This window comes from Streptomyces sp. NPDC001270 (assembly GCF_042896695.1).
Classification (GTDB): Bacteria; Actinomycetota; Actinomycetes; order Streptomycetales; family Streptomycetaceae; genus Streptomyces.
On record NZ_JBIAXM010000037.1, the window covers coordinates 1 to 57,671 of the forward strand.

Below are 57,671 nucleotides of genomic sequence, written 5' to 3' on the forward strand. Positions count from 1 at the left end.
CGTCCCGGCCACCGTGCCCACTTCTTCTACAAGTTGCACGTCTACCACGGGCGCAAGGGCGAGCCCAAGAGCTTCTCCTGGCAGGACTACCGCGACCTGATCGTGGTGACCCACCTGCAACTTGGGGCTCCGGTCGTGTGGTGCTGGGACAACCTCAACGTGCACCTGGTGCAGGAGCTCTACGACTTCGCCGAGGAGAACAAGGCGTGGTTACGGGTGTTCCAGATGCCCTCGTACGCTCCCGAGCTCAACCCCGCCGAAGGCGTCTGGTCGCTGCTCAAGCAGTCGATCGCCAACTTCGTCGCGGCCGACCTCGCAAGCCTCACCCGCATCGTCAAGCGCAAGCTCAAGAAGATCCAGTACCGTCCCCATCTGATCGACGGCTGCCTCGCCGGGACCAGGCTGACCATGGACGCGCCGAAGATCGAGTGACCGGCGACTACGAGTTCAAGCCGAGTAGCACACCTTTTTTCAGGATCTCGATCGTCTGCTGCTGTTCGCGGTTCTCCCGCCGCAGCCGCCGCAGTTCCTCGCGCTCGGCGCTGGTCAGCTCGCCGCCCTGGTCCTCGCCCCGGTCGGCCTTGGCCTTGCGGTACCAGCCGCGCAGGGACTCGGAGCTGATGCCGAGTTCCCGGGCGACGGCGGTGACCGTCTTGCCCGAGGAGTCGACGAGCGCGATGGCGTCACGTTTGAACTCCTCGGTGTACCGCTTCGTGTACTTGCTTCCCACCTGGTGCTACTTCCTCTGGAACCTCAGGTCCCAGTCTCCAGGTGTCCACGATCAAGGGGAAGCTTCATGCGGTTCCTACACCGCGCAGGACACAAAGTTCCTGATTGCAACGACCGCCCGGCCCCCTACAAGGCCGGGCGTTTGTCATTCCAGAGGGCTTGCACCCTCGGAACGATCTCTTCTCGCGCCTTCGGCGCGACACGCGCCCCCCGAACGCAGTCGTGGCGTACCAACCGCAGAAGGGAGGGGCGCCGGCCCAGGGCCGACGCCCCTCCCTCACAGAGATCACGCTTCGGGTTCAGCTACGTCGTATGTTGCATCCGACGCAATTCCGCCCAGTTTCAGCTGCAACCGCTGGTCGAGCCGCAGCCCTCGCAGATGTAGCAGGAACCGGCTCGCTGCATCTTCGTGCCGCAGGAGAAGCACAGCGGTGCGTCGGCCTGGATGCCGAGCTGCATCTCCACCAGTTCGGCGCTGGTGTGTGCCTGCTTCGGGGCGGGCTTGGCCACGGCGGTGTCGGCCTGCGGGGTGGACACGGCCTTCAGGTCGGTCTGGCGCGGCGCGGACTGGGCCAGACCCTCCACGTCGACTTCGTCCTCGGTCGGCTCGTAGGAACCGGTCTCCAGGTGGCGCTGGCGCTCCTCGGCGGAGTGGATGCCGAGCGCGGAGCGCGTCTCGAACGGCAGGAAGTCCAGGGCCAGACGGCGGAAGATGTAGTCGACGATCGACTGCGCCATCCGCACGTCCGGGTCGTCGGTCATGCCGGCCGGTTCGAAGCGCATGTTGGTGAACTTGGAGACGTACGTCTCCAGGGGCACGCCGTACTGGAGGCCGACGGAGACGGCGATGGAGAAGGCGTCCATCATGCCCGCGAGGGTCGAGCCCTGCTTGGACATCTTCAGGAAGACCTCGCCGAGACCGTCGTCCGGGTAGGAATTGGCCGTCATGTAGCCCTCGGCGCCGCCGACGGTGAACGACGTGGTGATGCCGGGACGTCCCTTCGGGAGGCGCTTGCGGACCGGACGGTACTCGACGACCTTCTCGACCTTGGCGGTCGCCTCGGCCTTGACCTCGGTCTTCTTCTCGTCGTCCTTCTTCTTGGCGGAGAGCGGCTGCCCGACCTTGCAGTTGTCGCGGTAGATCGCGAGGGCCTTCACGCCCATCTTCCACGCCTCGAAGTAGATCTCCTCGACCTCCTCGACGGTCGCCGTCTCCGGCATGTTGACCGTCTTGGACAGGGCGCCGGAGATCCACGGCTGGATCGCGGCCATCATGCGGACGTGGCCCATCGGGGAGATCGCCCGCTCGCCCATGGCGCAGTCGAACACCTCGTAGTGCTCGTGCTTGAGGCCGGGGGCGTCGAGCACGTTGCCGTGCTCGGCGATGTGGGCGACGATCGCCTCGATCTGCTCCTCCTGGTAGCCCAGGCGGCGCAGGGCCTGCGGGACGGTGCCATTGACGATCTGCATCGAGCCGCCGCCGACCAGCTTCTTGAACTTGACCAGGGCGAGGTCCGGCTCCAGGCCGGTGGTGTCGCAGGACATCGCGAGGCCGATGGTGCCGGTCGGCGCGATGACGGAAGCCTGGGCGTTGCGGAAGCCGTTCTTCTCGCCGAGGCGCACCACGTCCTGCCATGCCTCCGTGGCGGCGGCCCAGACCGGCGTGTCCAGGTCGTCCATGCGGACGGCCGTGCCGTTGGCGTCGGCGTGCTGCTTCATGACGCGCTTGTGGGCGTCGGCGTTGCGGGCGTAGCCGTCGTACGGGCCGACGACCGCGGCGAGTTCGGCGGAGCGGCGGTAGGACGTACCGGTCATCAGGGAGGTGATGGCACCGGCGAGGGCACGGCCGCCGTCGGAGTCGTAGGCGTGGCCGGTGGCCATCAGCAGGGCGCCCAGGTTGGCGTAGCCGATGCCGAGCTGGCGGAACGCACGCGTGTTCTCGCCGATCTTCTGGGTCGGGAAGTCGGCGAAGCAGATGGAGATGTCCATCGCGGTGATGACGAGTTCGACGACCTTCGCGAAGCGCTCGACCTCGAACGACTGGTGGCCCTTGCCGTCGTCCTTCAGGAACTTCATCAGGTTCAGCGAGGCGAGGTTGCAGGACGTGTTGTCCAGGTGCATGTACTCGCTGCAGGGGTTCGAGCCGTTGATCCGGCCGGACTCCGGGCAGGTGTGCCAGTGGTTGATGGTGTCGTCGTACTGGATGCCGGGGTCGGCGCAGGCCCAGGCGGCCTCGGCCATCTTGCGGAACAGGTCCTTGGCCTCGACCTCCTCGATGACCTCACCGGTCATCCGCGCGCGGAGGCCGAACTTCCCACCCTGCTCGACGGCCTTCATGAACTCGTCGTTCACGCGGACCGAGTTGTTGGCGTTCTGGTACTGGACGGACGTGATGTCCTCGCCGCCCAGGTCCATGTCGAAGCCCGCGTCGCGCAGGGCGCGGATCTTCTCCTCCTCCTTCACCTTGGTCTCGATGAAATCCTCGATGTCGGGGTGGTCGACGTCGAGGATGACCATCTTGGCGGCCCTGCGGGTGGCTCCGCCGGACTTGATCGTTCCTGCGGAGGCGTCGGCGCCGCGCATGAAGGAGACCGGACCGGAGGCATTGCCGCCGGAGGAGAGCAGTTCCTTGGAGGAGCGGATGCGGGAGAGGTTCAGGCCGGCACCGGAGCCGCCCTTGAAGATCATCCCCTCTTCCTTGTACCAGTCGAGGATCGACTCCATGGAGTCGTCGACGGACAGGATGAAGCAGGCGGAGACCTGCTGGGGCTGGGGCGTGCCCACGTTGAACCAGACGGGGCTGTTGAAGCTGAAGATCTGGTGCAGGAGGGCGTACGCCAGCTCGTGCTCGAAGATCTCGGCGTCGGCGGGCGAGGCGAAGTACTTGTAGTCCTCACCGGCCTTCCGGTACGTCTTCACGATGCGGTCGATCAGCTGCTTGAGGCTGGTCTCGCGCTGCGGGGTGCCCACGGCACCACGGAAGTACTTGCTGGTGACGATGTTGACCGCGTTCACCGACCAGAAGTCGGGGAACTCGACGCCACGCTGCTCGAAATTGACCGAGCCGTCGCGCCAGTTGGTCATGACGACGTCACGGCGCGCCCACTCGACCTCGTCGTACGGGTGTACGCCGGGAGTGGTGTGGATGCGCTCGACACGCAGCCCCTTGGTGGCCTTGGCGCCCTTGGCTCGGGAACCTCGTGCCGGACCGCTCGCCGTCTCTGTCATGCCGCCTCCCTGTACGGGCTAAAACGCCCTGAAGTGCCCCGATGTTCCCGTGGCACGGTGTTCTGTCATGTGTTGCGAGCACCCTGCGCTGCCGCCCGCAACAAGTCTTCGATCGCCGCCGTGGGGCCGGAATTCCGGACCACTGGTCCGTTCCGGCGCGCCCTCAGTCGGCGGCGTGGGCGGGCACCGGGGCCTCGGCGGCCCCTCCGCGCCCGCGCTCATCCTTCCGGCCCCCCGATCCCGCGTCTTCGTCGTCCGCGGCAGGGCCTTGCCTCACTTCCCTCAGCTCGGCGATCGCCGCCTCGAAGTCCTCAAGCGAGTCGAACGCCCGGTAGACGGACGCGAACCGCAGAAAGGCGACGAGGTCCAGTTCCTGCAGGGGGCCGAGTATGGCCAGCCCCACGTCATGCGTGGTCAGCTCGGCGCTTCCGGTGGCCCGCACCGCCTCCTCGACCCGTTGGCCGAGCTGGGCGAGCGCGTCCTCCGTGACAGGCCGCCCCTGACATGCCTTGCGCACGCCGTTGATGACCTTGGTACGACTGAAGGGCTCGGTGACCCCCGACCGCTTGACCACCATGAGCGAACACGTCTCCACGGTCGTGAAGCGACGGGAGCAGTCCGGGCATTGTCGGCGCCTGCGGATCGACGTGCCGTCGTCGGTCGTACGACTGTCCACGACACGGCTGTCGGGGTGCCTGCAGAAGGGGCAGTGCATGATCTCCAACCCTCCTCACAGCAGACTCAATGGCCTCGACAGACCACCCGCGTCCCTCGAAGCAGCCACCAGCATAGGCGATCTCCCGGATATCGAAGACCCGGGGGACCACAACTTGTGGGTAGCTGTGGCAATCCAACCACTAGATGTGGTGCTTGGCTCAATACTTCAGCGCACACGCGTGTCGCGCGGGCACCGCGCGGGGAATACGGAGATACCGTGGATGCCGCACGGAGGACACGTAGGACTCCGGCGCAGATGAGGACCGGCTCCCGGCCGACGGGCCGCCGGATGGCAGACTGACTGCACAACCCACGAGGTCGGCACCTCGGCGGTGAAGAGTACAACAATGAGTCTCTTTATCCGCTAGGTACCGCGTCAGCCATACACCCAGACATGTGATCACGCGAGATGAATCGCGTTTTTTCACTCGAACGTGTGTTTGGCGCAACCTTTCGAAAGCAACTACCGTTGTGCAGCAGGGAGACCATCGAGAGGGGCCGACGTGACCACGACCGCAGACAGTGCCGCCATCACTGCCCAGGACCGCCCCCAGGGCCGAATTGAGCCGGTACATGCCATGAACGATGCCGCGAGTCCCGAAGCGCACAAGCGCTCCATGCCTGGCCGACCTCCAGGCATCCGGGCGGACAGTTCAGGGCTCACCGATCGGCAGCGCCGAGTCATCGAGGTCATCAGGGACTCCGTGCAGCGGCGTGGTTACCCACCGTCGATGCGGGAGATCGGCCAGGCGGTGGGCCTGTCCAGCACCTCCTCTGTCGCGCACCAGCTGATGGCGCTAGAGCGCAAGGGATTCCTGCGTCGCGACCCGCACCGCCCGCGCGCGTACGAGGTCCGCGGCTCCGACCAGACCGTGACCGTGCAGCCCACGGACACCGCCGGCAAGCCCGCCGCTTCCTACGTGCCCTTGGTCGGCCGTATCGCCGCCGGTGGCCCGATCCTGGCCGAGGAGTCGGTCGAGGACGTCTTCCCCCTCCCCCGCCAGCTGGTGGGCGACGGCGAACTGTTCGTCCTGAAGGTTGTCGGCGATTCCATGATCGAGGCCGCGATCTGCGACGGCGACTGGGTCGCCGTCCGCCGCCAGCCGGTCGCCGAGAACGGGGACATCGTCGCCGCGATGCTCGACGGCGAGGCCACCGTCAAGCGCTTCAAGCGCGAGGACGGCCACGTCTGGCTCCTCCCGCACAACTCGGCGTACGAGCCGATCCCCGGCGACGACGCGACCATCCTGGGCAAGGTCGTCGCCGTCCTGCGCCGCGTCTGACGGCCGGACGGACGAGCCGTCGGTTCGTCCCCTGACCGGGCCCCGGAACCCCTGCGCCGGTTCCGGGGCCCTGCTCGTATGTGCGGACAACGGCCGCCGTCGTATCTCACGACCGCCGTCGTGTCTACGGAAGCCAGCCGTCTCTATGGAAGCCGGCCGCCGTCGGCTCAGCGTCTTCGGTCGGCCTGTCCCCGCTCAGGGACAGGCCGACCCCATGATCACTGTGCTTCCGCCTGCTGCGCGACAGCATCGATGGCGGCGAGGGACTTACGCACCTGGTTACGGTCCGTGGTGTACCAGAAGTCGGGCAGTGACGCCTTGAGGTAACCGCCGTACCGTGCCGTCGCCAGCCGCTGGTCCAGTACGGCGACCACACCCCGGTCGCCGGACGCCCGGACGAGCCGGCCTGCGCCCTGCGCCATCAGGAGTGCCGCATGAGTGGCGGCGACGGCCATGAAGCCGTTGCCGCCCGCGTCCTCCACCGCCTTCTGCCGGGCGCTCATCAGCGGATCGTCAGGGCGCGGGAAAGGAATCTTGTCCATCACGACCAGTTGGCAGCTGGTTCCCGGGACGTCGACGCCCTGCCACAGCGACAGCGTGCCGAACAGGCAGGTCTTGGGGTCGGCGGCGAAATTCTTGATCAACTCACCGAGGGTCTCCTCGCCCTGGAGCAGGATCGGGAACTCAGGGATACGCGACCGCAGTTCCTCGGCGGCGAGCTGGGCGGCCCGCATGGAGGAGAAGAGGCCGAGCGCGCGACCGCCCGCCGCCTGGATGAGTTCGGCCAGTTCGTCGAGCATATCGGCGCGGTCGCCGTCCCTGGCCGGACGGGACAGGTGCTTGGCCACGTACAGGATGCCCTGTTTGCGGTAGTCGAAGGGCGAGCCGACGTCGATGCCCTTCCACCGGGGGAGGTCCTCTCCCTCCGTGCCCTCCGGGGCGAGGCCGAGGGAGGCTCCGATCCCGTTGAAATCGCCCCCCAGCTGGAGCGTCGCCGACGCGAGGACGACGGAACGGTCCGCGAAGAGCTTCTCCCTGAGGAGCCCGGACACGGACATGGGGGCGACCCGGAGGGAAGCACCGAACCGGTCGTGGCGTTCGTACCAGACGACGTCCCACTCGGAGCCGTTCACCACACGCTCCGCGACGTCGTGCACCGTCTCCACCGATGCCAGGGCCTGTTTACGGACGGCGTCCTCGTCCTGCACCGACTTGTCCCGGGTCGCGCCGATCCCGGAGATGACCGTGCGAGCGGCGTCCCTCAGGGCCATCAGGGCGTAGGCGAGATCCTCCGGGATCTCCTCCAAGCGGCCGGGCAAGGCCAGTTCCATCAGCCGCTCGAAGCCCTCGGCCGCGGTCTGGAGCTGGTCCGCGGCCTTCTCGTTGACCAGCTTCGCGGCGCGGCGCACCGCCCGGTTGACCTGGCCCGGGGTCAGCTCACCGGTCGCGACGCCGGTGACGCGCGAAACGAGTTCGTGCGCCTCGTCCACGATCAGCACCTCGTGCTGGGGAAGCACCGGGGCACCCTCGATGGCGTCGATCGCGAGCAAGGCGTGGTTGGTGACGACCACCTCGGCGAGTTTGGCCCGCTCTCGGGCCATCTCGGCGAAGCACTCCGCGCCGTACGCACACTTCGAGGCGCCCAGACACTCCCGGGAGGAGACCGACACCTGGGCCCAGGCACGGTCGGACACCCCCGGGGTCAGATCGTCCCGGTCCCCCGTCTCGGTCTCGTCCGCCCAGTCCCGCAGCCGGAGCAGGTCCTGGCCCAGCTTGCTGGTCGGTGCCGCCGCCTCGAACTGATCGAAGAGCCCTTCCTCCTCGTCCTGCGGCACACCCTCATGAAGACGGTGCAGACACAGATAGTTCGACCGCCCCTTGAGCATCGCGAACTCCGGGCGCCGGCGCAGCAGCGGGTGCAGCGCCTCGACCGTGCGGGGGAGATCACGCTCCACCAACTGGCGCTGCAGGGCCAGCGTGGCGGTCGCGACGACCACGCGCTCCCCGTGGGCGAGCGCGGGCACCAGGTAACCCAGGGACTTACCGGTGCCGGTGCCGGCCTGGACCAGCAGATGGGATCCGTCGTCGATCGCTTCGGCGACCGATTCGGCCATGGTCACCTGACCGGGGCGCTCCGTGCCGCCGACGGCCTCGACAGCGGCATGGAGGAGTTCGGGGAGTGAGGGCTTCGTCATAGCCCGACCACCCTACGGCCCGGCACCGACAAACGCGCGATCAAGACGGGGAGGAGGGGCGGCCCGGTGAAAGGGGGCGTTCGGCCGACGCCGGAACGAGGGCCAAGCGGTGGGCCGGGCGGCCCCGGCAGGGGTCGGGGAAGGTCTGGGCGGATCATCGCGGGACTCCTCGGCGGATACGGGACGAGACGGCGGCGCCGGGTCGGAGACGGGAAGCCACGGATTCGGAAACCGCGAGAGACCGCAGCGGACCGGCAGTCCGGCTTCCCGGTCGACATTGACAGTGCGAGAACGGGAACCGGATCGACGCGAGATTCGTACTACATGTGAACGCGTCGTCACTCGGCGCTACAGCACATCGCGCAGTGACCGGTCGCGCATCATCAGAGCGGCCCGCTTGGCGGGCAGTTCGACCTCGGCGGTGAATCGGAAGCCTGCGCTCAGGAAGGCGGCGATGGACGGAGTGTTGCGAAGGTCAGGCTCGGCCACGACTCGTGCGCAGGTCGGCCGTCGGCTCATCACCAAGTCGGCCACGGCTCTGAGCAGCGTGGATCCAAGACCCCGGCCCCGGTCGGCGACACCACCGACCAGGAGATGGATTCCGGTGTCGTGCGGACGGGCCGGATAGTGGCGGGCCAGCGGGTCCAGGTCGGCCCGATAGATCTCCCAGTAGCTCATCGGAGTGTCGTCCAGCATGCCGAGGCACGGAACGCTGCGGCCGTCACCTGTGAGGTGCGCACGCAGGTGGGCCTCGGTCCGCTCCGGTGAACCGGCCAGTTCCCAGAACGCCGCGACCGCCGGGTCGTTCATCCAACGGCTGATGAGCGGAAGATCGTGGTTGAGGCGGACGGGGACCAGTTGGAACCGGCCCGCGGACGTCGTGGTCGCACCCCAGGCCGCGACATGGTCGAGCAGGTCGTCGCCCGCGATGGAGACCATGGTGGCGCCCGCCACGGAGAACGACCGAGCAGTCGCTCCAATGCCCGGGCCGTCGGCCTCGCCCGTGAAGGACGAGACCGCGAAGGACGAGACGGTGTCCGGCGGCGGGCAGTCCAGTTCGGAGTCCAACTCCCGTGGGCGCCAACCGACATCCGCCGCTGGGCCCACCGCAGCCCCCACCGAAGGCGGCCCTTGTTCACCGGTCGTAGCGAGCGGACCAGCAGCCTTCCTGCCTTCGTCGTCGTCCGGCTCCCCTGCGAAGAGAGCGACGAGTTCGTCGGGGAGACGCAGGTCCAGCGTGTCCTCGCTGTTCCCTCCGGAGTCGGAGGAGCCCGGGTGAGCGGGGATCGGGTCGGCATCGGTGCTCGCGTCGGCGGGAGGCACGGCGCGCTCCTCTCGGGGCCCGAGGTGAATCGCATTCCTCGGAGGGTGATGGAAGTGGGTGTTGTTCGGTTCAGGAGTGAAGGGGGTTGGCGATGGTGACGTAGACGGACTGGGTGTCCACCGGCCCGACGAGTTCGTCGAGGCCGTGCAGCCGGGTCAGCAGGTTGGCCTTGCAGCGCAGGACCGGAGAGTCGAGCAGGCGGGCGGGCAGTGAAGTCCGCAGCGGTGTGGGCCCCACGACGGTGCCGGCGAGGAAGCGACGGAACGCGGCCAGCAGCAGGTGCTCGTCGGCGAGTTGCTGTGAACCGAAAGCACCGATCAGGCCGAACACATTGTTGATGGCGAGGTAGTAGGCGAAACGCTCGTCGGTGACCTCGTCGGAGACGAACGTGTCGCTGTGCTCGCCGATGCCGGGCAGTCGGGCGTCGAGTTCGGCTCGTCGGGACTCGCGGAAGTAGTAGCCCTGGTTGTCGCGGTAGCGGCCACCAGCGGGCCAGCCGTCGCCGTCCAGCAGGAGCAACGTGTTCTGCTGGTGTGCCTCCAGGGCGATCCCCGTCTCGCTGTCCAGCCACAGCACGGGACGCACGATCTGTTCCAGGTAGCGCAGGAACCATTCCACGGCCACCGCTCCACGGGGACGGCCGGTCCGCTCGGCGATCCGCGTGACGACTTCGGCCAGGCGTGACCCGTGCGGTCGTGTTCCCGGGGACACGGGGTGCGGGCCCGCGTCGGGGCGCGGCATGGGCCGGGGCGCGACGAGTCCGGCAATGCAGCAGACGTCGTCGGCCGGTGCGAAGGGGTTGTGCCGGATCACCACGTCGAGGCCCTGGACGGGCCGGCCGACCGGGTCGTCGACGGCCAGCCACGCAGGGTCACGGACGATGTCGAAGCCTGGGTGCGCGGCTTTCCACTGCTGGGACAGGCCGGAACGCAACAAGCGGTGTACCTCGACACCGCGGTGGAGTTCCTTACGGAGGTTCTCCCGACGGGAATTGGTGATCCGGAGGCCCAGCGAGAGTTTGAGCATCGCGGGAGCGCCGGAGTGGTGAACGGTACGTACGGAGGAGGTGGGATTCCAGGGGGAGCCGAAGGGACCGAGTTCCCGGAGCAGCCCCGCGTCGAGAAGGGCAACGATGTCCTCGCGGTGCCGGATCTCCCGCGACTGCCAGGGGTGCAGGGGCAGAGCGGCGTACCCGTCGGGCAGGGGCAGCCCTGGGCCGGCGAGCCGTGTCACGAGGTGCTGCGCGCGAAGGGGACGTCCGCGTTCGGTCCAGGCCGAATCGGTGACGAGCAAGGGAGGTGCCACGGCCAGCCAGTGCAGAGGGAAGGAGCCGCGCAATTCCGGTGAGTACGGGCGGGCTTCGGCTTCGGACAGACCTTCGCGACTCTTCGGGGTGGGGTGCAGCGGGTGCCCGAGCAGGAGCGCCTGTTCGGCGCTGAGGAACCGGTCGTGGCCGTCGGCGGGGTGGGCACGGCGGTCGCCGATGAAGGCGGCGGTACGACGGGCTGAATCGGCCACCCGTGCTACCAGGTCTCCGGAGTCGCTGATCACCGCGGTGTCCGGGGCGACGGGGTTGGTGTCGGTGCCACCGGCCGTCTCCCGGGCGATCAAGGCGGCGAGCGTCGCGGCGTCGACCGGTGGGGCGCTCTCAGGAGCATCGGTCAAGTGTGGGAGGCCGAAGCGGTGCCAGCCGGTCGGGGACCAGTAGCGAACGGGTGTTGTCAGGGCAGTGCCGCTCTTCGGCAGCGGGATACGGACCGTGTGGGTGCCGCCGTCGGGTGCAGTGAGGTTCGTCTCGCGGACCCAGCAGCGGAGCAGGTTCTCCACGGCGGCGCTCTGGGCGGCCGTATGGGGGTCGGGATGCTCCAGTAGGTCGTCGGATGCGCTGCGTGGGCGGTTCGCTTCCGGAGTCCGTGGTCGCTGCTCGGGTACCCGCTCGGCTGTCGGTGACGGCGAGGGCTGAGTCTTCCGGAAGGCGGTGTCACGGGCGTGGGAACGGCCGCAGGGGGTGGAGTTGGCGTTCAAGACTGTTCCTTGGGAGCGCGCGGAGCAGGTGATCGATGGCCTCCGAGGTCCCTCGGCCTCGTACGGCGAAGAGTCGGGGGCGGTGACGCGATGGTGAGGGGAGGTGGTTCATGAGGGAGCGAACGTGATGGTTCCTTGAAGGGGCGAAGGGACGGTGGCATAGGGAGTACGTGACTCAAGAGACTCACGGGTAAGAGGCTCACGGGAGGGTGCCGGGGCGGGGTGACGTCATGAGTTGTTGTGGCCATCCCGCGTGTGCCGACCAGCCTGTCTCTCCCGTCCGGCCCGTAGCTCCCGTCCGGGGGATGTGGTCAGTGCGGAGGGTGCGGTGCCGGAGAGTCTGGTGCGGCCTGTGCCGGAAAGGCCGGTACGGCCTGCGTCGAAAAAGCCGCTGGGACGGGTGGTGTCGATACGGCCTGCGCCGTGACGGGTGGTGTTGCCTGCATCGGAGCCAACGGTGCGGCCTGTGCCGAAGCTGATGGTGCGGCCTGCGGGGTGCCGGGGGGCTGGTGTTGGGCTCGGTGCCGTCGTCCGGCACAGCCATCACCGTGTTGGTCAGTCGGTCAGCCATGGTGACCGGCTGTCTGTCGGCGATGGTCGGCGGAGGCGATCGCCGTTCGCTGCCGGCAGGACGACCGCCGAGTTCGGCGGGCCGGTCACGGCACCGGCGTGGCGTCACGGAATGTGGCCGCCGTCCTCCCGGCGGCCGGCCGCTCACCGCGCCGGACACCCCGCCCGGCTGTCCCGTCCGACCCCGCCCCCGGCCCGGACCCACGCCCCTCGAACCCACTCCCCTCGGTCCCTGTCCCCTCGAACCCGTTTCCCTCACCCGATCCGCTGTCGTGCTCGCCCGGTCAGGTGCGGCGCGCCGACGCCCCTGGCCCGCATCCGCGTCCCTCGGCCGTGCCGCCGCCGGGCTTACGCCCACGTCCGCTGCCTGTCCCGAGCGGCTTTTGCCCTTCACGCAGTTCGTGTGGCTGCCCTCGGCGCGGCCGGTGGGCAGTCCGGGCACCGGCATCGGAACGTCGGGGTGGTGGTAGCCGCGGGTACGGGTCACCGAATCGCGGATCGGTCGGGGTTTCGGGGTGCCGTCGTGCGCGGCGTGCGCTCCTCCGGACGTCTCTCCGGACACCGAATCGCTTGCCGAATCGGTCGCAGCCACAGCTCCGAGTCCTCCCGCTGTCCAGAGGCGAGTTGATCCACGGGACCGGGCATGGGCAGCAGGCCCCTCGCCGCTACAACCTCGGACCGCCCACCTGGTTACGGTTTGCTTCAAGATCCTTGTCGTGACGTAGCTGTTGCTGTTCCGTCGGGAGCCGCCCACAGCGGGCGCATAGTGTGTGGTGCCGTGCGCAGAGCGCCGTGAGGGCGGCCTGAACTGCCGTGGAGTTCCAACCGGCTTCGCGGTCGCGGCACCGAGTTTCTCTACCACCAGGGGGAGTCAAGACCATGCGATCGATACGGCCGTCCTTCACCGTTCGCCGTGGGAGGGGCACGCGCCGCACAACCTCCCCGGTACTGGCGGCCGTCGCCCTCGCCTCGGCGTTGGTTCTCACCGCCACCGCGTGCAGCACCGGTGGCAGCGACGACGCGGGCGGCGGGCCGAGTGCCTCCGCGGTCGGTGGAGACGGCAAGATCACGATCCCCGACGACATCAAGGACAAACTCAAAGAGCACGGGATCGACCTCGACCAGTGGAAGAACGGCGCCTGGAAGAACTGGGACAAGGACGACTGGCTGCGCGAGGCCAACGAGTTCATCAATCCGATCATCAAGGGCCTGTGGGACCCTGCCCGAATGCGGGCAGCCGACGACCCGGACCGGGGTGTCGACGACAATGACCTCTCCGGTGACCAGGGTGTGACCGACCCGACGCCGGCACCGGTCAAGGCGCAGGCGGTACAGCCGCCGTATCGCACCAATGCCGCCACAGCGGGCAAGGTGTTCTTCGACTCCCCCGAGGGCACGATGGTCTGCTCGGCGACAGTGGTGGAGGACCCGGCACATCCCGGCAAGTCCAACCTGGTGTGGACCGCGGGGCACTGCGTGCATGCCGGCAAGAAGGGCGGCTGGTACCGCAACATCGCGTTCGTGCCGTCGTACAACGACCAGGGCATGACGAACGAGGAGGTGCAGAGCGCCACCAAGGAGCAGATCGCTCCGTACGGGGTCTGGTGGGGTGACTGGGCGCAGACCTCGCAGCAGTGGATCGAGCAGGGCGGTCAGACGGGCGGGGAGGGCGCCTCGTACGACTTCGCCGTGATCCATGTGACGCCCGAGCAGGGGGGCAGTGGCAAGTCGCTGGAGGAGACGGTCGGTTCTGCGCTTCCGGTGGACTTCGCCGCCCCGGCGGCGCCGAGGGTACAGAGCGTCACGGCGACCGGTTATCCGGCGGCGGCGCCGTTCGACGGCCAGTCGCTGTATCGGTGCCAGGACCGGCCGGGTCGGCTGTCGATCAGCAAAACGGACCCGACGATGTACCGCATCGGCTGCACGATGACCGGCGGATCGTCCGGTGGTGGCTGGGTGGAGACCGGTTCCGACGGCAAGCCGGTGCTGGTGTCCAACACGTCCATCGGACCGGAGAGTTCGGGGTGGCTGGCGGGGCCCCGGCTGGGGGATGTGGCCAAGGACGTGTACAGCGCGGTCAGCGGGGAATTCGCCGACCGGTAGCGGCCGGCCGGCGCGGCCCGGGATGTGGGGCGGTCGGGGGTCCGCGGGGGAACCTTCACTGCCCGACCGCCCGGCGCCTCGCCACGTGGGTGCGTCGCCTCCTCATCGCCCAGCCGCGTTTCAGCGCGGCAAGGGATGGCTGCGGCAGGTTGAACAGGGAGTGGCTGCGGAGACCGAAGGCGAAGGCCCGCGCTCACAGAAGGAAGCTTCCATGAGAGCGGGCCTTCGCCCTTCCGGCTGTGTCGCCGCGGTGGCTCAGGCGAGCGGCGCGGGGACGTACGGCGCGAGGTCGGCCGCCAGTTCCTCGTGCACCCGTGCCTTGAGCAGGGTGCCCTCCGCGGTGTGCTCCTCGGAGATCACCTCGCCCTCGGCGTGGGTACGGGCGACCAGCTTGCCGTGCGTGTAGGGCACCAGGGCCTCGATCTCGACCGAGGGCCTGGGCAGTTCGTCGTCGATGAGCGCAAGCAGTGCGTCGATGCCCCGGCCGGTGCGGGCCGAGACCGCGATGGACCGCTTCTCGACGCGCAGCAGCCGCTGGAGCACCAGTGGGTCGGCCGCGTCCGCCTTGTTGATCACGACGATCTCGGGCACATCGGTGGCGCCGACATCCCTGATCACCTCGCGCACGGCCGCCAGCTGCTCCTCCGGGGTCGGATGCGAGCCGTCCACCACGTGCACGATCAGATCGGAGTCACCGACCTCCTCCATGGTGGAGCGGAACGCCTCGACCAGGTGGTGCGGCAGGTGCCGGACGAAGCCGACGGTGTCGGCGAGCGTGTACACCCGGCCGCTCGGGGTCTCGGCCCGGCGGACCGTCGGGTCCAGGGTCGCGAACAGGGCGTTCTCGACCAGGACGCCCGCGCCGGTGAGGCGGTTGAGCAGGGACGACTTGCCGGCGTTGGTGTAGCCCGCGATGGCGACGGACGGCACCTTGTGGCGCCTGCGCTCCTGGCGCTTGATCTCGCGGCCGGTCTTCATCTCCGCGATCTCCCGGCGCATCTTCGCCATCTTCTCGCGGATCCGTCGCCGGTCCGTCTCGATCTTGGTCTCACCAGGACCACGGGTGGCGAGGCCGCCGCCCTTGCCGCCGCCCATCTGGCGGGACAGCGACTGGCCCCAGCCGCGGAGCCTGGGCAGCATGTACTGCATCTGCGCGAGCGCGACCTGCGCCTTGCCCTCCCGGGACTTGGCGTGCTGGGCGAAGATGTCCAGGATCAGGGCCGTACGGTCGATGACCTTGACCTTGACGACGTCTTCCAGGTGGATCAGCTGGCCCGGGCTCAGTTCACCGTCGCAGATGACGGTGTCCGCGCCCGTTTCGAGGACGATGTCGCGCAGCTCCTCGGCCTTGCCGGAGCCGATGTAGGTGGCCGGGTCGGCCTTGTCGCGGCGCTGGACGACGCCGTCGAGCACCAGAGCCCCGGCGGTCTCCGCGAGGGCAGCCAGCTCCGCGAGGGAGTTGTCGGCGTCCTGCACGGTGCCGGAGGTCCACACCCCGACGAGCACGACCCGCTCCAGACGGAGCTGCCGGTACTCGACCTCGGTGACGTCCTCCAGCTCGGTGGAGAGACCCACCACCCGGCGCAGGGCCGCGCGCTCGGAGCGGTCGAACTGGTCGCCGTCCCGCTCTCCGTCGAGTTCGTGGCTCCAGGCGACGTCCTCTTCCATCAGGGCATCGGCCCGAAGACCTTCGGGGTGGTCGTGCGCGAGGCGCTTGCGCCTGGTGTCCTGGGAAGCGGAAGAAGAGGAGGTCATTGGGTCCTTACGTCGCAGTGGATTCCGTTACGGCGGTCACTGTGTGCAACGCACGAGAGCCGCGGGAGATTCCCGGGTCCCGTGCCGCGCCGACCTCACGATGGTCGCACGGCACGGCCCGTCTCGTCATCGGCTTATCGCCCGGTCTCAGCCCGCGGCCGTCAGCGCCGGGGTCTTCCTGGGGGGTTCCGGAGCGATTTTCGTGACCGGCTCCAGGGCCAGCCGTGTGGCCGGCCCATGGGCGTTCTTCACAGTCGGCCCGTGGGCGGCGCCCCCCGTAGCCGGCCCGTGGGCGTTCCCCGCAGCGGGCCCGTGGGCGTTCCCCGCAGCGGGCCCGTGGGCGTTCTTCGTGGTCGGCCCCGAGGCGTTCTTCGCGGGCGGTGTGGACTTCCAGTCCGGGTGTCCGGGCATCGGCGGGGTCTTCGCGCCGTACAGCCAGTCCTTGAAGAACCCGGTCAGGTCACGGCCGGCGATGGCCGACGCGAGGCGTTCGTAGTCGGCCGTGGTCGCGGTGTTGTCCCGGTGGGTCCGCACCCAGACCCGTTCCAGCCGTTCGAAGGCGGGGCGCCCGATCTCCTGGCGCAGTGCGTAGAGAACCAGCGCGGCGCCGTCGTAGACGTTCGGCCGGAAGATCCCGATCTTCTGGCCCGGCTTGGGCGGCTTGGGCGCGGCGGGCGGCCCGCCGGAGTCCCGCCAGCGGTCGGAGGCGCCGTAGGCGGCCTTCATCCGGTCCGCCATGGGCCGGTCGGCCTTCTCCTCCGCGTAGAGGGCTTCGTACCAGGTGGCGTGCCCCTCGTTGAGCCACAGGTCGGACCACGAGCGCGGGCTGACGCTGTCGCCGAACCACTGGTGGGACAACTCGTGCACCATGATCGACTCGACGTACCACTTGGGGTAGGCGGGTTCGGTGAACAGTCCCTTCTCGAACAGGGAGAGCGTCTGTGTCTCCAGTTCGAAGCCGGTAGCCGCCTGGGCCATGAGCAGGCCGTAGGTCTCGAAAGGGTACGTTCCGACCTTGCTCTCCATCCAGGCGATCTGGTCGGGGGTCTTGGCCAGCCACGGTTCGAGGGCCTTGCGGTCGGCGGTCGGCACGACGTCGCGGACCAGCAGTCCGTGCGGGCCCTTGCGGTGCAGCACGCTGGAGCGGCCGATGGACACCTGGGCGAGTTCGGTGGCCATGGGGTGCTGGCTGCGATACGTCCAGGTGGTCTTGGAGCCGACCCGGTCCACGCCGGTCGGCAGGCCGTTGGCGACGGCCGTGTAGTCGTTGGGGGCGGTGATCCGGAAGGTGAACAGCGCCTTGTCGGAGGGGTGGTCGTTGCACGGGAAGACGAGGTGCGCGGCGTCGGCCTGGTTGGCCATGGCGAGGCCGTCCGTGGTGCGCACCCAGCCGCCGTCCCGGTCCTTGACGGGCCTCGGGTCACTGGTGTGCCGAATGGTGATCCGCAGCCAGTCGCCCTGGGGAAGCGGCCTGTCCGGGGTGATGACCAGGTCGTCCCCGGCCCGGGCGAAACCAGCCGCCTTGCCGTCGATCTCCACGGACTCGACCGTGCCGTGCGCGAAGTCGAGGTTGAGCCGGTCCAGGACGGTGGTCGTCCAGGCGTCGATGGTGGTGACGGCCTTGAGGGGTTTGTCGTTGCTGCCGGGATAAGTGAGGTCGAGGTCGTACGACGCCACGTTGTATCCGGGGTTGCCGAGGTACGGGAAGAGTCGGTCGCCGACGCCCAGCGGTGCGGCGGGGGCGCTCGCGGACAGCAGGCACAGGGACACGGCGGCGGCCAGGAGGGCGGCCTTCCGGCCCCGGGCGGCCCGGGACGACCGGGTGCGAGGGGTGAGCAGCATGCACCACCGCTACCAGCGCGCGCGTGCGCGACCGTGGCGACTCGCGCCCGGCCCACCCGAACGGGTTGGTCCGGTGGGCGCCGCCGGGGCGCTCAGGGGTGCCAGGGGGCGCCCAGGTCATCCAAAGCAGCCGCCGGACGTCAACAGATCATCAGGAGTCAGGACCCGTCGCCGTCGGTCCGCACCCACCTGCCGCCGGACGCAACCAGGCCACCCGAAGTCGCCACCTGACACCACCGGGCTCCCCTGACCTTCCTGGCTTCGTGCCCCCTCCTAGACCACCCTGGCCTCCCCGGCTTCGCGCGCCCTCCTAGGCATCCCTGGCGACCCTGGCCTGCCACCGGACGCCCCCGGGCAGGCCAGGACTCGGCACGACCTGGGCGCCGGGCCGAGGTCCGGCGCCCTGCCGCGCCCCGGATGCCGAAATCCCACCCGGGCCGGAAAGCAGCTCAGGCGGGCGGGTCCTGGTGCTGGGCGCGGCCCACGTCGTACACGCCGGGTACGTTGCGCATGGCCCGCATCAGGGCCGGGAGACGGGCCGCGTCGGGCAGTTGCAGGGTGTAGGTGTGACGGACGCGCTGCTGGCTGGGCGGCTCCACGGTCGCCGAGACGATTTCGGCGCCCTCCACGGCCATCGCCTCGGTGAGGTCGGCGAGCAGATGGGGGCGGCCGAACGATTCGGCGACCAGCGTGACCCGGCACGCGGCGCTGTCGCCCCAGCGCACGCCGATCTCCGCGCGCCCCCCGCTTTTCATGCGGCTGACCGCGGCGCAGTGCACGCGGTGCACGGTCACCACGCCGCCGCGCACGCAGAAGCCGGTGATCTCGTCGGGCGGCACGGGCGTACAGCACCCGGCGAGTCGTACGACGGCACCGGGGCGGTCGACGAGGAGGTCGGCGCCCCCGAGGCGGGGGCCACCGCTCCTGGCACGCGTGCCGGGGCCCTTGGAGCGCGCGCCGGGGCCTCCGGCGCGTACGCCGTTGCCCGCGGAGTGCGCGCCCGGCGCACCGCCGACAGGAGTGCCGGCTCCCTCGTGCCCGGCTCCGGCAGCCGGACGGCGGGGGTCGGCCTCGGGCGCGGTCGGGTCGGTGGCGGGCGTCCCGGACCGCGGACCGGCCGTGGCGCCGGGAGTGCCGGCGGTGTCGGCACGGCGCTGCCCGAACCGCACGGGCTCCCCCACCGGATCCTGATCCGGCGCCTCGGGATGTGCCGCGATCCACCGCTGGATGGCGATCCGCGCGGCCGGGGTGTGGGCGTGCTCCAGCCAGTCCCGGGAGGGTTCGGAGGCCGGGTCCTGGCCCATGAGGAGCTGGACGGAGTCGCCGTCCCTGAGGACGGTGCTGAGAGTGGCGAGGCGGCCGTTGACGCGGGCGCCGATGCAGGCGTGCGCGTCCTCGCCGTACTGGGCGTAGGCGGCGTCCACGCAGGTCGCGCCCTCGGGCAGGCCCAGCGTGCCGCCGTCGGGCCGGAAGACGGTGATCTCGCGGTCCTGGGCCAGGTCTTCACGGAGCGTGGACCAGAAGGTGTCCGGGTCGGGGGCGCCCCGCTGCCATTCGAGGAGCCGGGAGAGCCAGCCGGGGCGAGTCGGGTCGGCGCGTTCGCCGTCGGCCGCCGAGGCGTGTTCGTCGGCGGGCGGGGCGTAGGGGTTGCCGAGGGCGACCACGCCCGCCTCGGCGACGCGGTGCATCTGGTGGGTGCGGATGAGGACTTCGGCGACCTGGCCGTCGGCGCGGGCGACAGCGGTGTGCAACGACTGGTAGAGGTTGAACTTGGGTACGGCGATGAAGTCCTTGAACTCCGAGACGACGGGTGTCATGCAGGTGTGCAGTTCGCCCAGCACGCCGTAGCAGTCCGCGTCCTCGTTGACCAGGACGAGCAGGCGTCCGAAGTCGGCGCCGCGCAGCCGTCCCCGTTTGCGGGAGACGCGGTGCACGGAGACGAAGTGCCGCGGCCGGATGAGGACTTCGGCCTGGATTCCGGCATCGCGCAGGACCGTACGGGTCTCGTCGGCGATCACGGCCAGGGGGTCGTCGGGGCGGGTCGCGTTGTCGACGATCAGTTGCCGGGTGCGCGCGTACTCCTCGGGGTGGAGGATCGCGAAGACGAGGTCTTCCAGTTCGGTCTTGAGCGCCTGGACGCCCAGCCGTTCGGCGAGCGGGATCAGGACGTCGCGGGTCACCTTGGCGATCCGGGCCTGTTTCTCGGGGCGCATCACCCCGAGGGTGCGCATGTTGTGCAGCCGGTCGGCGAGTTTGATCGACATCACGCGGACGTCGTTGCCGGTGGCGACGAGCATCTTGCGGAAGGTCTCGGGTTCGGCGGCCGCCCCGTAGTCGACCTTCTCCAACTTGGTGACCCCGTCGACCAGGTAGCGGACCTCCTCGCCGAACTGGTCGCGCACCTGGTCCAGCGTCACATCCGTGTCCTCGACCGTGTCGTGGAGCAGGGAGGCCGTCAAGGTGGTGGTCTCGGCACCGAGTTCGGCGAGGATCAGGGTCACGGCGAGGGGGTGCGTGATGTAGGGCTCGCCGCTCTTGCGCAGCTGGCCGCGGTGCGAGGACTCGGCCAGGACGTAGGCACGGCGCAGCGGTTCGAGGTCGGCGTCGGGGTGGTGGGCCCGGTGGGCGTCGACGACATGGCCGATGGCGTCGGGCAGCCGGTCGCGGGCCGCGGGGCCGATCAGCGCGGCCCGCCCGAGCCGGCGCAGATCGATCCGGGGGCGGGCCTTCCTGCGGGCCACTGCAGGGACTGCAGGACCGGGCGTCGCAGGGTTAGTGGCCTCCGCACTCATGGGCACCTCCGGCTCGTGGACCGGCGGACGGAGCCCCAGGGCATACGAGGCTCAGGGATGGCGACGTCCCCCCGTCCGTGCCGGTGCTTGATGCTATCGAGCCCATCACGCCCGACTGACCGCCTCTCGCCGAGCGTGAAACGGATCACCTGTTTGAGCGACGATCCGGAGGTTTACGATCGCGCCGAGCACTCTGGGGTCGGTCGTGGTTTCGAACCGGTTCACTCGGCCGCGGACAGCGGTGACCGTGGTTTCGAACTGGTTCACCCGGCCGCGGACGCCGTCGGCCGAGAGCGCGCGTGGCGGGTGGTCGCGCCGCGTTTCGCGGGGTCGGTTCCCAGGCAACCGCCGCGCCGCGCGCGGGTCAGCGGACCGCGTTCTCCAGCCATTCGGCGTAGATCTCGCCCTCGGCCACGATCACCGCAGGACCGGTCATCTCGATCTCGCCGTCCGGCCGCAGGGTGATCACCAGGCGTCCGCCGGGCAGGTCCACGGTGTAGGTCGCCGGCGCTCCGGTGACGGCCGGGTCGGCCCCGTCCCGGTGGGCGGCGGCCACGGCGACGGCGCACGCGCCCGTGCCGCAGGAGCGGGTCTCGCCGGAGCCGCGCTCGTGCACGCGCATGGCGACGTGCCGGGGCCCGCGGTCGACGACGAACTCGATGTTGGCCCCGTCGGGATAGGCGGCGGCCGGGCTGTACGGCGGCGGGGCGAGGAGGTCGCCGGCGTGCGCGAGGTCGTCGACGAAGGCGACGGCGTGCGGGTTGCCCATGTTCACGTTCCGCGCGGGCCAGCTGCGCTCGCCGACGCCGACCGTCACGTCTCCCCCGGGCAGCCGCGCGCTCCCCATGCCGACCGTGATGTCGCCGTTCTTGGCGATGTGCACGGTCTTCACACCCGCGCGCGTGGCGATGGCGAGATCGCCTTCGTCCGTGTGCCCGGCGTGCTGGAGGTAGCGGGCGAACACCCGCACTCCGTTGCCGCACATCTCCGCGATCGATCCGTCGCTGTTGCGGTAGTCCATGAACCACGCGGCGTCGGACGCCATCCCCGCGGCTTCCGGATGGGCCGCGGAGCGCACCACGTGCAGCACGCCGTCGCCGCCGAGGCCGGCGCGGCGGTCGCACAGGGCCGCGACGACGGCCGGCGTCAGGTCGAGGGCGTTGTCCGGGTCGGGGACGATCACGAAGTCGTTCTCCGTGCCGTGACCCTTGAGGAAGGCGATCCGCGTGCTCATTCCTCGATCGTACGGGGTCGCCCTGACATCGCCGGGTCGTGCGGCGGTGCCGGGACCGACGACGGCGCAAGGCCCACGGCAGTTCCAGGACCTGCGACGACTCCAAGACCGACAGGGGTTCCAAGAACCACAGCTGTTCAAGTCCGCGGCGGCTCACCGATCGCGCGGAGGTACGGGGGCCTTGGGGCGGGCCGCGTCCGGCGGCCTGCCGTGCCCCCGGCCCGGCACGTCCGGATCAGTGGCGCAGTCGGGCCACCCGCCACACGGCGAGGACCGCCACCACAGCCACGACCAGGACGTAGGCCAGGAGGACCCGCCAGTCGGGGCGGCGTCCCGAGCCCCGCGGGGGCAGTCCCGGCAGGGTGTGTCCGACCCGGCGGGCGGCCATCATGCCCCAGCCGGCGGAGCAGGCGCAGATCAGCAGGCCGAGCATCGCGATCACCGCGCCGCTGTCGCCGAAGTCGAAGGCGAGCGGGAAGGCGAACATCAGGGAGCCGACCGCGGCCAGGGCCACGATGGGGGCGAGCTGCCAGATGCGCAGCCGACGCTGCGGCCGCAGTTCGACCTCGACCTCGGGCCCGCTGGTGAACATCTCCTCGGGCGCCGGCCCGTCGTCGGTCACACCACCCGGCGTCTCGTCGGGTCCGTCGGGGCTCAGGCCGTCCTCGACCTGCTCCGCTTCGCCCCTTCCGGGGGTGGCGTGCTCGGTGTCTTGTGCGGTGTCGCGAGGGCCGGCCTCCATCGCCACGCGCCCTCCCAACTCAGACTCCACTTGGTCGATCGAAGCTCGATGATGGCATGGCGCCACAGGCCCCGATGACCGGCGGCGCATCCCGATGCCATCACGTGATCAGGCTGTGACCGGTCGTTCGACCAACGTCAGTGCGAGGTGCGGAAGTTCCGAACGGTCCGCCACGGCCCCACTCAACCAGTGCACACGGGGGTCCCGTCTGAACCACGAATCCTGGCGGCGCGCGAAGCGTTTGGTGGCGCGTACGGTCTCCGCCCGGGCCTCCTGTTCGGTGCAGTCCCCGGACAGTGCCGCGAGCACCTGCTGGTAGCCGAGCGCGCGCGACGCCGTACGCCCCTCGCGCAGGCCGCGCGCCTCCAGTGCGCGCACCTCGGCGACCAGGCCCGCCTCCCACATGCGGTCGACGCGACGGGCGATGCGGTCGTCGAGTTCGGGGCGGGCCACGTCGACGCCGATCTGGACGGTGTCGTAGACCGAGTCATGGCCCGGAAGGTTGGCGGTGAAGGGCCGGCCCGTGATCTCGATCACTTCCAGGGCCCGGACGATACGGCGGCCGTTGCTGGGCAGGATCACCCGGGCGGCCTGGGGGTCGGCGGCGGCGAGGCGGGCGTGCAGCGCCCCCGAGCCGCGCAGTGCGAGTTCGTCCTCCAGCCGGGTCCTGACCTCGGGATCGGTGCCGGGGAACTCCAGGTTGTCGACCGCTCCGCGGACGTAGAGGCCCGAGCCGCCGACCAGGATCGGCCAGCGTCCCTGGGCGAGCAGGGCGTCGATCCGGGCGCGCGCCAGCCTCTGGTACTCCGCGACGGACGCGGTGACCGTGATGTCCCAGATGTCCAATAGATGGTGCGGGACGCCACCGCGCTCCTCGGGAGTCAGCTTGGCGGTGCCGATGTCCATGCCACGGTAGAGCTGCATGGAGTCGGCGTTGATCACCTCGCCGCCGAGCCGCTGGGCGAGGAAGACGCCCAGATCGGACTTGCCCGCCGCGGTGGGTCCGACGACGGCGATGACTCGGGGGGCGGGGGGTGCACTGCTCACCGCCCCAGTTTCGCAAACCCCCGGGCCGTATTGCGATCGGGTTGTACGACGGCCGTGCACGGGCCCGCACCACAGGGGTCCACACCCCTCCCGACAGGGCTCCTCGGCCCACCGGGCAAGGTCCGGCAAGGTTCCACGACCGGCCCGGCGTGATGCGACAGGGGGTCTCACAGCCCGCCCGGCAGGGCCGCGGGCCGACCCGGCAGGGCCGCGCGCCCCGCCCGGCGCCGTTCCACGCGCCCTGGGCCGGTTCGAGGGCCGTCAGGAAAGGTTCGGGGTCACGCGTAATTCCGCCCGCGCGGGTACCGTATGGAGCGTATGTGGGCACTTCACGTACGGGCACTCGACGGAAGCGGATGCGGGCGCGCCGCCCCGCGTTCCGGTTCTTGGCCGGAACCGAGGCGCGGGCGCCGCGGGGACGACGGGGACGGTGCGGGTGCCCGCACGCAACCGTCCGGCAAGGAGAGTGGACCATGGGTCTTTTCGACAATGTGAAGGCCAAGCTGGGCCCGGCCAAGGACAAGGTGTCGGACCTCGCGCAGCAGCACGGGGGCAAGATCCAGGACGGTCTCGACAAGGCCGCCAAGGTGGTCGACGAGAAGACCAAGGGCAAGTACAGCGACAAGATCCACGCGGGTACCCACAAGGCCAAGGACGCCATGGACCGGATCGCGCACAAGGGCGAGTCCGAGGCGGGCGCCGGCGCTGCCGACGCGAGTGGGACCACGCCGACCAAGGAGTCGACCGGTACGGCGGGCGGCACGTCGGAGACACCCCCGCCGTCCTCCTGATCATGTGGTCCGCGTCCGGGACGCGGACCACATGCCTCATGACCAGGCCGCCACCAGGTACCCCACGCCGTAGGGCGCGTCCTCGTAGAGGAGGGTGCCGGTCAGGTCCGCGCCCTCGGCGGCACCCGCCAGGACCTGCCACGGGGCACGGCCCGAGACCTTCAGTTCGTACGCCAACTCGGTGTCCAGTGCCACGAGTGCCGCCCAGTCCGCCGCCCCCAGCGCACGCGCGACCTCCGCGTCGAACGGCAGCGCCCGCTCGTCCAGGTAGCCCGGTGCCTTGAGCGTGCGGCACGCGCTGGCGTCGCCCATCACCAGCAGTGCCGTCCGCGCGGCCCGCGCGCCGATTTCCCTTCCCACTTCAATACACCGCTCGGGCGCCAGCGGTTCCCCCACGCCGAGTCCCTCGATCGGGGCATCGGCCCAGTCGGTCCGTTGCAGCAGCCACGCGGCCACGGCGAGCGACGGCGGCAGCTCGCGCCCGTCGGCCGACGGGTCCCCGGCGGGACCCAGCCGCACGTCGAGATCCACACCGAACCCGCGGAACGATCCCCGGGCGCCCTGCGGGTGGGCACCGCGCCCTTCCTGCTCGGCGGGCCCGACGACCACCAGCCGGTCGGGGCGGGCCGCCGCCAGTACACCGAGCGCGTCCGCGCACGCGGCACGCGCGGCGTCCAGTTCCGCCGCGGCGCCCGCGGCGACCTCGGGTACGAGGAGGGGCGGACAGGGGCAGACGGCGGCGGCGACGAGCATGACCGGCAGCGTACGTCAGTCGCAGCCGCAGGCGCCCGCGGCGACCGGCAGGGGCTCCGGAGCGCCGATCTTCGGCAGGCCCAGCATGACGCCGGCCGGCTTGACCGACTCCTCGGCGGTGCGCTTCTCCCACGCGTCACCCGCGCGCGTACGGCGCACGTCGAGGACGGGTCCCTCGGCGAGCAGGTGGTGCGGGGCGGCGTAGGTCACCTCCACGGTGACCATGTCGCCGGGGCGCACCGGCTGCTCGGGCCTGGTGAAGTGGACCAGGCGGTTGTCGGGGGCACGGCCCGAGAGGCGGTGGGTGGCGCCGTCCTTGCGGCCCTCGCCCTCCGCGACCATCAGCTCCAGGGTGCGGCCGACCTGCTTCTTGTTCTCCTCCCAGGAGATCTCCTCCTGAAGGGCGACGAGCCGCTCGTAGCGTGCCTGGACGACCTCCTTGGGGATCTGGCCGTCCATGGTGGCGGCCGGGGTGCCGGGCCGCTTGGAGTACTGGAAGGTGAACGCCTGCGTGAAGCGTGCCTCGCGGACGACGTGCAGGGTCTGCTCGAAGTCCTCCTCCGTCTCCCCGGGGAAGCCCACGATGATGTCGGTGGTGATCGCCGCGTACGGGATCGCGGCGCGCACCTTCTCGATGATCCCGAGGTAGCGCTCCTGCCGGTAGGAGCGGCGCATCGCCTTCAGTACGGTGTCGGAACCGGACTGGAGCGGCATGTGCAGCTGCGGCATGACGTTCGGCGTCTCGGCCATGGCGGCGATCACGTCGTCGGTGAAGTCGCGGGGGTGCGGCGAGGTGAAGCGCACCCGCTGCAGGCCCTCGACGGCGCCGCAGGCGCGCAGCAGCTTGCTGAACGCCTCGCGGTCGCCGATGTCGGAGCCGTACGCGTTGACGTTCTGGCCGAGCAGCGTGATTTCGGAGACGCCCTCGGCGACCAGGGCCTCGACCTCGGCGAGGATGTCGCCGGGGCGGCGGTCCTTCTCCTTGCCGCGCAGCGCCGGGACGATGCAGAAGGTGCAGGTGTTGTTGCAGCCGACGGAGATCGACACCCAGGCCGCGTACGCGCTCTCCCGCCGGGTCGGCAGCGTCGAGGGGAACGCCTCCAGCGACTCGGCGATCTCGACCTGGGCCTCCTGCTGCACGCGGGCGCGCTCCAGCAGGACCGGGAGCCTGCCGATGTTGTGCGTGCCGAAGACGACGTCCACCCAGGGCGCCTTGTTCACGATCGTGTCCCGGTCCTTCTGGGCCAGGCAGCCGCCGACCGCGATCTGCATCCCGGGGCGCTGGGTCTTCTTCGGCGCGAGCCGGCCCAGGTTGCCGTACAGGCGGTTGTCGGCGTTCTCGCGCACGGCGCACGTGTTGAAGACGACGACGTCCGCGTCGCCGTCCGAACCCTCGGGTGCGCGCACATAACCGGCTTCTTCGAGCAGCCCGGACAATCGCTCGGAATCGTGGACGTTCATCTGGCACCCGTAGGTGCGGATTTCGTAGCTCTTAGGTCCTCGAACGTCCACTGCGGGGCTCCGGTCGCTGCTGCTGGTCATTCCTCAAGGGTAGGCGCTTCCTGGCGGGCCCCCGCCGGTGCGGCCCGTGGGGCCACCACCGGGCCCCGCCGCGGCACCCGGGCCGGGCGCCTCTCCCGCCCGGGACCCGAGGTCAGGCGCCTTCGGGGACCCTGCCGCCGGAGGCCCAGCCCTGGCGGCGCAGGACCGCGGAGACGTCCGGCGCCGCGTAGTGATCGCCCTTGAGCACCTTGCCGTCGGCCCGGCGGGAGATCTGTCCGTCGGGCCCGCGCTTGCTCATGTTGGAGCGGTGCACCTCGGCCAGCACCGCGTCGAGGTCGATCCCGTGGACCAGCGCCGTGCCGTACGCGACGTAGACCACGTCGGCCAGTTCGTGCGCGAGCCGGTCCAGGGGGCCCGTGACCGAGACCTCGGCGACCTCCGCGGCCTCCTCGGCGAGCAGTTCCCCGCGGTGCGCGGCCAGTTCGGGCGACACCTCGGCCGGTCTGCTGCGGGCGTCGAGGCCGAAGGCCAGGTGGAACTCACGGACGAGGTCGGCGGGCGAAGAGGTCATACGGCGACTGTAGCGGCCGGCTGTGACATCACTGTGGCTGCTCGGCCTGGTCAGGAACGCGCACGGGCTGGCAGGATCGCGCGCATGTCCAAGGTGTTCCCCCGGCTCGGCAGGCGCCGGACGTTCCAGGGCGCGGCGGTCGGCGCCGTCGCCCTCGCGCTGCTGGCGTGGTGGCTGCTGCCCCTGGGCGAGACCCCGCCGACCGGGACGATCGTCTTCAGCACCGGGACAAAGCGCGGGGTGTACCAGGAATACGGTCAGCGGCTGCGCAGCGAACTCGACAAGGACATGCCGGGGCTGACGGTGAAGCTGCTGAGCAGCGCGGGTTCGCAGGAGAACGTGCAGCGGGTGGCGACCGGCAAGGCCGACTTCACCATCGCGGCGGCCGACGCGGTGGAGACGTACCTGCTCGGGAACGAGCCCGGCGCGCGGGACCTGCGCGGCGTGGCCCGGTTGTACGACGACTACATGCAGCTCATCGTGGCGCGCGACTCCGATGTGCACTCGGTCGCGGACCTGAGGCACAAGCGGGTGGCCATCGGACCGGTCGACTCCGGGGTGCGGCTCATCGCCGACCGGATCCTCAGAGCGGCCGGCATCGACCCCGGCAAGGACATCACGCCCGTGGCCGACGGGATCGACACCGGGCCCGACCGGCTGAGGGAGGGCGACATCGACGCGTTCTTCTGGTCGGGCGGCCTGCCGACCAAGGGGCTGTCCGAGGTGGCCCGGAACTTCGCCATCCGGTTCATCCCGATAGGGGCCGATCTCGTGGCCAAGCTGCGCGGCCAGGGCGACGTCACCCGCTACTACCGCACCACCAGCATGCCCGAGTCGGCCTATCCGGCCGCCCAGCAGAGCGTGCCCGTGCCGACGATCGCCGTCTCCAACCTGCTGATCACCCGCAAGGACGTGGACCCGAAGCTGACCGAGTGGCTGACCCGTACGGTGATCAAGAGCCGTGACGACATCGGCAGCCATGTCCACTCCGCCCAACTGGTCGATCTGCGTACCGCGATCTACACCGATCCGCTGGCCCTGCACGAGGGCGCACGGCGGTACTACCGGTCGGTCAAACCGTAGGCACACCACCGGGAGCGGCCCGGCGCCCGCCGCCCCGGACCCGGGCGGACGGGCGGACGGGCGGGGGCGGACGGTGGGTCCATGCCGACGCGCGCGTGCCCGCGGAGCCGGTCCGGCCTGCGTGCCCGCACCGTCGTGCCCCTCCCGGATCCACCGGGCGGTCGAGCCCCTGGCGTCGTCAGGACCGGCGTGACCCGCGGGGTCGGTCCGGCAAGGTCACCCCATGGCCGTGCCGCGGGCCGACGGGCCGTGCCTGGGCACCGTCACCGTCACCGTCAGGCCCCGCGGCACGTGATGCCCGTACCCGATCGAGCCGCCGCCCGCCGCGAGCAGAGCCCGGGTGATGGACAGTCCGAGGCCGGACCCCTTGATGTTCTGATGGCGTCCGCTGCGCCAGAAACGGTCGCCGACGCGGGCCAGTTCCTCATCGGTCAGGCCGGGTCCGGTGTCCGTGACGACGACCGTCGCGCTCTCACCGTTGGCAGCGACGGCGACCTCGACCACGCCGTCCTCGGGCGTGAACTTCACCGCGTTGTCGATCACCGCGTCCAGGGCGCTGGAGAGCGTGATCGGGTCCGCCCAGCCGGTGGTCGGCGGGCAGTCGCCGGCCAGCCGGACACCCCTGGCCCCGGCAGCCGGCGCCCAGGCGGCCACCCGCTCGGCGGCGAGCTGCCCGATGTCCGTGAGCCGCAGGTCCGCCTCGGCGTGCTCGGCCAGGGCGAGGTCGAGCAGGTCGTCCAGGACCTGGGCGAGCCGTCTGCCCTCGGTCTGCACAGAGGCGATCTCCTCGTTGCCCGCGGGCAGTTCGAGGGCGAGCAGTTCGATGCGCAGCAGCAGCGCCGAGAGCGGATTGCGCAACTGGTGCGAGGCGTCGGCGACGAAGGCGCGCTGCTGCTCCAGCACGCTCTCGACGTTGTCCACCATCTCGTTGAACGAACGGGCCAGTCTGCGCAGTTCCGGCGGGCCGCCGGCCACCGCCACCCGTGATTTCAGGCGCCCGGTGGCGATGTCGTGGGTGGTGGCGTCCAGGACGCGCACGGGCCGCAGCACCCAGCCGGTCAGCCGCAGGGCGGCGCCGACGGCCAGCAGCATCGCGGCGAACTCACCCGTGGCGATGAGCAGCCAGCCGCGCAGTGTCCTGGACCGCATGGCGCCGGTCGGCGAGTCGGTGACCACCACGGCCATGACGTCACCGTCGCGGATCACCGGTGAGGCGACGACGAGCCGACTGCGCTGCCAGGGCCACACCTGCTGCGGGTCGTGGCTGCGCCGGCTGAGGAGCGCCTCCTCGAAGGCGTCGCGCACCTCGCCCTCCGCGGGCAGCAGCCAGTCGCCGGGTGCGTTCGCCATCGGTGAGGCGTTGCGGTAGAAGACGCCCGCCCGGATGCCGTAGACCTCGTAGTAGCTGGTGAGTTCGCGGCGCAGGGTCTCCTTGCGCTCGTCCTCGGTCGAACGGCGCGACCCGGTGGGCGCGTCGGTGACGAACTGGGCCAGTGCGGCGAACCGGGCGGTGTCGTCGATCCGGTCGACGACCACCGTCTGCTGCTGGGCGGCGGCGCCGCTCATGGCGAGCGGGAGGCCGAGCGCGAGCAGCACCGCGGCCATCAGGACGATGAGCAGCGGGAGGAGCCGTGTGCGCACCCGTCCCCGCTACGCGGCCGGGGCGACGAGCCGGTAGCCCACGCCGCGTACGGTCTCGATCAGCGCGGGCATGCGCAGTTTGGCGCGCAGCGAGGCGACGTGCACCTCCAGGGTGCGCCCGGTGCCCTCCCAACTGGTGCGCCAGACCTCGCTGATGATCTGCTCGCGCCGGAACACCACGCCCGGCCGCTGCGCGAGCAGCGCGAGCAGGTCGAACTCCTTGCGGGTCAGCTGGACGACGGTGCCGTCCACCTTGACCTGGCGGTTGGGCAGCTCTATCTGCACCGGGCCGAGGCGCAGCGCGCTCTCGCCGCTGGTCGCGGAGTCCTCGTGGACGGTGCGCCGGCTGACGGCGTGGATCCGGGCGAGCAGTTCCCCGGTGTCGTACGGCTTCACCACGTAGTCGTCCGCGCCGAGGTTGAGGCCGTGGATGCGGGAGCGGACGTCGGAACGTGCGGTGACCATGATCACCGGGGTGTTGGTGCGTTTGCGGATCTTGCCGCACACCTCGTAGCCGTCCTGGTCGGGCAGGCCCAGGTCGAGCAGGACCACGCCGAAGCCGGGGCCTTCGGGAACGAGCGCCTGGAGCGCTTCCTCGCCGCTGCGGGCGTGCGTGACGTCGAACCCGTGCCGGGCCAGGATCGCGGACAGTGCGGCTGCGACGTGGTTGTCGTCCTCGACGAGCAACAGTCTCATTCCGGCCCCCTCCGGTTCAGCGGTCGTACGGACCCGGTTCACAACCGGCCCGCAAGAATAAGTTTCCAGGAACAAGATGTCGTCCACGCGCGCGTGGACGACATCGCGCGTGCCAAGTGCAGTCACGCCGATGGAGGATGACGGCGTCAAGGGTGTTCTGGTTACCCAGAGCATCCGTTACTCGGCCGATACGTGACCAGGGCGCAACTGCTACGACACGTGTCCGATTGCTATCGGATTGTGATGCTCAGATTCCCCTCAGATGTGCTGACGGCCGTGGCACTGGGTCATTACTGTCCTCCAAAACCGAGGAGGACGGAGCCTGAGAGCGATGACCGAAGTATCGGTGGCCAAGGAAGACGTGGCCGCGACCGGCGATCTGGTCGTCCTGAATAGCGTCAACAAGCACTTCGGCGCGTTGCACGTGCTCCAGGACATCGATCTGACGATCACTCGCGGTGAGGTGGTGGTGGTCATCGGACCCTCCGGGTCCGGTAAGTCGACCCTGTGCCGCACCATCAACCGCCTGGAGAGCATCGATTCGGGCACCATCACGATCGACGGCAAGCCGCTGCCCCAGGAGGGCAAGGAACTGGCCCGGCTGCGGGCGGACGTCGGGATGGTGTTCCAGTCGTTCAATCTCTTCGCGCACAAGACCGTGCTCGAAAACGTGATGCTGGGTCAGGTCAAGGTACGCAGGACGGAGAAGAAGCAGGCCGAGGAGACGGCCCGGACCCTGCTCGACCGGGTCGGCGTGGGCACCCAGGCGGACAAGTACCCGGCGCAGCTCTCCGGTGGTCAGCAGCAGCGCGTCGCCATCGCTCGGGCTCTGGCGATGGATCCGAAGGTGATGCTGTTCGACGAGCCGACCTCCGCCCTGGACCCCGAGATGATCAACGAGGTCCTGGAGGTCATGCAGCAGCTCGCCCGGGACGGTATGACCATGATCGTCGTCACCCATGAGATGGGCTTCGCGCGCTCGGCCGCGAACCGCGTGGTCTTCATGGCGGACGGCCGCATCGTGGAACAGTCCGCGCCGGACCAGTTCTTCAGCAACCCGCGCAGCGACCGGGCCAAGGACTTCCTGTCGAAGATCCTGCACCACTGACGGCGCCCGCTTGACGGCGCCCGCTCGCCTTCCCGACGACGATCCGGCGCCGCCGGCGCGCGGTCCGGACGGCGGGCGGCACCGTCAGGCGGACCGGACGCCGCTCCGACGACGCCGGCCCGCAGCCCCGAGGACCTGAAGGATCCGAGGGACCTGAGGGACCTGAGGCCACCGGCACGCAGTTCGGGGACACGCGAGTCCCCCCGGATCCCGCACGTCCCGACGAGTCCGCCGAACCCGCACGACCGATTAGTCCCCCACGTACTCCGCACGGCCCGACGACGCCCGCACGCATCCCGCACGGCCGGGGTTCGCCCGCACCGGCGGCCCGCTTCCTCACCACACGAAGGATGTTCAGCATGAAGCTCCGCAAGATCACCGCAGCCTCGGCCGCCGTGCTCGCCCTCTCCGTGGCCGCCACCGCGTGCAGTTCCGGCAAGAAGGACGACGGTGGTTCCTCGGGCAACGGGGACAAGATCACCATCGGCATCAAGTTCGACCAGCCCGGCGTCGGCCAGAAGACGCCCCAGGGCTACTCGGGCTTCGACGTCGACGTGGCCACCTACGTCGCCAAGAAGCTCGGCTACGACGCGAACCAGATCGAGTGGAAGGAGTCCAAGAGCGCCGACCGCGAGACGATGCTCAAGCGCGGTGACGTGGACTTCATCGTCGCTTCCTACTCGATCACCCCGGAGCGCCAGCAGCTGGTGGACTTCGCCGGCCCGTACCTCCTGGCCCACCAGGACGTGCTGCTCCGCGCGGACGACAAGAGCATCAAGTCGCCCGCGGACCTCAACAACAAGAACCTGTGCTCGGTGGCCGGTTCGACCTCGGCGCAGAACGTGCACGACAAGCTGGCCCCCAAGGCCAACCTGCAGCAGTACCCGACGTACTCGGCGTGCCTGAACGGTCTGCAGAACGGCGCCATCGACGCGCTCACCACGGACGACGACATCCTCGCCGGCTACGCCGCGCAGTCGCAGTTCAAGGGCAAGTTCAAGCTCGGCGGCTTCAAGATGACCAACGAGAACTACGGCATCGGCGTCAAGAAGGGCAGCGACCTCAAGGACAAGATCAACAAGGCCCTTGAGGAGATGTCCTCCGACGGTTCCTGGCAGAAGGCCGTGGACGCCAACTTCGGTCCGGCCAACTACAAGAACGAGCCCGCGCCGAAGATCGGCGACATCAAGAGTTGAGGCAGCGCCCGGCCGGTGCGCCGCTCTCGGGGCGGCGCACCCGGGCATCCCTACACGCGGAAGCGCGGGAGATCGTGTTCGACTTTCTTGAAGGTTACGACCTGCTGGGGGCCTTCTGGACGACGGTGCAGCTGACGCTGCTGGCCGCCGTCGGCTCCCTGATCTGGGGCACCTTGCTGGCCGCCATGCGGGTGGGCCCGGTGCCGCTGATGCGCGGTTTCGGCACCGCGTACGTGAACATCGTGCGGAACATCCCGCTCACGGTGATCATCCTGTTCAGCTCGCTCGGCCTCAACCAGACGCTGGGCATCAACCTCGGCTCGGACGACTTCAAGGTCATCAACTTCCGCCTCGCCGTGCTCGGGTTGATCGTCTACACGTCCGCCTTCGTGTGCGAGGCGCTGAGGTCCGGCATCAACACGGTGCCGGTCGGGCAGGCCGAGGCGGCTCGGGCGATCGGCCTCAACTTCACCCAGGTACTGGGCCTTGTGGTGCTGCCGCAGGCGTTCAGGGCAGCCGTCGGCCCGCTGGCCAACGTCCTGATCGCGCTGACCAAGAACACCACCGTGGCCGCCGCGATCGGTGTGGTGGAGGCCGCGTACCTGATGAAAGAAATGGTCGAGAACGAGGCACAGTTGGTGCTGATCTCAGCCATCATCGCCGTCGGCTTCTGCTGTCTCACGCTGCCGACCGGGCTGATCCTCGGCTGGGTGGGCAAGAAGGTGGCGGTGAAGCGATGAGCTCGGTCCTGTACGACTCCCAGGGCCCGCGCGCCAAACGGCGCAACGTCCTCTACACGGCGGTCTTCGTCGTCGCCCTGGCCGCCGTCCTGTGGTGGGTGTTCAGCACCCTCGCGGACAAGGACCAGTTGGCCTGGGAGAAGTGGAAGCCGTTCCTGAGCGGCACCGAGGCGTACTCGACGTACGTCTGGCCCGGCCTGGAGAACACGCTGAAGGCCGCGGCGCTGTCGATGGTCATCGCGCTGCCGCTGGGCGCGTTCTTCGGCATAGCCCGGCTCTCGGACCACGTCTGGGTGCGGGTACCGGCCTCGATCGTGGTCGAGTTCTTCCGGGCGATCCCGGTGCTGGTGCTGATGGTCTTCGGGCTCGCCCTGTACTCCGAGTACACCGACGTCAGCTCGGACAACCGGCCGTTGTACGCCGTAGTCACCGGTCTCGTGCTGTACAACGCCTCGGTCCTGGCCGAGATCGTGCGGGCCGGCATCCTGTCGCTGCCCCGGGGCCAGTCCGAGGCCGCGATGGCGATCGGTCTGCGCAAGGGCCAGACGATGCGGGTGGTCCTGCTGCCGCAGGCGGTCACCGCGATGCTCCCGGCGATCGTCAGCCAACTCGTGGTGATCGTGAAGGACACGGCGATCGGCGGCGCGGTCCTGACCTTCCCCGAGCTGCTGTCCTCGGCCAACACGATGAGCAGCTACTACGGGGCCAACACGATCGCGTCCTTCACGGTCGTGGCCCTGATCTTCATTGTGATCAACTTCTCGCTCACCTCCTTCGCGGGCTGGCTGGAGCGGCGGCTGCGGCGGGGCAGGAAGTCCACGGGCGTCGTGGTCGGCGCCGGCGCGGTCGACGAACTGGCCGCCCCGGGCGAGCACGGCGACGTGACGAGGACCGGGTGAGCCGGACGAGGACCGGGTGAGTCTGGCAAGGAGCTGAGCGTCGGTCAGTCCCGTGAGCAGCCTGCCGGGTCCTTGGGCCGACTGGCGCCGTGGACTGGCGGCAGCTTGGACCGGATGGCCCGTCGTGATGGCTGGGCCCGCGGGCGGGTCGCAGTCCCATGAGCCGATGAACTGACGAAGCGACAACAGTGCGGGGCAGTGGCATGATCGCCACTGCCCCTGGTCACTTGACGCAAACACCGGCAATGGGTTGCATACGTTCTGTGATCGTGCACCCTGCTCCACCTTCCTGTTCACCCACGTCCGTCCAGGCACAGCTGTGGGCAGGGGGCGCCGCGCCGTGGACCCGGTGATCATCGTCGGAGCGGGGCCCGTCGGGCTCACGCTCGCCCTGGCGCTGGCCCGTCAGGACGTGCCGTCCGTCGTTCTGGACGAGGGTTCCGGCACGGACGAACCACGCACCGCGCGCACCGTCGTGCTGCGCGAGGACACCGCCGCGCTGGTGACACGGCTCACCGGCGTGCCGCTCGCCGAGCACGGGCTGCGCTGGGCCGGATGGCGGTCGCTGCGGCGCAAGCAGGTGATGGGCGAGATCGAGTTCGGCGACACCGAGCCCGGCCCGCTGCATCTCGCACAGCACCTGCTGACCGGCGCCCTGCGCGCCGCGCTCACGGACGAACCACTGGCCAGGCTGGTGCTGAACAGCCGCCTCGACACCATCGAGCAGGAACCGTCGGGCGTCACCGCGCACACCCGGGACCCGGGCGGCACCTGGTGGCGCGGCAGCTATCTCGTCGGATGCGACGGCCCCCGCTCCACCGTGCGCAAACTCCAGGACATCCGCTTCCCCGGCCGTACGGCGGTGGAGCGGCACGCCGTCGCCGCGTTGCGTGCCGAACTGCCCCGGCCGGACTGGGCGTTGCTGCACCGGCTGCCGCCGTGGCGGGCGTCCGGGCCGTCCGCCGGGGAGGTGACCGCCCGTCCCCTGCCGGACGGCGTGTGGCGCCTGGACTGGCTGCTGCCGCCGGGCAAGGACCTCGTCACGCCCGAACTCCTGGTGGGGCGCGTCCGCGAGACCCTGGCCGGCTGGACGGGCGGCACCACACCGCCGTACGACCTCCTCGACACCGGTGTCCACACGGTCCACCACCGGCTCGCCCGGCGGTGGCGCGTGGGCCGGGTCTTCCTCGCCGGGGACGCCGCCCACCTGCTCGGCGCGCTCGGCACCCAGGGCCTCGACGAAGGGCTCCGGGACGTCGACAACCTCGCCTGGAAGCTGGCCTCGGCCTGGCACCACCGGCCGCACGCGGCACTGCTCGACAGCTATCAGGCGGAGCGGCGCGCCGTGGTCGCCGCGCGGCTGCGCGCCGCCGACCAGGTGCTGCCGATACTGCGCGGCGGTGGCGGGCTGCGCTCGTACGTCCCCGGCGTCGCCCGCGGCCACGACGCGCTGCTCACCGACGGCCATCTGGGCCGGGGGCCGCTCGGCGCTCCGGGGCTGTACACCGACTCGCCGCTCGCGCCCGGGCACCTCGACGCGGAGATCCCGGTCGACACGCCGCCCGGCGCGCAGATCACCGATGTGCGCGTCACGGCGGAGGACGGCACCTTCGTCCGGCTGCGGGACCGCCTCGGCCGTGGGGCGCTGCTGGTCGTGCTGATCGCTCCGGGCACGGGCGTGTGGGACCGCAAGCACTGGGTGACCGCCGGGGTCATGCCCCGGTTGGCGGCCGCGGTGACCGCGCTGCCGCACCCCGCCGAACTGCTGGTCGCCGAGACCTACCCCGGCGCCCCCGCGCACACCGTGCTGCTCGTGCGCCCGGACGGGCACCTGGTCACCGCGCTGGGCGGGGTCCGTCCGGCCGACCTGTACTCGGCCGCGGAGGCGACACTGGGCGGCGCGGCCAAGGACGAGACCGAGGCCACCGCGGGGGCGGGCACCGGCACGCACTGACCACTCTCGCGCGCCCCCATGCACTCCCCACGCACTCCCGCGCGCTCGTCCACATACCGACGACGAGTTGACCACCGAGCCCACGCAGTGGTGTACTCCGCTTCGTGATCGACACTCGCGTGCACCTGTGGCGGAGGGTCCATATGGACCTGGTCCGCTATGCGGGCTGTGTGTGTCGCCGCACCTGCTGAAGTCGCATTTCTCTCCCTCATGAGCGCGCCGAGCCCCCGCTGCCGCGCGCTTTTCGCGAACTCTCAACAGGACGGTGTACGTGTCTGTCTCTCCTTCCGCTTCTGTTCCGTCCGCCACGCCGGCCGCCGCTCCTGCCGCGGCCACGCCCACCCAGGCGGACCTGCTCGACTTCGTACGGCGGACCGCCGCCGACGCCGAACTGATCGCCTCGCTTCCGCTCGACCCGGAGGGGCGCACCTGGGTGCGCCTGGAAGGTCCCGGCGGCAGCGAGGCGTGGCTGATCGGCTGGCCGCCCGGCACCGGCACCGGCTGGCACGATCACGCCGAGTCGATCGGTGCCTTCCTCACCGCGGTCGGCGAGCTGAAGGAGAACTCCCTCGCCGCCCGGCTTCCCACCGACGGCTGGAAGACGCTGGAACTGTCCGACGACGTGGACCGCGAGCGGCGGCTGCCGGCCGGACGGGGCCGTTCCTTCGGTCGGCACCATGTTCACGAGGTGCTCAACGAGTCCACCGACCGGCATGCCATCTCCGTCCACGCCTACTACCCGCCTCTGCCACAGATCCGCCGGTACAGCCGCAGCGGCCCGGTACTCCGTCTGGAGCAGGTCGAACGCCCCGAGGACTGGCAGTGAGCGAGTCGGCCGGCCACGAGCCGGCGGGCGACAGGTCAGCAGACCAGGGGTCAGCAGGCCCGAACCAAGACGAACGGCCGCTCGGCATCGACGAGTTGCTGGCTCGGGTCCGTGCGGGATACCGGCGGATCGAGCCCCGTGCAGCGTACGAAGCCGCACGGGGCGGGCAGGCCCTGTTGGTCGACATCCGGTACGCAGCACTGCGCGAGCACGACGGGCTGATCCCCGGCGCGCTCGTCGTGGAACGCAACGAGTTGGAGTGGCGTCTCGACCCCCAGGGCAGCCACCGTGTACCCGAAGCCACCGGCCACGACCTGCGCGTCGTGGTGATCTGCAACGAGGGTTACGCGTCCAGTCTGGCGGCCGCCTCCTTGCACCGGCTCGGCCTGCACCGGGCCACTGACCTGATCGGCGGCTTCCAGGCGTGGCGGGCAGCGGGACTGCCGGTGACGCCCTGACCCCCGAGGGACAGTTCCACCGGGCCCGCGTCAGCGCTCCGACCGCTGACGTCCTGGGGCCCTGGCCCTCGGGGCAGCCGGACGGAGCAGCGTCGGCACTCCTTCCGGTGACGTCCTGACCTGGCGACGCCTCCCGCTCCCCACCGGCACAGCCACCACATACCACCCGCCGGGCACCGTCTACCAAACACCACCCGCCGGGCACCGTCTACCAAACACCACCCGCCGGGCACCGCCCACCGCACACCACCCGCCGGGGACCAGCCGACTATCGGGGCACAGCCCCGCCAGGCCGCATCCCCCTCAGCGACGCCCGAGCCCGACAGCGGCAAACACACGAGTGCCCGCCGGCACGCCTCGGAGCCGACCCGGCCCATCGCTATACGGCTCCAGGCCACGTCAACACCCCGTCCGGTGACACCGAACCCGACAGCAACAGCGACACGATCCACCGCCGAGACACCCGCCAGACACCCCGGCCCACCACGACACTGCCAGCCCGGTGACGGCCCGCGCCCGGCGCTGATGCCCGGTGGTGAGACGACCGGCGGCATGGCCGTTTCGTCTCCTGCCGACCGGTCCGGTGGGTCAGTACCCCTCTCCGCCGAGGAACTCCGTGTCCTCGCCCTCTTCTTCCAGCGCCTGTCTGACCACCCGGAGGGCCATGCCCTCGGGGTAACCCTTGCGGGCCAGCATCCCGGCCAGGCGCCGTATCCGCTTGTCCCGGTCGAGGCCGCGGGTGGCGCGCAGCTTCCGGGCAACGAGGTCGCGAGCGGTCGTCTCCTCCCGTTCGGCGTCGACTTGGGCCACGGCCTCGTCGATCAGTGCCGAGTCGACCCCCTTGGTCCGCAGTTCCCGGGCGAGCGCACGGCGGGCCAGCCCTCTGCCGTGGTGCCGGGACTCCACCCAGGCGTCGGCGAATGCGCTGTCGTCGATCAGACCGACCTCCTCGAACCGCGACAGCACCTCCTCCGCGACGTCCTCCGGGATCTCCCGCTTGCGCAGGGCGTCCGCGAGTTGCCTGCGGGTGCGCGGAGTCCCGGTGAGCAGGCGCAGACAGATCGCCCGCGCCTGCTCAGCCGGGTCCCGCGGAGATTCCCCCTGCTCGGCCCTCGACGAGGCGAAGGAATCTCGGTCTTCGCCGGACGGCTCCCCGAAGCCGCGCCGACGACGCCCGCGTGCACCACCGCCACGGCGCCCCCCGCCGCGTGGCCCGTAGCCATGGCCCCCGTCATCGTGGTCACCGCCCCCGTGGGGGCCGCCTTCGTGGAACTCGCCGCTGTACAGGGCCGATGGCTCGTCGGGACCGTAGGCGTCGGCTCCGCCGCGGGATCCGCGCCCGAACAGTTGGCCGTCGTCGAACGCGCCCTCGCCGTCCGTACCGTCTCCCGCCCGGGCGGCGGGCCCGACGCCACCTCTCCCCGTCCGCTCCCGGGGAACGTCGAGGTCCGCGTACTCGGCCCAGTCGGTTCGTCGTGTCACGGGTCAGCTCTTGGCTGCCGCGGCCTTGGGCTTGGTGGCCTTGGCGGCTGCCGGGGCGGGCACCGTCTTCGTCTCGTCGCCCGGAGCGGTGGCAGTTGCCGCGTCCGCGCCCGGCTCGGCGGCGGGCTCCTCCGGCCGTACGCCGACGCCCAGCTTCTCCTTGATCTTCTTCTCGATCTCGTTGGCCAGGTCGGGGTTGTCCTTGAGGAAGTTGCGCGCGTTCTCCTTGCCCTGGCCGAGCTGGTCGCCCTCGTACGTGTACCAGGCGCCGGCCTTGCGGACGAAGCCGTGCTCCACGCCCATGTCGATCAGGCCGCCCTCACGGCTGATGCCCTGGCCGTAGAGGATGTCGAACTCGGCCTGCTTGAAGGGCGGGGCGACCTTGTTCTTGACGACCTTGCAACGCGTGCGGTTGCCGACCGCCTCCGTGCCGTCCTTCAGCGTCTCGATACGGCGGATGTCGATACGCACCGAGGCGTAGAACTTTAGCGCCCGGCCACCGGTCGTGGTCTCCGGTGACCCGAACATCACGCCGATCTTCTCGCGGAGCTGGTTGATGAAGATGGCGGTGGTCTTGGACTGGTTGAGCGCGCTGGTGATCTTCCGCAGCGCCTGGCTCATCAGCCGGGCCTGCAGACCCACGTGACTGTCGCCCATCTCGCCCTCGATCTCCGCGCGCGGGACGAGCGCGGCCACGGAGTCGATGACGATCAGGTCGAGCGCACCGGAGCGGACCAGCATGTCCACGATCTCCAGCGCCTGCTCGCCGTTGTCCGGCTGGGAGAGGATCAGGTTGTCGATGTCGACGCCCAGTTTGCGCGCGTACTCCGGGTCGAGGGCGTGTTCCGCGTCCACGAACGCGACCTGGCCGCCGGCCTTCTGCGCGTTCGCCACGGCGTGCAGGGTCAGGGTCGTCTTACCGGAGGACTCCGGTCCGTAGATCTCGACGACACGGCCGCGCGGCAGGCCACCGACGCCGAGCGCCACGTCGAGCGCGGTCGATCCGGTCGGGATGACCTCGATGGGCTCCCTCGACCGCTCGCCCATGCGCATGACCGCGCCCTTGCCGAATTGCCGTTCAATCTGCGCGAGCGCGGCATCGAGTGCCTTCTCGCGGTCGGTTGCTGCCATGGGCTCCACCCGGTTTGCTTGAGTCGATCGCTTCACGTCAAAGACGCTAACGCCTGCCACTGACAATGCGTCCCGACGCCGATCCGGCCTGTGGATAACTCCCGCACTTCTCCACCCGAACCGGGCCGAACCCCCCGTCGAGAACCTCGCCCGGACCTCCATAAGAATGGATGTTCGATTTTTGTGTCAAGCGCACCACCCGGCACTTCCGTCGCGCGGTGCCGCACGGTGACACCGCCCGGACGCACCTGCTTCCCACGGCTGTTGCGCCAGTCGCCGCGCTGCTTCCCACGGCGTACGGCGGGTGTCTTCGACCGGACGACGACCTCGGGCCACGTGCCCGGGAGCCTTGGCGCATGGATCATCCGCGCCCCGTCGAGCGTCTCTGCCACGCGATCGGCCTGCTCCTCGTCGTCTCCGGCCTCGCGCACCTGGCGGTGTTCGCCGTCGACGGCGGCCCCTGGTACGGCCCCGTCTCCTGGCGCAAGCCCGTCACCTTCGGGCTCTCCTTCGGCATGACGCTGATGGCGGTCACCTGGGTCACCTCGTATCTGCGTATCGGGGAGCGGGCGCGCACCGTGTTGCTCGCCGTGTTCGCCGCCGACTGCGTGGTGGAGGTCGGCGGTATCACCCTGCAGGCATGGCGCCGGGTACCCTCGCACCTCGACATGGAGACGCCCTTCGACACGGCGGTGTCCATGACGCTCGCGGTCGGCGGCGGTGTCCTCGTGGTGCTGCTCACCGTGTTCGCGGCCGTGTCCTTCCGGTACCGGCCGACGGGTCCCGTGGGCATGCCGGCGGCGGTGCGTGCCGGATTCGCCGTCCTGCTCGTGGCGCTGGCCTCGGGCGCCGCGATGATCGCGCGCGGGGTGGTGCTGACCCGGACCGGCCACCAGGAGGCCGCCTACCGTTCGACGGCCCCGCTGAAGCCACTGCACGCGGTGAGCCTGCACGCCGTGCTGGTCCTGCCGGCGCTGGCCTGGCTGCTGTCCCGCACGTCCTGGAGCGACCGGGCGCGGCGGCGGATCGTGGCCGCGGCGATCGGCTGTTACGCGGCCGCGGTCGCCGCGGCCGGGGTATGGGCGGCCCTCACTCGTTGAACGCGGCGGGTTCCGGGCGGCGGACGCGGCGGACGCCGGGCCGCGCGGTGTGCAGCCCGGCGCGCGGCACCGCGCCCGGGTCCTCGGACGCGGCCCTCAGGCGGAGCCCTCCTCCTGCGCCTCCGGCTCCCCCCGCTCCAGACGCCGCGTCCACTGCGTCCGCACGCGCGAGACAAGGCCCGGACCGCTCGGTCCGCGCACCGGGTGACCCTGTACCCGGGGGTCGTCGGTGACGTCGTACCGCTTCACGTATGCGCCCAGGAACGCCTGCAGCGTGGCGACCGCGGGGATGGCGATCAGCGCGCCGACGGCGCCCAGCAGCGCGGTGCCCGCGATGACCGATCCGAAGGCGACCGCGGGGTGGATGTCGACGGTCTTCGCGGTGAGCTTGGGCTGCAGTCCGTAGTTCTCGAACTGCTGGTAGATCACGACGAAGATCAGCACCCACAGCGCGTACCAGGGGTCGACCGTGAACGCGATCAGCATGGGCAGCGCACCCGCGAGATAGGTGCCGATGGTGGGGATGAACTGGGAGACCAGGCCCACCCATACGCCCAGGACGGGCGCGTAGGGCACGCCCAGGGACTGCAGCAGGATGTAGTGCGCGACCCCGGACACGAGCGCCATGAGGCCGCGGGAGTACAGGTAGCCGCCCGTCTTGTCCACGGCGATCTCCCAGGCGCGCAGCACCTCCGTCTGGCGGGCGGGGGGCAGCACGGAGCACAGGGCGCGGCGCAGCCGTGGCCCGTCCGCGGCGAAGTAGAACGAGAACAGTGCGACGGTCAGCAGCTGGAACAGGCCGCCGAGCACCTGGGCGGACACGTCGAGCACCCCGGCGGCGCTGGTCTGCGCGTACTTGCGCAGCCAGTCGGAGTGGAGCAGCCCCTCCTGGACGTCGACGCGTCTGACGTCGGTGTGGAAGGTGTTGTTGACCCAGTTGATGACCGAGTCGAGGTAGTCGGGGAAGTCCTCGACTATCTTGACGATCTGGCCCGCGAGCATCGAGCCGAGCAGGGTGACGAAACCCGCCGTGAAGATCGCCAGGCCGAGGAAGACAAGGAAGGTGGCGAGCCCGCGGCGCATGCCGCGCGAGGCCATCCAGCTCACCGCGGGCTCGATGGCGAGCGCCAGGAAGAACGCGATGAGGATGTTGATCAGCAGGCCGGTCAGCTGGTGAAAGGCCCAGCTGCCCAGTTGGAACGAGGCGATCAGGGCGAGCGCGAGCACCATGGCGCGTGGCAGCCAGCGCGGCATGCGGGCGCCCCGCGCGGTGCTGCCCGCCGGGGGGCGGGCGGGCGGCGTCGTGCCGGGCGGGGATGCGTTCCGGGTGATCTGGGCCGTGTCGTCAGTGGATGCCACGGGGCAAGTCTCGCCCACGCCACCGACAGCCCGCTGCCCCACTCCGGTCTTCGTGACCGGTCAGCGCTTTTCCCCGGGTACGTCCATGACGGTGCAGACCACGCGCCACACGTCCTTGGCGTCCCAGCCGGCGTCCAGCGCCTGGTGCACCGTACGTCCGCCCAGCTCCGCCATCACGTGATCGCGCGCGAACGTGTCGGAGTACCCCGGACCGAAATGGTCCGCCATCCGCTGCCAGAAGACCGTCAACCGCATGAATCCAGTATCCCGCCCCTAGGAGTGGGCCCAGCCGGGTACGGCATGCCGGTGACACTTTCCGCCCTACGGTCTGACGCATGGCCGAATCCGGAGCTTCCGCGCTCTCCCCCGCGCCCTCGGTGCGTTCCCCGCTCGTCCATGCCGAGCGCTTCGTCTGGCTCCACGCGCGCGTGCTGGAGCAGCGCCTGTTCGCCCACCGTTTCCAGAACGGCGGCGCCGACCCGGTGGAGCGGGCGTTGGACGCCTACCGCAACGAGGACGGCGGGTACGGCCACGCGCTGGAGCCCGATCTGCGCGGCCCGGTCAGCCAGCCGCTGCACACCGGTCACGCGCTGGGCGTGCTGGACGTCATCGGGCGGTGCGGCGGACAGCGGGTGGAGCGTGTGTGCCGCTATCTGACGTCGGTGTCCACCGCGGACGGCGCCCTGCCGGCGGTCGGTCCCGGCCGGCATGGCTACCCGACCGCCCCGTACGTCCGGGTCGCGGACCACCCGCCGAGTGATCTTCTCGCCACCGGTCCGGTGGTCGGCCTGCTGCACCGCAACGAGGTGTGGCACGCCTGGTTGTTCCGGGCGACGGACTTCTGCTGGCGGGCCGTGGAGTCGCTGGAGCAGGCCCGTCCCGGTGAGATCGAGGCGGCGGTGGCCTTCCTGGACGCGGTGCCCGACCGCCCGCGCGCGGAGGCGGCCGCCGACCGGCTGGGCCGCCTGGTGCGCACGCAGCGGCTCGCCACGCCGACCGCCGACCGCTCGCCGGACCGTCCCGTCGGGGCGGGCCACGCCTCCGGTGAGCGGAGCTTTGGGCGTTTCCCGCACGACTTCGCCAGAACCCCGCGCTCCCTCGCGCGCGCGTGGTTCACCGACGACGAGATGGCACGCTCGCTGGACCTCCTGGCCGCACAGCAGCAGGAGGACGGCGGCTGGCCGAACCGCCGCCCCGAGTGGGCCCCGGGCGCCGCCCTGGAGACCCGCGGCATGGCCACGATCGAGGCCCTGCGGACCCTTCAGGCACACGGCCGCCACGTGGGCTGAGCGGCCCGGGGGCAGCCGGGCGCGCAGTCCCGGAGCGCGTCCGCGTGCCTGTGCCGTCAGCCGCCCAGGGCGCGCACGCCCGCCGTCACCAGCACGGCCGCCGCGACGACGAGCAGGAACGGAGCGCGCAGCAGCAGCGTCACGGCCGCCGCCGCAAGCCCCGCGGCCCGGGCGTCCAGCACGAGCACGTGCCCGTCGGCGAACGTCTGCTGGGCCGTGAGGGCGGCGAGCAGGGCGACGGGCAGCAGGGCGGAGAGCCGCTTGACGACCGGCCGCTCCAGGGCGCCCGCGGGCACCAGCAGCCCGGCGAGCTTGACGGCGTAGCAGCCGAGGGCGGTCGCGCCGATGGCTATCCAGATGTTCAACGTGCTCATGCTCCTTCTGTCATCTGATCCGGCAGGCCATGACGGACTGCGCGTCGTCACCTTCGAAGGCGTCGTCAGCGCCCGGAGGCGTCGTCGCGGGCAGCCCGTCCCCCGCGGCGGCCCTCCACGAGCAGGACGAGCGGCGCCGCGAGCGCGGCCAGCAGGACCGGTACGCCGGCGGGCAGGACGGGCAGCAGGCCGAGCCCCAGGACCACCGCGAGGCCCGCCACGACACGCTCGGTCACCGACGTCAGCATCGGCGCGAGCAGTGCCAGGAAGACGGCGGGCCCGGCCGCGTCGAGGCCCCACGCGTCGGTGTCCCCGATGGCCTCCGCGCCCAGCGCGCCCAGCAGCGTGGTGAGGTTCCACAGCACGTACAGACTGAGCCCGGTGACGAGAAACCCGAGACGAGCGGTGCGCCGGGTCGGCTGTGCCAGGGACACCGCGGTCGTCTCGTCGATCACCCACTGGGCTGCGAACGGCCGCACCACGCGCGCGAGGGCCAGCAGTTGTGACAGCCGCAGCCCGTAGAACGCGTTGCGTACGCCCAGGAAGAAGGCGCCCGCGGCGGCCGTGAGCGGTCCGCCGCCCGCCGCCAGCGCTCCCACGAGCGCGAACTGGGAGGCGCCGGTGAACACCAGGAGACTGAGCGCACAGGTCTGCGGCACGCTCAGCCCGGCGCCGGCCGAGGTCACCCCGAAGGCGAACCCGGACAGCCCTACGGCGATTCCGACGCCGAGGGCGTCCCGGACGACGGCGGAATCGGTCTTGTCCCCGTCTCCGGGGCGTATGTCTGCGAGAGCTGTCTGTTCTGTCACGCCTCGGACGGTACGGTCAGTCGCCGCCGCGGGTCTTGTACGTTCTTGCGCTCCCGCTGGTACGCCCCGGGCGGCACACCGATGATCCGGGCGAAATGACGGTTGAGGTGCGGCTGGTCGGTGAATCCGACGGTGACGGCGGCCTGGGCCGGTGTCGTGCCCGCGTCCAGCAGGCGCCGCGCCCGGCGCACCCGGGCGTCGGTCAGCCAGGTGTGCGGAGGCATGCCGTAGGTGTCGCGGAACGCCCGCAGCAGGGCGAAGGGGCTGGTCCCGAGGTCGGCGGCGAGCTGTTCCAGCGTGGGCGGCTCGGCCATCCGGTCGTCCAGCACGGCACGCGCGCGTGCGGCGATCCGGGCGCCGGCCGAACGCACCTCACGCCGTGGCATCGGCCCGCCGTTCAGCCGCAGCAGCCGGGTCACGGCCACCCGGAGCAGGGTGTCCGCGGCCAGCGCGTTGCCCTCGTCGGCGGCGCGGAGCACCTGGTGGACGAGGCCGGCCGCATAGGGATCGTCGAGGACGGCGCTGACGAAGCCGGGGGTGCCGCGGATCCCGGTGGTCTCGGCCGCTATCCCGGCCACCAGGTCGGGCAACGGGTAGACCGCGCCGTACCGCCAGCCCTCGGGGACGCCCGCCCGGCCGGTGTGCGAGGTGTCCGGGTTGACCAGCGCCAGTGATCCGGCGCCGACGTACACGTCGGACCCGCGGTGGTGGAACACCTCGACACCGTCCGCGACGGCCGCGATCACGTAGTGCTCGTGGGTGTGCCGGACGAAGGTCTTGTGGATGTAGCGGGCGCGCAGCAGGTCGACACCGGGCAGTTCCTCGTACTGCCAGTGCCGTGCCAGTTCCGCCGGTCCCGCCATGGGAGCATTCTCCGTCACACCGGCCCCAGCACCCGCCGCCGACCGCCGGACATTCCAGCCGAGGACAACGTCTACGCAGGTCAGAGCGATTGTCAGTGCTCGGGTGCAGGATGGACGCATGGTCAGCTCCGCACATCGAGCCCTCGACGGCTTCTCCCCCGCGACCCGCGGCTGGTTCACGGGGGCCTTCTCCGCGCCCACCGCGGCCCAGGCGGGCGCGTGGCAGGCCATCCGGGAGGGTTCGGACGTGCTGGTGGTGGCCCCGACCGGTTCCGGCAAGACACTGGCCGCGTTCCTCGCCGCTCTGGACCAGCTGGCCTCCTCCCCTCCACCGGCCGACCCCAAGAAGCGCTGCCGGGTGCTGTACGTCTCGCCGCTCAAGGCCCTCGCTGTCGACGTCGAGCGCAACCTGCGCAGCCCGCTGACCGGTATCCGGCACGAGTCCGTGCGCCTGGGCCTGCCCGAGCCGGAGGTGAAGGTCGGCATCCGCTCCGGTGACACCCCGGCGGCCGAGCGGCGTGCCCTGTCCACCCGCCCGCCGGACATCCTGATCACCACTCCCGAGTCCCTGTTCCTGATGCTGACCTCGGCCACCCGGGACGCGCTGACCGGCGTCGAGACGGTGATCCTGGACGAGGTGCACGCGGTCGCGGGTACGAAGCGCGGCGCGCATCTCGCGCTCTCCCTGGAGCGGCTGGACGAACTGCTGCCCAGGCCGGCCCGCCGCATCGGGCTGTCGGCGACCGTCCGGCCGGTGGACGAGGTGGCCCGGTATCTCTCGCCGCGCCGCAAGGTGGAGATCGTGCAGCCGGAGTCCGGCAAGGAGTTCGATCTCTCCGTCGTCGTCCCGGTGGAGGACCTGGGCGAGCTGGCCGGCTCCCCGGTCGCCGACGGCTCCGAGGGCGCGGAGCGGCCGTCGATCTGGCCGCATGTGGAGGAGCGGATCACCGACCTGGTGCAGGCCCACCGGTCGACGATCGTGTTCGCGAACTCCCGGCGCCTCGCCGAGCGACTGTGCAACCGGCTCAACGAGATCGCCTACGAACGGGCGACCGGCGAGCCCTTGGAGGAGCATCACTCCCCCGCCCAGCTGATGGGCGGCTCGGGTGCGGCCCAGGGCGCGCCTCCGGTCATCGCACGCGCCCACCACGGGTCGGTCTCCAAGGAACAGCGTGCCCTGGTCGAGGAGGACCTGAAGGCCGGCCGGCTGCCCGCCGTGGTGGCCACCTCCAGCCTGGAACTGGGCATCGACATGGGCGCGGTCGACCTCGTCGTCCAGGTGGAGTCGCCGCCCTCCGTAGCCTCCGGTCTCCAGCGCGTCGGCCGCGCGGGCCACCAGGTGGGGGCCGTCTCCACCGGTGTGGTCTTCCCCAAGTACCGCGGCGACCTGGTGCAGGCCGCCGTGGTCACCGAGCGGATGCGCACCGGCGCCATCGAATCGCTGAAGGTCCCGGCGAACCCGCTGGACGTCCTCGCCCAGCAGCTGGTCGCCATGACGGCGCTGGACACCTGGCAGTTCGACGATCTGCTGGCCGCCGTGCGCCGCGCCGCGCCCTTCGCGTCGCTCCCGGAGTCGGCATTCACGGCCGTCCTGGACATGCTCGCGGGCCGCTATCCGTCCGACGCCTTCGCCGAGCTGCGCCCGCGCGTGGTCTGGGACCGGGTCGCGGGAACGGTCACCGGGCGCCCCGGCGCGCAACGGCTCGCCGTCACCTCCGGCGGCACCATTCCCGACCGGGGTCTCTTCGGAGTCTTCCTCGCCGGCGCGGACCCCAAGAAGGGCGGCGGCCGGGTCGGCGAACTCGACGAGGAGATGGTCTACGAATCGCGCGTCGGAGACGTCTTCACACTGGGCACGAGTTCCTGGCGCATCGAGGACATCACGCGCGACCGGGTCCTGGTCTCCCCGGCGCCTGGTGTGCCGGGCAGGCTGCCCTTCTGGAAGGGCGACCAGCTCGGCCGCCCGCTCGAACTGGGCCGGGCCGTGGGCGCGTTCCTGCGCGAGGTCGGCTCGCTCCCCGAGGACGACGCCCGGCTGCGGCTGCTCGCCGCCGGACTCGATGCCTGGGCCGCGGACAACGTCCTGTCCTACCTGGCCGAGCAGCGCGAGGCATGCGGTCATGTCCCCGACGACCGCACGATCGTCGTGGAGCGCTTCCGCGACGAACTGGGCGACTGGCGTGTCGTCGTCCATTCCCCCTTCGGCGCCCAGGTGCACGCCCCGTGGGCGCTCGCGCTCGGCGCCCGCCTGTCCGAGCGCTACGGCATGGACGCGCAGGTCATGCACGCCGACGACGGCATCGTGCTGCGGCTGCCCGACGCCGATCTGATGGGCCTGGACCTGCTCGACCAGGAACCCGCGAAGGGGTCCACGGCGTACGACGCCGACCAGGCGCCCGTCGGCGCGGCGGACGTCGCTTTCGACAAGGGCGAGGTCGACCGGACCGTCACCGACCAGGTGGGCGGCTCGGCGCTGTTCGCCTCCCGATTCCGCGAGTGCGCCGCCCGCGCGCTGCTGCTGCCGCGCCGCAACCCCGGCCGTCGTACCCCGCTGTGGCAGCAGCGCCAGCGTGCCGCCCAACTGCTCCAGGTGGCGAGCGAGTTCGGCTCGTTCCCGATCGTCCTGGAGGCGGTCCGCGAGTGCCTCCAGGACGTCTTCGACGTCCCCGGGCTGGTCGAGCTGATGGGCGACATCGAGTCCCGCCGGGTCCGCCTGGTCGAGGTCACCACCCCCGAACCGTCACCGTTCGCGCGTTCCCTCCTGTTCGGCTACGTCGCCCAGTTCCTGTACGAGGGCGACTCCCCGCTGGCCGAACGCCGGGCCGCCGCCCTGTCCCTGGACTCACGGCTGCTGGCCGAGCTGCTGGGCCAGGCGGAGTTGCGCGAACTGCTCGACGCGGAGGTGCTGACCGAGCTGGAGCGGGAGCTGCTGTGGCTCACCGAGGACCGCCGGGTCAAGGACGCCGAGGGCGTGGCCGACCTGCTGCGGCTGCTCGGACCGCTCACCGAGGCCGAACTGGCCGAGCGCGGCGCCGACCCGCGGTGGGCAGGGGAACTGGCCGCCGCCCGCCGGGCCATCCGGGTCCGGATCGCCGGAGCCGACCACTGGGCGGCGGTGGAGGACGCGGGCCGCCTGCGCGACGCCCTCGGCACGGCGCTGCCGGTGGGGGTGCCCGAGGCATTCACCGAACCGGTCAAGGACCCGCTCGGCGACCTCCTGGCCCGGTACGCCCGCACCCACGGCCCGTTCACGTCGGCAGCCGCGGCGGCCCGCTTCGGGCTGGGCGTTGCGGTCACGGAAGGGGCCCTCCAGCGGCTCGCCGCGGGCGGCCGGGTCGTCCAGGGCGAGTTCCACCCCGCGGGGATCGGCCAGGAGTGGTGCGACGCGGCCGTGCTGCGCAGGCTGCGCCGGCGTTCCCTGGCCGCGCTGCGGCACGAGCTGGAGCCGGTGCCACCGCCGGCGCTCGCACAGTTCCTGCCGCAGTGGCAGCACATCGGGAGGGGGCACGGTCTGCGCGGCGCCGACGGACTGGTGCGCGCCGTCGAGCAGTTGCAGGGCGCACCCGTCCCGGCGTCCGCCCTGGAGAAGCTGGTCCTGCCGTCGCGGGTGGCGAACTACACCGCGTCGATGCTCGACGAACTCACCTCGACCGGCGAGGTCGTCTGGGCGGGAGCGGGGGCGCTGCCCGGCAAGGACGGCTGGGTGTCGCTGTATCTGGCGGACGCGGCCCCCCTGCTCCTGCCGCCGCCCCACCCCCTGGAGCCGACCGCGCTGCACCAGTCGGTACTGGACGCCCTCTCCGGCGGGTACGGCCTGTTCTTCCGGCAGATCGCCGACCAGGTCCGCGCCACCACGCACCCCGACGTCACCGATCCCCAACTGGCCGACGCCCTGTGGGACCTGGCCTGGTCCGGGCGGCTGACGAACGACACGCTGACCCCGATGCGGTCCCTGCTGGGCTCGGGCCGCACGGCGGGCTCCACGGCCCACCGCGCCAAGCGCACCGTCCCGCGTGGCCGCTACGGCTCCCTGACGGCCGCCGCCCGACCCGTCTCCCGAGCCGGCCCGCCGACCGTCGCGGGCCGTTGGTCCCTGCTGCCGCAGCGCGAGCCCGACACCACCGTGCGCGCCCACGCCCTGGCCCGCACGCTGCTCGACCGGCACGGCGTGGTGACCCGTGGAGCGGTTGCCGCCGAGGGCGTGGAGGGCGGCTTCTCGGCCGTCTACCGGATCCTGTCCGCGTTCGAGGAGAGCGGCCAGGCCCGCCGCGGCTATGTCGTCGAGGGGCTGGGCGCCGCGCAGTTCGCGATGGACGGCGCCGTGGACCGGCTGCGAGCGGTGGCCAACGCCCGGGAGCGTGGCGACGGCCTGCCCGCCGCACCCGGCTCCGGGAACGGCGGCCGGGGACTCGAATGGGGCGACGCCCCTGACTTCGGCCCCGACGACTTCCCAGGCGCCGACGCAACGTGGAACGACAGTTTCCCGGGCCCCGGCACACCCGCGAACGACCCCTCCACGGACACCTCCCAAGCCCCCCGCCCGACCGGGAACAGCGGCCTCCCGAACTCCGGCGGACCCGAGACCGACCCCTCGCCCACCACCTTCGACCAGGCCCCCGCCGCCTCCGGTCCGGCTCCCGCCGATCTCGATCCGACCACCACCGGATGGGACGCCGAGAGCGGAACCGGCAGGGCGGGCGAGCCCGACCCGGACGACGGATTCCCCTGGCCGACGGGCCACCGCACCGCTCCGGGGGACTACGTCTCCCCCGAAGACCTCAGAGATCACCGAGACCCCGGAGAGCCTGCCTCGCCGGGGTACGGCGGTCCGCGAGGCGGCCAAGCCCTGCCGTACGGCGCCGGGTACGGCGACCGCCGTCCCCGTACCCCCACCTTCACCTCCGACCGGCGCCGCCTTACGTCCACCGCCGACGGCCGGGCGGTCGTCCTCGCCGCCGCCGACCCGGCGAACGCCTACGGGTCGGCCCTCCCCTGGCCCGAGCCACCGACCGGGGCCGGGCACAAACCGGGCCGCAAGGCGGGTTCGCTGGTGGTCCTGGTGGACGGCGAGCTGACGCTCTACATGGAGCGCGGCGGCAAGACCCTGCTGGCCTGGCCCGCCGCTCCGGACACCGACCCCGCCGACGACACGCGGCTGCACGCCGCCGCGGACGCCCTGGCGGCCGCGGCCCGTGCGGGTGCCCTCGGCACGGTCACGGTGGAGCGGGTCAACGGCGCCTCGGCCCTGACCTCCCCCATCGGCACTCTGCTGGAAGGAGCCGGTTTCGTGGCGACCCCGCGCGGCCTGCGCCTCAGGGCGTGATCCGCAGGGCACCGAGCGGACGGACGACGAATCGACCGCCACCCACCACCGCCGTGCGCCCCGCCACCCCCTGTCGTCCGCCACACCACCGCCGCCATGCGTCCCGCCAGCCCCTGTCGTCCGCCACCCCGCCCCCGACCATCACCCCCGCCGCTCTCGCCGTGCACCACACCACCACTGACCGTCCCAACCCCTGACCATCCACCGCACCACCACTGCCATCCACCCCCGCCGCCCCGGCCATGCGGTCCGCCCCCGCCACCCTGGCCATCCACCCCACCCCGGCGATGCACTCCGCCCCGCCACCGCTAACCGTCCCGCCAAGCCGCCCCGCCATCCATGCCATGCCATGCCATGTCACACCATCCGCCCCCTCCACCTCCGCCACCCCCGCCGCCCCCGCCGCCCCCGTGCCACCCTTGACCCATGCCCGAAGGTGACACGGTCTGGCAGGCCGCGAGGCAGTTGCACGGCGCGCTCGCGGGGCGGGTGCTGACCCGCAGCGACCTGCGGGTGCCCAGGTACGCCACGGTCGATCTCACCGGACGCACCGTCCTGGACGTCATCCCACGCGGCAAGCACCTGCTCACCCGTATCGAGGGCGGCCTCACGCTGCACACGCATCTGCGGATGGACGGCGCCTGGCAGGTGTACGGCGAGGGCCGGCGCTGGAATGGCGGCCCGGCCCACCAGATCCGTGTGATCCTGGGCACCGGGGAGGACACCGCGGTGGGCTACCGCCTCCCGGTCCTGGAGCTGTTGCGCACCCCCGACGAATCACGCGTCGTCGGCCATCTGGGCCCCGACCTGCTCGGCCCCGACTGGGACCCGGGAACGGCCCTCGCCAACCTCCTCGCCGACCCGGCCCGGCCCCTCGGCGAGGCACTGCTCGACCAGCGCAACCTGGCCGGCATCGGCAATGTCTACAAGAGCGAACTCTGCTTCCTGCTCGGTGCCACCCCGTGGCTCGCGGTGGGCGCCCTGCCCGAGGACCGTGCCGCGCAGTTGCCCGCCCTCGCGAAGCGGCTCCTTGAGGCCAACCGCGACCGGCCGGTCCGCGCCACCACGGGCCGGCGCGGCCAGGACCTGTTCGTCTACGGCCGCGCGCCCCGCCCGTGCCTGCGCTGCCACACCCCGGTCCGGGTGGCCGACCAGGGGGACGGCTCCCGGGAGCGCCCCACGTACTGGTGCCCGAACTGCCAACGGGGCCCGGCCCCCGCGCCGGGTTCTGCCCAGGCCCGCGGTATCCGTCCCCGTACCAACAATTGACGAACCGTCAGAAACGCCCGTACGGTCGCTGCATGCCCGTCAAGGCGTACGACCTCACCGGACGCACCGCATTCGTCACCGGCGCCGCGAGCGGCATCGGCCGGGCCTCCGCCGTACTGCTCGCCGGGGCGGGCGCCACCGTGCACTGCGCCGACCGGGACCCGGCCGGCCTGGACGAGACGGCCGACCTGGTCAAGGCCCGAGGTGGCGCCGCCCGCATCCATCGGCTGGACGTCACGGACCGGGCGCGGCTGCGGGAGGCCGTGCGGTCCTGCGAGCGGTTGGACGTTCTGGCGGCGATCGCCGGGATCATGCACAGCAGCCCGGTGCTGGAGACCCGTGACGAGGATCTCGACCGGGTGCTGGCCGTCAACTTCAAGGGCGTCCTCCACGCCTGCCAGGAGGCGGCACGCCTGATGCTCGACCTCGGCTCGCCGGGCAGCATCGTCACCATGGCCTCCGGCGCCGTCGACACCGGCGGCCCCGGGCTGCTCTGCTACGGCGCGGCGAAAGCGGCCGTGGTGCAGCTCACAAAAACACTGGCGACCGAGGTCGGACGGCACGGCATCCGGGTCAACGCGGTCGCACCGGGCTGGATCCGCACGCCCATGACCGAGCGCCACGACCACGCGACACAGACCCACACCGAGGCGCTGATGTCCCGCATGGCGCCGCTGGGCCGGGTCGGCACGGCGGAGGAGATCGCGCACGCCGTGCTGTACCTGGCGTCCGACGCGTCGTCGTTCACGACCGGCCAGATCCTGCGTCCGAACGGTGGCGTCGCGATGCCCTGGTGACATCACCGGCCCGCCAGGCGGCCACCCACCGCTCCGGCCCGACGGCGCCCGTGGCGGACGCCTTCGGCATGCAGTGCACCGGCAGCAGGCTCAGCCCCCACCCGCCGGCCGCGACGGCACCTTCCAGGGCGCCCACGTCCGCTCCGAGCACGATGCGCACGACGGCCCACGCCCACACCGCGCCGAGCCCCGCAACCATCCCCCAGCACACTGTCCGCCGCACCATGGGCCCACCTCCAGCCGGACGCTAGAACGCCGCCTCACCCGCCGTGCAGGCGCATGGACGGCTCACCGATGCAGCACCGGACCACACGCGGTCGGCCACCGGGCCGACGGCCGTCGCCGCGGGGTCCGCCATCCGTCCTCCGCCGACGGCGGGCCGGCCGTCAGCAGGCCGACGAGGACGCTGTGCGGCTCCTCGGCCACGATCCCGGGGGTCGCGTCCTGAAGCGGGCTCCTGTCCGACAGCAGGCCCTCGACGACGTACATGCACAGTCTCCGTAGCCTCCGTCGGCTCACCCGACCCGAACCCGATCCCGATCCGCCCCTCCACCATGACCGCCCCACCCGATACCGGCAAATGGACGCAAAAGGAATTCCGACGGCCTAGGACGCACGGCGGGTGCACAGAGCGGAGGCCCTGGCCATGCCCTCCGGGTCTTCCCGGAAAGGCCCGGCCAGGGCCTCCCACGTATCGCGTTACAGGGCCATGCGTGTGAACGTCACGCGGCGACCACGTCCACCGCCTCGGCGGGCGCCTTGATGGTCACCCGTTCCGGTGGCACGCCGGTCACCGAAACGGAACCCAGCATCGGGCGAACCGGCGCGGGCACGGACTCGGTGGCCGCGGCAGACCTGGCAAGCTCGGCGAGGGCGAGTTCGTCGCTCACTTCTCGCATGAGCTCGGACATCCGTACGTCCAGCGCGTCGCAGATGGCGGAGAGCAGTTCGGAGGAAGCCTCCTTCTGCCCCCGCTCCACCTCGGAGAGATAGCCGAGTGAGACTCGGGCGGACGAGGAGACTTCGCGCAGAGTACGGCCCTGGCGTTGGCGCTGCCGACGCAGCACGTCACCAAGCAGGCGACGGAGCAGAATCATCGGTGGCTCCCTCCTCGGACCGCGTAGCCGCATCCTTCTCGCCCCACCGTACCGCCTCGCGCCGCGGCCGTGCGGGGAGCGATGTCGTGTTCACTCAGGGCTGCAAACATCAAAACCCCCCGTTCTGTTCCGTATCCTGTGCCCGCTCATTCCCGGTCTGTTCGCCCGCAAGCTCCTTCAGAAGCAGTGCGAGTACGCTCCGTACACTCTCCATACGAATTTCCGCACGTCGGCCGTTCAACCGCAGGGCCTCCACTTTTCCGCCACCGGCAGAACCGGACCCCGGTCCGAAGGGCCCGTCGACGGCCACGAACACCGTTCCCACGGGCTGCCCGTCCTGCGGTTCGGGCCCGGCCACGCCGGTCGTGGCGATCCCCCAGTCGGCACCCAGCGCCCTGCGCACTCCGGCCGCCATCTGGGCCGCGACCTGCGGATCCACTGCCCCGCTGCGGGCCAGCAGACCGTCATCGACGGCCAGCAGCCGGTGCTTCAAATCAGTGGCGTAGGCGGTGACCGATCCCCGGAACGCCTTCGAGGCCCCGGCGACCGCGGTGATCTCGGCCGCCACCAGCCCGCCGGTGAGCGACTCCGCGACGGCGAGCGTCTCGCCCCTCACCGTGAGTAGTCGCACCACGTCGGCTGCCTCGGAGTTCACGCTTCCGAATCCTCCAGCACCGCCGTGCGCTCGGCCACTCCGCGCCTGCGCAGCACAATGGCCTGTCTCACATAGTCGAGTCCGGTCGCGACGGTCAGCACCACCGCCGCCGCCATCACCCAGAACCTCAGGCTGGCCAGCCAGCCCGTCAGCGCCAGCACGTACATCCCCACGGCCACGCCCTGCGTGAGCGTCTTGAGCTTGCCACCGCGGCTTGCCGGGATCACGCCGTAGCGGATGACCAGGAAACGCAGCAGCGTGATGCCCAGTTCCCGGCCGAGGATGACGATCGTCACCCACCAGGGCAGGTCACCGAGCGAGGAGAGACAGATCAGCGCGGCCCCCATTATCGCCTTGTCGGCGATGGGGTCGGCGATCTTCCCGAAGTCGGTCACCAGGTCGTAGGTGCGCGCCAGGTGGCCGTCGAACAGGTCCGTGATCATGGCGATGGCGAACGCGGCCCAGGCCAGCGAGCGCCACGCCGGGTCGTAACCGCCGTCGGCCAGCATCAGCGCCACGAAGGCGGGGACGAGGAGCAGCCGGAGCATGGTCAGCAGGTTGGCGACGTTCCAGACGCTGGCCTGGTCGACGGCCGCGGCCGCCAGCTTTCCGGCGCGCGCGGGCAGTGTGCCGCCCTGTGCTCCGGAGGCCGCCGTGCCCGGGAGTCCCTCGTCCGCGGAGGCCGGGGCCCCCTGCGGGCCGGAGGGCCCGCCTGCGGCGGATGCCGGGGCTCCCGTCATCTGCCCGCCTCCTCACTACACGCGAGCGAGCCCTCCAGCGGCTCGGCCACCAGGTCGACACCTTCCGTACCGACCACTTTCGCCTCGACCATACGACCGACGCTCAGGCCCGCGCCGCTCGTGAGCAGCACTTGGCCGTCCGTCTCCGGCGCCTGGTGCGCGCCGCGGCCGTACGGCCCGTCCTCGGCGTCCTCGGCGACGGACTCGACCAGCACCCGCACCGTCTCGCCCACGCGTTCCTCGGCCCGCTGCGAGACCAGTTCCTCGGCCAGCCGGGAGATGTGCGCGAGCCGTTCGGCGACGACGTCCTGGTCGAGCTTGTCGTCGTACGTCGCCGCCTCCGTGCCCTCCTCGTCGGAGTAGCCGAACACGCCGATGGCGTCCAGCCTGGCGTGGTTCAGGAAGCGCTCCAGCTCGGCGAGGTCGGCCTCGCTCTCGCCGGGGAAGCCGACGATGAAGTTGGAGCGCACGCCGGCCTGCGGGGCCTTGGAGCGGATGGTGCCGAGCAGTTCCAGGAAGCGGTCGGTGTCACCGAATCGGCGCATGGCACGCAGCACACCGGGTGCGGAGTGCTGGAAGGACAGGTCGAAGTAGGGGGCGACCTTCGGGGTGGAGGTCAGCACGTCGATCAGCCCGGGGCGCATCTCGGCCGGCTGGAGGTAGCTGACCCGCACCCGCTCGATGCCGTCGACCTCGGCCAGCTCGGGCAGCAGCGACTCCAGCAGGCGGATATCGCCCAGGTCCTTGCCGTACGAGGTGTTGTTCTCGGAGACCAGCATGATCTCCCTGACGCCCTGCTCGGCCAGCCATCGCGTCTCGTTCAGCACATCGCTCGGACGGCGTGAGACGAAGGAGCCGCGGAAGGACGGGATCGCGCAGAAGGAGCAGCGCCGGTCGCAGCCGGAGGCCAGCTTGACCGAGGCGACCGGCGAACCGTCCAGGCGGCGGCGCAGGGGCGCCCGCGGGCCCGAGGCCGGGGCGACGCCCTCCGGCAGGTCGGCGGGTCCGTGCCCGGGCAGGGCGACCGAGGCGGCCGACTCCTGGCGCTCGGCGGGGCTGATCGGCAGCAGCTTGCGCCGGTCGCGCGGGGTGTGCGCGGCGTGGATGCCGCCGCTCAGGATGGTCTGCAGCCGGTCGGAGATGTCCGCGTAGTCGTCGAAACCGAGCACGCCGTCCGCCTCGGGAAGGGCCTCGGCCAGGTCCTTGCCGTACCGCTCGGCCATGCAGCCCACCGCCACGACGGCCTGCGTTCTGCCGTGCCCCTTGAGGTCGTTGGCCTCAAGGAGGGCATCGACGGAGTCCTTCTTGGCGGCCTCGACGAAGCCACAGGTGTTGACCACGGCCACATCGGCATCCGTGGCGTCCTCGACGAGCTGCCAGCCGTCCGCTTCCAAACGGCCTGCGAGCTCCTCGGAGTCCACCTCGTTACGGGCGCAGCCGAGTGTGACGAGTGCGACGGTACGGCGTTCAGGCATGCGCTCAAGACTACTTTGTCTCACTGACAGCCCACGCCGACGGGGTTGGCCGATCATGGCCAACCCCGTCTCCGCACGCCCCTCCGGAATCCGGCTAGCCGAC

General features: G+C 71.0%; 48 protein-coding genes (1 of these 48 running past the window's edge). 18 read left to right on the forward strand and 30 right to left on the reverse strand.

The features are described 5' to 3' along the window. On the forward strand, positions 1–432 hold a 432-nt coding region (locus ACFY2B_RS38505), incomplete at its 5' end, for a transposase (protein WP_390767707.1). Positions 433–439: 7 nt separating this feature from the next. Here ACFY2B_RS38505 and ACFY2B_RS38510 read toward each other — a convergent pair. The 3 genes from ACFY2B_RS38510 to nrdR form a co-directional block, all read right to left on the reverse strand. Then, positions 440–730: a transposase gene (locus ACFY2B_RS38510; protein WP_390767708.1), complete on the reverse strand. Its 291-nt coding sequence runs from the start codon at positions 728–730 to the stop codon at positions 440–442. Positions 731–1,071: 341 nt separating this feature from the next. Continuing rightward, positions 1,072–3,957 (reverse strand): vitamin B12-dependent ribonucleotide reductase, encoded by a 2,886-nt coding sequence (locus ACFY2B_RS38515; protein WP_390767709.1) that lies wholly within the window; start codon positions 3,955–3,957, stop codon positions 1,072–1,074. A 163-nt stretch (positions 3,958–4,120) separates the two neighbouring features. Further along, a complete protein-coding gene (nrdR, locus tag ACFY2B_RS38520; RefSeq protein WP_390767710.1) occupies positions 4,121–4,672 on the reverse strand; it encodes a transcriptional regulator NrdR in 552 nt (183 codons plus the stop codon). A gap of 505 nt (positions 4,673–5,177) precedes the next feature. Here nrdR and lexA point away from each other — a divergent pair. Continuing rightward, complete coding sequence (gene lexA, locus ACFY2B_RS38525; RefSeq protein ID WP_376533620.1) at positions 5,178–5,957, forward strand: transcriptional repressor LexA; 780 nt, start codon at positions 5,178–5,180, stop codon at positions 5,955–5,957. Positions 5,958–6,175: 218 nt separating this feature from the next. Here the strand turns inward: lexA and ACFY2B_RS38530 are convergent, their stop codons facing one another. The 3 genes from ACFY2B_RS38530 to ACFY2B_RS38540 all read right to left on the reverse strand — a co-directional run bounded on the left by ACFY2B_RS38530 (position 6,176) and on the right by ACFY2B_RS38540 (position 11,501). After that, a complete protein-coding gene (locus tag ACFY2B_RS38530; protein WP_390767711.1) occupies positions 6,176–8,152 on the reverse strand; it encodes an ATP-dependent DNA helicase in 1,977 nt (658 codons plus the stop codon). 348 nt (positions 8,153–8,500) lie between these two features. Continuing rightward, complete coding sequence (locus ACFY2B_RS38535) at positions 8,501–9,475, reverse strand: GNAT family N-acetyltransferase (protein ID WP_390767712.1); 975 nt, start codon at positions 9,473–9,475, stop codon at positions 8,501–8,503. A gap of 70 nt (positions 9,476–9,545) precedes the next feature. Then, positions 9,546–11,501, reverse strand: coding sequence for an IucA/IucC family protein (locus tag ACFY2B_RS38540; RefSeq protein WP_390767713.1), 1,956 nt, complete (start codon positions 11,499–11,501; stop codon positions 9,546–9,548). A 1,449-nt stretch (positions 11,502–12,950) separates the two neighbouring features. Here ACFY2B_RS38540 and ACFY2B_RS38545 point away from each other — a divergent pair. Continuing rightward, complete coding sequence (locus tag ACFY2B_RS38545; protein ID WP_390767714.1) at positions 12,951–14,174, forward strand: trypsin-like serine peptidase; 1,224 nt, start codon at positions 12,951–12,953, stop codon at positions 14,172–14,174. Positions 14,175–14,429: 255 nt separating this feature from the next. Here the strand turns inward: ACFY2B_RS38545 and hflX are convergent, their stop codons facing one another. From hflX to miaA, 6 genes are all read right to left on the reverse strand, one after another. After that, positions 14,430–15,929 (reverse strand): GTPase HflX, encoded by a 1,500-nt coding sequence (hflX, locus tag ACFY2B_RS38550; protein ID WP_390767715.1) that lies wholly within the window; start codon positions 15,927–15,929, stop codon positions 14,430–14,432. Between the two features lie 147 nt (positions 15,930–16,076). Then, entirely contained in the window at positions 16,077–17,771 is a 1,695-nt protein-coding gene (locus ACFY2B_RS38555) for a M1 family metallopeptidase (protein ID WP_390767716.1), read from the reverse strand. A 449-nt stretch (positions 17,772–18,220) separates the two neighbouring features. Continuing rightward, positions 18,221–20,563, reverse strand: a complete 2,343-nt coding sequence (locus ACFY2B_RS38560; protein WP_390767717.1) for a RelA/SpoT family protein — start codon at positions 20,561–20,563, stop codon at positions 18,221–18,223. A 364-nt stretch (positions 20,564–20,927) separates the two neighbouring features. After that, complete coding sequence (gene dapF / locus ACFY2B_RS38565; RefSeq protein ID WP_390767718.1) at positions 20,928–21,797, reverse strand: diaminopimelate epimerase; 870 nt, start codon at positions 21,795–21,797, stop codon at positions 20,928–20,930. A 235-nt stretch (positions 21,798–22,032) separates the two neighbouring features. After that, positions 22,033–22,539, reverse strand: coding sequence for a hypothetical protein (locus ACFY2B_RS38570; protein ID WP_390767750.1), 507 nt, complete (start codon positions 22,537–22,539; stop codon positions 22,033–22,035). 108 nt (positions 22,540–22,647) lie between these two features. Then, positions 22,648–23,586 (reverse strand): tRNA (adenosine(37)-N6)-dimethylallyltransferase MiaA, encoded by a 939-nt coding sequence (gene miaA / locus ACFY2B_RS38575; RefSeq protein ID WP_390767719.1) that lies wholly within the window; start codon positions 23,584–23,586, stop codon positions 22,648–22,650. 473 nt (positions 23,587–24,059) lie between these two features. Between miaA and ACFY2B_RS38580 the strand changes: the two genes are divergently transcribed. Continuing rightward, the gene (locus ACFY2B_RS38580) at positions 24,060–24,377 is read left to right on the forward strand and encodes an antitoxin (RefSeq protein WP_390767720.1); all 318 of its coding nucleotides are present in this window, start codon (positions 24,060–24,062) and stop codon (positions 24,375–24,377) included. Positions 24,378–24,413: 36 nt separating this feature from the next. Here ACFY2B_RS38580 and ACFY2B_RS38585 read toward each other — a convergent pair whose 3' ends face one another. The 3 genes from ACFY2B_RS38585 to ACFY2B_RS38595 form a co-directional block, all read right to left on the reverse strand. After that, complete coding sequence (locus ACFY2B_RS38585; protein WP_390767721.1) at positions 24,414–25,130, reverse strand: class III extradiol dioxygenase subunit B-like domain-containing protein; 717 nt, start codon at positions 25,128–25,130, stop codon at positions 24,414–24,416. A gap of 15 nt (positions 25,131–25,145) precedes the next feature. Continuing rightward, the gene (gene miaB, locus ACFY2B_RS38590) at positions 25,146–26,672 is read right to left on the reverse strand and encodes a tRNA (N6-isopentenyl adenosine(37)-C2)-methylthiotransferase MiaB (RefSeq protein ID WP_390767722.1); all 1,527 of its coding nucleotides are present in this window, start codon (positions 26,670–26,672) and stop codon (positions 25,146–25,148) included. 112 nt (positions 26,673–26,784) lie between these two features. Next, positions 26,785–27,204: a MazG nucleotide pyrophosphohydrolase domain-containing protein gene (locus ACFY2B_RS38595; protein ID WP_390767723.1), complete on the reverse strand. Its 420-nt coding sequence runs from the start codon at positions 27,202–27,204 to the stop codon at positions 26,785–26,787. A gap of 84 nt (positions 27,205–27,288) precedes the next feature. Here ACFY2B_RS38595 and ACFY2B_RS38600 point away from each other — a divergent pair, with 84 nt between their 5' ends. Continuing rightward, entirely contained in the window at positions 27,289–28,287 is a 999-nt protein-coding gene (locus tag ACFY2B_RS38600; protein WP_390767724.1) for a TAXI family TRAP transporter solute-binding subunit, read from the forward strand. A 216-nt stretch (positions 28,288–28,503) separates the two neighbouring features. Here the strand turns inward: ACFY2B_RS38600 and ACFY2B_RS38605 are convergent, their stop codons facing one another. Both ACFY2B_RS38605 and ACFY2B_RS38610 read right to left on the reverse strand, forming a co-directional pair. Then, on the reverse strand, positions 28,504–29,928 hold the full coding sequence (locus tag ACFY2B_RS38605) for an ATP-binding protein (protein ID WP_390767725.1): 1,425 nt from the start codon (positions 29,926–29,928) through the stop codon (positions 28,504–28,506). A gap of 9 nt (positions 29,929–29,937) precedes the next feature. Next, on the reverse strand, positions 29,938–30,624 hold the full coding sequence (locus ACFY2B_RS38610; protein ID WP_390767726.1) for a response regulator transcription factor: 687 nt from the start codon (positions 30,622–30,624) through the stop codon (positions 29,938–29,940). Positions 30,625–30,955: 331 nt separating this feature from the next. On the opposite strand from ACFY2B_RS38610, the gene ACFY2B_RS38615 reads away from it, so the two are divergent. The 8 genes from ACFY2B_RS38615 to ACFY2B_RS38650 all read left to right on the forward strand — a co-directional run bounded on the left by ACFY2B_RS38615 (position 30,956) and on the right by ACFY2B_RS38650 (position 37,805). Beyond that, complete coding sequence (locus ACFY2B_RS38615) at positions 30,956–31,732, forward strand: amino acid ABC transporter ATP-binding protein (protein WP_376533603.1); 777 nt, start codon at positions 30,956–30,958, stop codon at positions 31,730–31,732. A gap of 359 nt (positions 31,733–32,091) precedes the next feature. Beyond that, on the forward strand, positions 32,092–32,928 hold the full coding sequence (locus tag ACFY2B_RS38620; RefSeq protein ID WP_390767727.1) for a glutamate ABC transporter substrate-binding protein: 837 nt from the start codon (positions 32,092–32,094) through the stop codon (positions 32,926–32,928). Positions 32,929–33,002: 74 nt separating this feature from the next. Then, entirely contained in the window at positions 33,003–33,668 is a 666-nt protein-coding gene (locus tag ACFY2B_RS38625; protein WP_390767728.1) for an amino acid ABC transporter permease, read from the forward strand. After that, on the forward strand, positions 33,665–34,567 hold the full coding sequence (locus ACFY2B_RS38630) for an amino acid ABC transporter permease (RefSeq protein WP_390767729.1): 903 nt from the start codon (positions 33,665–33,667) through the stop codon (positions 34,565–34,567). Before ACFY2B_RS38625 ends, ACFY2B_RS38630 begins: the two co-directional genes overlap by 4 nt. A 340-nt stretch (positions 34,568–34,907) precedes the next feature. Next, positions 34,908–36,521 carry an FAD-dependent monooxygenase gene (locus tag ACFY2B_RS38635; protein WP_390767730.1) on the forward strand — a complete coding sequence of 538 codons (1,614 nt, stop codon included), beginning with the start codon at positions 34,908–34,910 and terminating at the stop codon, positions 36,519–36,521. A gap of 143 nt (positions 36,522–36,664) precedes the next feature. Beyond that, entirely contained in the window at positions 36,665–36,712 is a 48-nt protein-coding gene (locus tag ACFY2B_RS38640) for a hypothetical protein (RefSeq protein ID WP_351741692.1), read from the forward strand. A gap of 80 nt (positions 36,713–36,792) precedes the next feature. Next, positions 36,793–37,347, forward strand: a complete 555-nt coding sequence (locus ACFY2B_RS38645) for a cysteine dioxygenase (protein WP_390767731.1) — start codon at positions 36,793–36,795, stop codon at positions 37,345–37,347. Positions 37,348–37,433: 86 nt separating this feature from the next. Continuing rightward, on the forward strand, positions 37,434–37,805 hold the full coding sequence (locus ACFY2B_RS38650) for a rhodanese-like domain-containing protein (protein WP_390767751.1): 372 nt from the start codon (positions 37,434–37,436) through the stop codon (positions 37,803–37,805). A 588-nt stretch (positions 37,806–38,393) separates the two neighbouring features. Here the strand turns inward: ACFY2B_RS38650 and recX are convergent. Next, positions 38,394–39,287 (reverse strand): recombination regulator RecX, encoded by an 894-nt coding sequence (gene recX, locus ACFY2B_RS38655; protein ID WP_390767732.1) that lies wholly within the window; start codon positions 39,285–39,287, stop codon positions 38,394–38,396. A 3-nt stretch (positions 39,288–39,290) separates the two neighbouring features. Then, positions 39,291–40,418, reverse strand: a complete 1,128-nt coding sequence (gene recA, locus ACFY2B_RS38660; RefSeq protein ID WP_390767733.1) for a recombinase RecA — start codon at positions 40,416–40,418, stop codon at positions 39,291–39,293. 356 nt (positions 40,419–40,774) lie between these two features. On the opposite strand from recA, the gene ACFY2B_RS38665 reads away from it, so the two are divergent. Further along, positions 40,775–41,518: a hypothetical protein gene (locus tag ACFY2B_RS38665; RefSeq protein ID WP_390767734.1), complete on the forward strand. Its 744-nt coding sequence runs from the start codon at positions 40,775–40,777 to the stop codon at positions 41,516–41,518. Positions 41,519–41,614: 96 nt separating this feature from the next. On the opposite strand, the gene ACFY2B_RS38670 is transcribed toward ACFY2B_RS38665, so the two are convergent. Next, on the reverse strand, positions 41,615–42,877 hold the full coding sequence (locus tag ACFY2B_RS38670) for an AI-2E family transporter (protein ID WP_390767735.1): 1,263 nt from the start codon (positions 42,875–42,877) through the stop codon (positions 41,615–41,617). Between the two features lie 60 nt (positions 42,878–42,937). Beyond that, positions 42,938–43,132 (reverse strand): DUF3046 domain-containing protein, encoded by a 195-nt coding sequence (locus tag ACFY2B_RS38675; protein WP_376533593.1) that lies wholly within the window; start codon positions 43,130–43,132, stop codon positions 42,938–42,940. 80 nt (positions 43,133–43,212) lie between these two features. On the opposite strand from ACFY2B_RS38675, the gene ACFY2B_RS38680 reads away from it, so the two are divergent. Then, positions 43,213–44,166 (forward strand): hypothetical protein, encoded by a 954-nt coding sequence (locus ACFY2B_RS38680; RefSeq protein WP_390767736.1) that lies wholly within the window; start codon positions 43,213–43,215, stop codon positions 44,164–44,166. Positions 44,167–44,222: 56 nt separating this feature from the next. On the opposite strand, the gene ACFY2B_RS38685 is transcribed toward ACFY2B_RS38680, so the two are convergent. The 3 genes from ACFY2B_RS38685 to ACFY2B_RS38695 all read right to left on the reverse strand — a co-directional run bounded on the left by ACFY2B_RS38685 (position 44,223) and on the right by ACFY2B_RS38695 (position 46,212). After that, positions 44,223–44,531: an AzlD domain-containing protein gene (locus ACFY2B_RS38685; protein ID WP_390767752.1), complete on the reverse strand. Its 309-nt coding sequence runs from the start codon at positions 44,529–44,531 to the stop codon at positions 44,223–44,225. A gap of 74 nt (positions 44,532–44,605) precedes the next feature. Further along, the gene (locus tag ACFY2B_RS38690) at positions 44,606–45,349 is read right to left on the reverse strand and encodes an AzlC family ABC transporter permease (protein ID WP_390767737.1); all 744 of its coding nucleotides are present in this window, start codon (positions 45,347–45,349) and stop codon (positions 44,606–44,608) included. Beyond that, positions 45,346–46,212, reverse strand: coding sequence for an AraC family transcriptional regulator (locus tag ACFY2B_RS38695; RefSeq protein ID WP_390767738.1), 867 nt, complete (start codon positions 46,210–46,212; stop codon positions 45,346–45,348). The genes ACFY2B_RS38690 and ACFY2B_RS38695 overlap by 4 nt, the downstream gene beginning before the upstream one ends. Positions 46,213–46,330: 118 nt before the next feature. Between ACFY2B_RS38695 and ACFY2B_RS38700 the strand changes: the two genes are divergently transcribed. The 3 genes from ACFY2B_RS38700 (at position 46,331) to ACFY2B_RS38710 (ending at position 53,601) form a co-directional block, all read left to right on the forward strand. Further along, positions 46,331–51,535 (forward strand): ATP-dependent helicase, encoded by a 5,205-nt coding sequence (locus tag ACFY2B_RS38700; protein ID WP_390767739.1) that lies wholly within the window; start codon positions 46,331–46,333, stop codon positions 51,533–51,535. Between the two features lie 426 nt (positions 51,536–51,961). Beyond that, positions 51,962–52,804: a DNA-formamidopyrimidine glycosylase family protein gene (locus tag ACFY2B_RS38705; protein WP_390767740.1), complete on the forward strand. Its 843-nt coding sequence runs from the start codon at positions 51,962–51,964 to the stop codon at positions 52,802–52,804. A 32-nt stretch (positions 52,805–52,836) separates the two neighbouring features. Beyond that, positions 52,837–53,601 carry an SDR family NAD(P)-dependent oxidoreductase gene (locus tag ACFY2B_RS38710; RefSeq protein WP_390767741.1) on the forward strand — a complete coding sequence of 255 codons (765 nt, stop codon included), beginning with the start codon at positions 52,837–52,839 and terminating at the stop codon, positions 53,599–53,601. A gap of 288 nt (positions 53,602–53,889) precedes the next feature. On the opposite strand, the gene ACFY2B_RS38715 is transcribed toward ACFY2B_RS38710, so the two are convergent. From ACFY2B_RS38715 to ACFY2B_RS38740, 6 genes are all read right to left on the reverse strand, one after another. Further along, positions 53,890–54,090: a hypothetical protein gene (locus tag ACFY2B_RS38715; protein ID WP_390767742.1), complete on the reverse strand. Its 201-nt coding sequence runs from the start codon at positions 54,088–54,090 to the stop codon at positions 53,890–53,892. Between the two features lie 233 nt (positions 54,091–54,323). After that, a complete protein-coding gene (locus ACFY2B_RS38720) occupies positions 54,324–54,698 on the reverse strand; it encodes a helix-turn-helix transcriptional regulator (protein WP_351359580.1) in 375 nt (124 codons plus the stop codon). A 109-nt stretch (positions 54,699–54,807) separates the two neighbouring features. Further along, on the reverse strand, positions 54,808–55,353 hold the full coding sequence (locus tag ACFY2B_RS38725) for a CinA family protein (protein ID WP_390767743.1): 546 nt from the start codon (positions 55,351–55,353) through the stop codon (positions 54,808–54,810). Continuing rightward, the gene (gene pgsA, locus ACFY2B_RS38730; protein ID WP_390767744.1) at positions 55,350–56,093 is read right to left on the reverse strand and encodes a CDP-diacylglycerol--glycerol-3-phosphate 3-phosphatidyltransferase; all 744 of its coding nucleotides are present in this window, start codon (positions 56,091–56,093) and stop codon (positions 55,350–55,352) included. The genes ACFY2B_RS38725 and pgsA overlap by 4 nt, the downstream gene beginning before the upstream one ends. Beyond that, positions 56,090–57,568 (reverse strand): 30S ribosomal protein S12 methylthiotransferase RimO, encoded by a 1,479-nt coding sequence (gene rimO, locus ACFY2B_RS38735; protein WP_390767745.1) that lies wholly within the window; start codon positions 57,566–57,568, stop codon positions 56,090–56,092. The genes pgsA and rimO overlap by 4 nt, the downstream gene beginning before the upstream one ends. Before the next feature lie 94 nt (positions 57,569–57,662). Next, on the reverse strand, positions 57,663–57,671 hold the end of the coding sequence (locus ACFY2B_RS38740) for a helix-turn-helix domain-containing protein (protein ID WP_390767746.1). It continues 834 nt past the right edge of the window; the window shows 9 of its 843 coding nt (coding positions 835–843); its start codon lies off the right edge, out of view; its stop codon occupies positions 57,663–57,665.

Coding starts and splice junctions, on each gene's coding strand:
- rimO (WP_390767745.1), bottom strand. CDS start 57,568: ATGCCTGAACGCCGTACCGTCGCACTCGTCACACTCGGCTGCGCCCGT.
- ACFY2B_RS38610 (WP_390767726.1), bottom strand. CDS start 30,624: ATGAGACTGTTGCTCGTCGAGGACGACAACCACGTCGCAGCCGCACTG.
- ACFY2B_RS38675 (WP_376533593.1), bottom strand. CDS start 43,132: ATGCGGTTGACGGTCTTCTGGCAGCGGATGGCGGACCATTTCGGTCCG.
- ACFY2B_RS38720 (WP_351359580.1), bottom strand. CDS start 54,698: ATGATTCTGCTCCGTCGCCTGCTTGGTGACGTGCTGCGTCGGCAGCGC.
- ACFY2B_RS38665 (WP_390767734.1), top strand. CDS start 40,775: ATGGATCATCCGCGCCCCGTCGAGCGTCTCTGCCACGCGATCGGCCTG.
- ACFY2B_RS38695 (WP_390767738.1), bottom strand. CDS start 46,212: ATGGCGGGACCGGCGGAACTGGCACGGCACTGGCAGTACGAGGAACTG.
- ACFY2B_RS38615 (WP_376533603.1), top strand. CDS start 30,956: ATGACCGAAGTATCGGTGGCCAAGGAAGACGTGGCCGCGACCGGCGAT.
- ACFY2B_RS38570 (WP_390767750.1), bottom strand. CDS start 22,539: ATGGAGGCCGGCCCTCGCGACACCGCACAAGACACCGAGCACGCCACC.
- ACFY2B_RS38580 (WP_390767720.1), top strand. CDS start 24,060: ATGGGTCTTTTCGACAATGTGAAGGCCAAGCTGGGCCCGGCCAAGGAC.
- recA (WP_390767733.1), bottom strand. CDS start 40,418: ATGGCAGCAACCGACCGCGAGAAGGCACTCGATGCCGCGCTCGCGCAG.
- ACFY2B_RS38545 (WP_390767714.1), top strand. CDS start 12,951: ATGCGATCGATACGGCCGTCCTTCACCGTTCGCCGTGGGAGGGGCACG.
- ACFY2B_RS38705 (WP_390767740.1), top strand. CDS start 51,962: ATGCCCGAAGGTGACACGGTCTGGCAGGCCGCGAGGCAGTTGCACGGC.
- ACFY2B_RS38680 (WP_390767736.1), top strand. CDS start 43,213: ATGGCCGAATCCGGAGCTTCCGCGCTCTCCCCCGCGCCCTCGGTGCGT.
- ACFY2B_RS38700 (WP_390767739.1), top strand. CDS start 46,331: ATGGTCAGCTCCGCACATCGAGCCCTCGACGGCTTCTCCCCCGCGACC.
- hflX (WP_390767715.1), bottom strand. CDS start 15,929: ATGACCTCCTCTTCTTCCGCTTCCCAGGACACCAGGCGCAAGCGCCTC.
- ACFY2B_RS38600 (WP_390767724.1), top strand. CDS start 27,289: ATGTCCAAGGTGTTCCCCCGGCTCGGCAGGCGCCGGACGTTCCAGGGC.
- pgsA (WP_390767744.1), bottom strand. CDS start 56,093: ATGACGGGAGCCCCGGCATCCGCCGCAGGCGGGCCCTCCGGCCCGCAG.
- ACFY2B_RS38620 (WP_390767727.1), top strand. CDS start 32,092: ATGAAGCTCCGCAAGATCACCGCAGCCTCGGCCGCCGTGCTCGCCCTC.
- ACFY2B_RS38560 (WP_390767717.1), bottom strand. CDS start 20,563: ATGAGTGCGGAGGCCACTAACCCTGCGACGCCCGGTCCTGCAGTCCCT.
- ACFY2B_RS38595 (WP_390767723.1), bottom strand. CDS start 27,204: ATGACCTCTTCGCCCGCCGACCTCGTCCGTGAGTTCCACCTGGCCTTC.
- ACFY2B_RS38515 (WP_390767709.1), bottom strand. CDS start 3,957: ATGACAGAGACGGCGAGCGGTCCGGCACGAGGTTCCCGAGCCAAGGGC.
- ACFY2B_RS38630 (WP_390767729.1), top strand. CDS start 33,665: ATGAGCTCGGTCCTGTACGACTCCCAGGGCCCGCGCGCCAAACGGCGC.
- ACFY2B_RS38710 (WP_390767741.1), top strand. CDS start 52,837: ATGCCCGTCAAGGCGTACGACCTCACCGGACGCACCGCATTCGTCACC.
- ACFY2B_RS38530 (WP_390767711.1), bottom strand. CDS start 8,152: ATGACGAAGCCCTCACTCCCCGAACTCCTCCATGCCGCTGTCGAGGCC.
- miaB (WP_390767722.1), bottom strand. CDS start 26,672: ATGACCAGCAGCAGCGACCGGAGCCCCGCAGTGGACGTTCGAGGACCT.
- dapF (WP_390767718.1), bottom strand. CDS start 21,797: ATGAGCACGCGGATCGCCTTCCTCAAGGGTCACGGCACGGAGAACGAC.
- ACFY2B_RS38715 (WP_390767742.1), bottom strand. CDS start 54,090: ATGTACGTCGTCGAGGGCCTGCTGTCGGACAGGAGCCCGCTTCAGGAC.
- nrdR (WP_390767710.1), bottom strand. CDS start 4,672: ATGCACTGCCCCTTCTGCAGGCACCCCGACAGCCGTGTCGTGGACAGT.
- ACFY2B_RS38555 (WP_390767716.1), bottom strand. CDS start 17,771: ATGCTGCTCACCCCTCGCACCCGGTCGTCCCGGGCCGCCCGGGGCCGG.
- ACFY2B_RS38585 (WP_390767721.1), bottom strand. CDS start 25,130: ATGCTCGTCGCCGCCGCCGTCTGCCCCTGTCCGCCCCTCCTCGTACCC.